General features: G+C 44.1%; 58 protein-coding genes (2 of these 58 only partly in view). 38 read left to right on the top strand and 20 right to left on the bottom strand.

Annotation, left to right across the window (positions count from 1 at the left end; all coding sequences use genetic code 11):
* Positions 1-1,170, bottom strand: partial view of an efflux transporter outer membrane subunit gene (locus ABTQ23_RS14825; protein WP_408616519.1) — the 5' portion only. 252 nt of this gene lie to the left of the window's left edge; only the first 1,170 of its 1,422 coding nucleotides appear in the window; its start codon is at positions 1,168-1,170; the stop codon falls past the left edge of the window.
* 108 nt (positions 1,171-1,278) lie between these two features.
* Here ABTQ23_RS14825 and ABTQ23_RS14820 point away from each other — a divergent pair, with 108 nt between their 5' ends.
* The 5 genes from ABTQ23_RS14820 to ABTQ23_RS14800 all read left to right on the top strand — a co-directional run bounded on the left by ABTQ23_RS14820 (position 1,279) and on the right by ABTQ23_RS14800 (position 5,480).
* Positions 1,279-1,878 carry a TetR/AcrR family transcriptional regulator gene (locus tag ABTQ23_RS14820; protein ID WP_408616518.1) on the top strand — a complete coding sequence of 200 codons (600 nt, stop codon included), beginning with the start codon at positions 1,279-1,281 and terminating at the stop codon, positions 1,876-1,878.
* A gap of 119 nt (positions 1,879-1,997) precedes the next feature.
* Positions 1,998-2,414, top strand: a complete 417-nt coding sequence (locus ABTQ23_RS14815) for a hypothetical protein (RefSeq protein ID WP_408616517.1) — start codon at positions 1,998-2,000, stop codon at positions 2,412-2,414.
* Positions 2,362-3,015: an RBBP9/YdeN family alpha/beta hydrolase gene (locus tag ABTQ23_RS14810; protein WP_408616534.1), complete on the top strand. Its 654-nt coding sequence runs from the start codon at positions 2,362-2,364 to the stop codon at positions 3,013-3,015. Before ABTQ23_RS14815 ends, ABTQ23_RS14810 begins: the two co-directional genes overlap by 53 nt.
* A 17-nt stretch (positions 3,016-3,032) precedes the next feature.
* On the top strand, positions 3,033-4,346 hold the full coding sequence (gene dsdA, locus ABTQ23_RS14805) for a D-serine ammonia-lyase (protein WP_408616516.1): 1,314 nt from the start codon (positions 3,033-3,035) through the stop codon (positions 4,344-4,346).
* A 162-nt stretch (positions 4,347-4,508) separates the two neighbouring features.
* Positions 4,509-5,480 carry a zinc metalloprotease HtpX gene (locus tag ABTQ23_RS14800; protein ID WP_408616515.1) on the top strand — a complete coding sequence of 324 codons (972 nt, stop codon included), beginning with the start codon at positions 4,509-4,511 and terminating at the stop codon, positions 5,478-5,480.
* A gap of 64 nt (positions 5,481-5,544) precedes the next feature.
* Here ABTQ23_RS14800 and ABTQ23_RS14795 read toward each other — a convergent pair whose 3' ends face one another.
* Genes ABTQ23_RS14795 through rsxA form a run of 8 tightly spaced genes read right to left on the bottom strand, consistent with a single transcriptional unit; the run spans position 5,545 to position 11,257 of the window.
* On the bottom strand, positions 5,545-6,090 hold the full coding sequence (locus ABTQ23_RS14795) for a flavodoxin (RefSeq protein ID WP_408616514.1): 546 nt from the start codon (positions 6,088-6,090) through the stop codon (positions 5,545-5,547).
* Between the two features lie 54 nt (positions 6,091-6,144).
* The gene (locus ABTQ23_RS14790) at positions 6,145-6,423 is read right to left on the bottom strand and encodes an RnfH family protein (protein ID WP_408616513.1); all 279 of its coding nucleotides are present in this window, start codon (positions 6,421-6,423) and stop codon (positions 6,145-6,147) included.
* The gene (locus tag ABTQ23_RS14785) at positions 6,420-7,106 is read right to left on the bottom strand and encodes an electron transport complex subunit E (RefSeq protein WP_408616512.1); all 687 of its coding nucleotides are present in this window, start codon (positions 7,104-7,106) and stop codon (positions 6,420-6,422) included. Before ABTQ23_RS14785 ends, ABTQ23_RS14790 begins: the two co-directional genes overlap by 4 nt.
* Entirely contained in the window at positions 7,096-7,728 is a 633-nt protein-coding gene (gene rsxG / locus ABTQ23_RS14780; RefSeq protein ID WP_408616511.1) for an electron transport complex subunit RsxG, read from the bottom strand. The genes ABTQ23_RS14785 and rsxG overlap by 11 nt, the downstream gene beginning before the upstream one ends.
* Positions 7,725-8,687, bottom strand: coding sequence for an RnfABCDGE type electron transport complex subunit D (locus ABTQ23_RS14775; protein WP_408616510.1), 963 nt, complete (start codon positions 8,685-8,687; stop codon positions 7,725-7,727). The genes rsxG and ABTQ23_RS14775 overlap by 4 nt, the downstream gene beginning before the upstream one ends.
* Positions 8,684-10,132, bottom strand: coding sequence for an electron transport complex subunit RsxC (gene rsxC, locus ABTQ23_RS14770; RefSeq protein ID WP_408616509.1), 1,449 nt, complete (start codon positions 10,130-10,132; stop codon positions 8,684-8,686). Before rsxC ends, ABTQ23_RS14775 begins: the two co-directional genes overlap by 4 nt.
* The gene (locus ABTQ23_RS14765) at positions 10,125-10,667 is read right to left on the bottom strand and encodes an RnfABCDGE type electron transport complex subunit B (RefSeq protein WP_408616508.1); all 543 of its coding nucleotides are present in this window, start codon (positions 10,665-10,667) and stop codon (positions 10,125-10,127) included. Before ABTQ23_RS14765 ends, rsxC begins: the two co-directional genes overlap by 8 nt.
* A gap of 11 nt (positions 10,668-10,678) precedes the next feature.
* Positions 10,679-11,257 (bottom strand): electron transport complex subunit RsxA, encoded by a 579-nt coding sequence (gene rsxA, locus ABTQ23_RS14760; RefSeq protein WP_408616507.1) that lies wholly within the window; start codon positions 11,255-11,257, stop codon positions 10,679-10,681.
* A gap of 273 nt (positions 11,258-11,530) precedes the next feature.
* Between rsxA and nifL the strand changes: the two genes are divergently transcribed.
* From nifL to ABTQ23_RS14740, 4 genes are all read left to right on the top strand, one after another.
* Positions 11,531-13,111, top strand: a complete 1,581-nt coding sequence (gene nifL, locus ABTQ23_RS14755) for a nitrogen fixation negative regulator NifL (protein WP_408616506.1) — start codon at positions 11,531-11,533, stop codon at positions 13,109-13,111.
* Positions 13,092-14,672 carry a nif-specific transcriptional activator NifA gene (nifA, locus tag ABTQ23_RS14750; RefSeq protein ID WP_408616505.1) on the top strand — a complete coding sequence of 527 codons (1,581 nt, stop codon included), beginning with the start codon at positions 13,092-13,094 and terminating at the stop codon, positions 14,670-14,672. The genes nifL and nifA overlap by 20 nt, the downstream gene beginning before the upstream one ends.
* Positions 14,673-14,834: 162 nt before the next feature.
* On the top strand, positions 14,835-16,214 hold the full coding sequence (nifB, locus tag ABTQ23_RS14745; protein ID WP_408616533.1) for a nitrogenase cofactor biosynthesis protein NifB: 1,380 nt from the start codon (positions 14,835-14,837) through the stop codon (positions 16,212-16,214).
* A complete protein-coding gene (locus ABTQ23_RS14740) occupies positions 16,214-16,738 on the top strand; it encodes a nitrogen fixation protein NifQ (protein WP_408616504.1) in 525 nt (174 codons plus the stop codon). Before nifB ends, ABTQ23_RS14740 begins: the two co-directional genes overlap by 1 nt.
* 124 nt (positions 16,739-16,862) lie before the next feature.
* Here the strand turns inward: ABTQ23_RS14740 and ABTQ23_RS14735 are convergent, their stop codons facing one another.
* Positions 16,863-17,747 (bottom strand): dienelactone hydrolase family protein, encoded by an 885-nt coding sequence (locus ABTQ23_RS14735; RefSeq protein ID WP_408616503.1) that lies wholly within the window; start codon positions 17,745-17,747, stop codon positions 16,863-16,865.
* Positions 17,748-17,998: 251 nt separating this feature from the next.
* On the opposite strand from ABTQ23_RS14735, the gene nifH reads away from it, so the two are divergent.
* The 16 genes from nifH to ABTQ23_RS14655 all read left to right on the top strand — a co-directional run bounded on the left by nifH (position 17,999) and on the right by ABTQ23_RS14655 (position 31,989).
* A complete protein-coding gene (nifH, locus tag ABTQ23_RS14730) occupies positions 17,999-18,871 on the top strand; it encodes a nitrogenase iron protein (RefSeq protein WP_408616502.1) in 873 nt (290 codons plus the stop codon).
* A 36-nt stretch (positions 18,872-18,907) separates the two neighbouring features.
* On the top strand, positions 18,908-20,392 hold the full coding sequence (nifD, locus tag ABTQ23_RS14725) for a nitrogenase molybdenum-iron protein alpha chain (protein ID WP_408616501.1): 1,485 nt from the start codon (positions 18,908-18,910) through the stop codon (positions 20,390-20,392).
* A 15-nt stretch (positions 20,393-20,407) separates the two neighbouring features.
* A complete protein-coding gene (gene nifK, locus ABTQ23_RS14720) occupies positions 20,408-21,979 on the top strand; it encodes a nitrogenase molybdenum-iron protein subunit beta (protein WP_408616500.1) in 1,572 nt (523 codons plus the stop codon).
* Between the two features lie 62 nt (positions 21,980-22,041).
* On the top strand, positions 22,042-22,254 hold the full coding sequence (nifT, locus tag ABTQ23_RS14715; RefSeq protein ID WP_408616499.1) for a putative nitrogen fixation protein NifT: 213 nt from the start codon (positions 22,042-22,044) through the stop codon (positions 22,252-22,254).
* 15 nt (positions 22,255-22,269) lie between these two features.
* Positions 22,270-22,881 carry a NifB/NifX family molybdenum-iron cluster-binding protein gene (locus ABTQ23_RS14710; RefSeq protein WP_408616498.1) on the top strand — a complete coding sequence of 204 codons (612 nt, stop codon included), beginning with the start codon at positions 22,270-22,272 and terminating at the stop codon, positions 22,879-22,881.
* Positions 22,882-23,040: 159 nt separating this feature from the next.
* Positions 23,041-24,420 carry a nitrogenase iron-molybdenum cofactor biosynthesis protein NifE gene (nifE, locus tag ABTQ23_RS14705; RefSeq protein WP_408616497.1) on the top strand — a complete coding sequence of 460 codons (1,380 nt, stop codon included), beginning with the start codon at positions 23,041-23,043 and terminating at the stop codon, positions 24,418-24,420.
* Positions 24,413-25,783, top strand: coding sequence for a nitrogenase iron-molybdenum cofactor biosynthesis protein NifN (nifN, locus tag ABTQ23_RS14700; RefSeq protein ID WP_408616496.1), 1,371 nt, complete (start codon positions 24,413-24,415; stop codon positions 25,781-25,783). Before nifE ends, nifN begins: the two co-directional genes overlap by 8 nt.
* Positions 25,784-25,793: 10 nt before the next feature.
* The gene (locus tag ABTQ23_RS14695; RefSeq protein WP_408616495.1) at positions 25,794-26,267 is read left to right on the top strand and encodes a NifB/NifX family molybdenum-iron cluster-binding protein; all 474 of its coding nucleotides are present in this window, start codon (positions 25,794-25,796) and stop codon (positions 26,265-26,267) included.
* A 2-nt stretch (positions 26,268-26,269) separates the two neighbouring features.
* Positions 26,270-26,533: a ferredoxin III, nif-specific gene (gene fdxB, locus ABTQ23_RS14690; RefSeq protein ID WP_408616494.1), complete on the top strand. Its 264-nt coding sequence runs from the start codon at positions 26,270-26,272 to the stop codon at positions 26,531-26,533.
* A 249-nt stretch (positions 26,534-26,782) separates the two neighbouring features.
* Positions 26,783-27,124 carry a hypothetical protein gene (locus tag ABTQ23_RS14685; protein WP_408616493.1) on the top strand — a complete coding sequence of 114 codons (342 nt, stop codon included), beginning with the start codon at positions 26,783-26,785 and terminating at the stop codon, positions 27,122-27,124.
* A 10-nt stretch (positions 27,125-27,134) separates the two neighbouring features.
* Positions 27,135-28,037, top strand: coding sequence for a Fe-S cluster assembly protein NifU (nifU, locus tag ABTQ23_RS14680; protein WP_408616492.1), 903 nt, complete (start codon positions 27,135-27,137; stop codon positions 28,035-28,037).
* Positions 28,038-28,056: 19 nt separating this feature from the next.
* Positions 28,057-29,256, top strand: coding sequence for a cysteine desulfurase NifS (gene nifS, locus ABTQ23_RS14675; RefSeq protein ID WP_408616491.1), 1,200 nt, complete (start codon positions 28,057-28,059; stop codon positions 29,254-29,256).
* A 12-nt stretch (positions 29,257-29,268) separates the two neighbouring features.
* On the top strand, positions 29,269-30,417 hold the full coding sequence (nifV, locus tag ABTQ23_RS14670) for a homocitrate synthase (protein ID WP_408616490.1): 1,149 nt from the start codon (positions 29,269-29,271) through the stop codon (positions 30,415-30,417).
* Complete coding sequence (locus tag ABTQ23_RS14665; RefSeq protein ID WP_408616489.1) at positions 30,404-30,724, top strand: nitrogenase-stabilizing/protective protein NifW; 321 nt, start codon at positions 30,404-30,406, stop codon at positions 30,722-30,724. Before nifV ends, ABTQ23_RS14665 begins: the two co-directional genes overlap by 14 nt.
* A complete protein-coding gene (locus ABTQ23_RS14660) occupies positions 30,717-31,166 on the top strand; it encodes a nitrogen fixation protein NifZ (RefSeq protein ID WP_408616488.1) in 450 nt (149 codons plus the stop codon). The genes ABTQ23_RS14665 and ABTQ23_RS14660 overlap by 8 nt, the downstream gene beginning before the upstream one ends.
* Positions 31,153-31,989 carry a peptidylprolyl isomerase gene (locus ABTQ23_RS14655; RefSeq protein ID WP_408616487.1) on the top strand — a complete coding sequence of 279 codons (837 nt, stop codon included), beginning with the start codon at positions 31,153-31,155 and terminating at the stop codon, positions 31,987-31,989. Before ABTQ23_RS14660 ends, ABTQ23_RS14655 begins: the two co-directional genes overlap by 14 nt.
* A 42-nt stretch (positions 31,990-32,031) precedes the next feature.
* On the opposite strand, the gene ABTQ23_RS14650 is transcribed toward ABTQ23_RS14655, so the two are convergent.
* A complete protein-coding gene (locus ABTQ23_RS14650) occupies positions 32,032-33,171 on the bottom strand; it encodes an SO_0444 family Cu/Zn efflux transporter (RefSeq protein WP_408616486.1) in 1,140 nt (379 codons plus the stop codon).
* 212 nt (positions 33,172-33,383) lie between these two features.
* Here ABTQ23_RS14650 and ABTQ23_RS14645 point away from each other — a divergent pair, with 212 nt between their 5' ends.
* Positions 33,384-34,298: a fructose bisphosphate aldolase gene (locus ABTQ23_RS14645; protein WP_408616532.1), complete on the top strand. Its 915-nt coding sequence runs from the start codon at positions 33,384-33,386 to the stop codon at positions 34,296-34,298.
* A 61-nt stretch (positions 34,299-34,359) separates the two neighbouring features.
* On the opposite strand, the gene ABTQ23_RS14640 is transcribed toward ABTQ23_RS14645, so the two are convergent.
* Genes ABTQ23_RS14640 through ABTQ23_RS14630 form a run of 3 tightly spaced genes read right to left on the bottom strand, consistent with a single transcriptional unit; the run spans position 34,360 to position 37,287 of the window.
* Complete coding sequence (locus ABTQ23_RS14640; RefSeq protein ID WP_408616485.1) at positions 34,360-35,436, bottom strand: ABC transporter substrate-binding protein; 1,077 nt, start codon at positions 35,434-35,436, stop codon at positions 34,360-34,362.
* Between the two features lie 29 nt (positions 35,437-35,465).
* Positions 35,466-36,248, bottom strand: a complete 783-nt coding sequence (locus ABTQ23_RS14635; protein ID WP_408616484.1) for an ABC transporter ATP-binding protein — start codon at positions 36,246-36,248, stop codon at positions 35,466-35,468.
* Between the two features lie 13 nt (positions 36,249-36,261).
* Positions 36,262-37,287 carry a FecCD family ABC transporter permease gene (locus ABTQ23_RS14630; protein WP_408616483.1) on the bottom strand — a complete coding sequence of 342 codons (1,026 nt, stop codon included), beginning with the start codon at positions 37,285-37,287 and terminating at the stop codon, positions 36,262-36,264.
* Positions 37,288-37,710: 423 nt separating this feature from the next.
* Between ABTQ23_RS14630 and ABTQ23_RS14625 the strand changes: the two genes are divergently transcribed.
* Together ABTQ23_RS14625 and mntR are read left to right on the top strand one after the other, a co-directional pair.
* On the top strand, positions 37,711-38,958 hold the full coding sequence (locus tag ABTQ23_RS14625) for an Nramp family divalent metal transporter (protein WP_408616531.1): 1,248 nt from the start codon (positions 37,711-37,713) through the stop codon (positions 38,956-38,958).
* Between the two features lie 133 nt (positions 38,959-39,091).
* Complete coding sequence (gene mntR / locus ABTQ23_RS14620; protein WP_408616482.1) at positions 39,092-39,508, top strand: manganese-binding transcriptional regulator MntR; 417 nt, start codon at positions 39,092-39,094, stop codon at positions 39,506-39,508.
* A 22-nt stretch (positions 39,509-39,530) separates the two neighbouring features.
* Here the strand turns inward: mntR and mobB are convergent, their stop codons facing one another.
* A complete protein-coding gene (mobB, locus tag ABTQ23_RS14615; protein ID WP_408616481.1) occupies positions 39,531-40,073 on the bottom strand; it encodes a molybdopterin-guanine dinucleotide biosynthesis protein B in 543 nt (180 codons plus the stop codon).
* Positions 40,074-40,131: 58 nt separating this feature from the next.
* Here mobB and ABTQ23_RS14610 point away from each other — a divergent pair, with 58 nt between their 5' ends.
* The 6 genes from ABTQ23_RS14610 to ABTQ23_RS14585 all read left to right on the top strand — a co-directional run bounded on the left by ABTQ23_RS14610 (position 40,132) and on the right by ABTQ23_RS14585 (position 49,107).
* Positions 40,132-41,841, top strand: coding sequence for an autotransporter assembly complex protein TamA (locus ABTQ23_RS14610; protein ID WP_408616480.1), 1,710 nt, complete (start codon positions 40,132-40,134; stop codon positions 41,839-41,841).
* A complete protein-coding gene (tamB, locus tag ABTQ23_RS14605; protein ID WP_408616479.1) occupies positions 41,838-45,515 on the top strand; it encodes an autotransporter assembly complex protein TamB in 3,678 nt (1,225 codons plus the stop codon). Before ABTQ23_RS14610 ends, tamB begins: the two co-directional genes overlap by 4 nt.
* A gap of 64 nt (positions 45,516-45,579) precedes the next feature.
* Complete coding sequence (locus tag ABTQ23_RS14600; protein ID WP_408616478.1) at positions 45,580-47,229, top strand: FAD-dependent oxidoreductase; 1,650 nt, start codon at positions 45,580-45,582, stop codon at positions 47,227-47,229.
* A gap of 2 nt (positions 47,230-47,231) precedes the next feature.
* The gene (locus ABTQ23_RS14595; protein ID WP_408616477.1) at positions 47,232-47,636 is read left to right on the top strand and encodes a YeeE/YedE family protein; all 405 of its coding nucleotides are present in this window, start codon (positions 47,232-47,234) and stop codon (positions 47,634-47,636) included.
* A 10-nt stretch (positions 47,637-47,646) separates the two neighbouring features.
* On the top strand, positions 47,647-48,057 hold the full coding sequence (locus ABTQ23_RS14590) for a DUF6691 family protein (RefSeq protein ID WP_408616476.1): 411 nt from the start codon (positions 47,647-47,649) through the stop codon (positions 48,055-48,057).
* A 126-nt stretch (positions 48,058-48,183) separates the two neighbouring features.
* Complete coding sequence (locus ABTQ23_RS14585; protein WP_408616475.1) at positions 48,184-49,107, top strand: polysaccharide deacetylase family protein; 924 nt, start codon at positions 48,184-48,186, stop codon at positions 49,105-49,107.
* A 40-nt stretch (positions 49,108-49,147) separates the two neighbouring features.
* Here ABTQ23_RS14585 and ABTQ23_RS14580 read toward each other — a convergent pair whose 3' ends face one another.
* Positions 49,148-50,947 carry an aminopeptidase P family protein gene (locus tag ABTQ23_RS14580; protein WP_408616474.1) on the bottom strand — a complete coding sequence of 600 codons (1,800 nt, stop codon included), beginning with the start codon at positions 50,945-50,947 and terminating at the stop codon, positions 49,148-49,150.
* Positions 50,948-51,307: 360 nt separating this feature from the next.
* Here ABTQ23_RS14580 and ABTQ23_RS14575 point away from each other — a divergent pair, with 360 nt between their 5' ends.
* The 3 genes from ABTQ23_RS14575 to ABTQ23_RS14565 all read left to right on the top strand — a co-directional run bounded on the left by ABTQ23_RS14575 (position 51,308) and on the right by ABTQ23_RS14565 (position 53,869).
* Positions 51,308-52,114, top strand: coding sequence for a transporter substrate-binding domain-containing protein (locus ABTQ23_RS14575; protein ID WP_408616473.1), 807 nt, complete (start codon positions 51,308-51,310; stop codon positions 52,112-52,114).
* 65 nt (positions 52,115-52,179) lie between these two features.
* The gene (locus tag ABTQ23_RS14570; RefSeq protein ID WP_408616472.1) at positions 52,180-53,124 is read left to right on the top strand and encodes an amino acid ABC transporter permease; all 945 of its coding nucleotides are present in this window, start codon (positions 52,180-52,182) and stop codon (positions 53,122-53,124) included.
* A gap of 19 nt (positions 53,125-53,143) precedes the next feature.
* Positions 53,144-53,869 (top strand): amino acid ABC transporter ATP-binding protein, encoded by a 726-nt coding sequence (locus ABTQ23_RS14565; RefSeq protein WP_408616530.1) that lies wholly within the window; start codon positions 53,144-53,146, stop codon positions 53,867-53,869.
* Between the two features lie 44 nt (positions 53,870-53,913).
* Here ABTQ23_RS14565 and ABTQ23_RS14560 read toward each other — a convergent pair whose 3' ends face one another.
* Positions 53,914-54,771 carry a tetratricopeptide repeat protein gene (locus ABTQ23_RS14560; RefSeq protein WP_408616471.1) on the bottom strand — a complete coding sequence of 286 codons (858 nt, stop codon included), beginning with the start codon at positions 54,769-54,771 and terminating at the stop codon, positions 53,914-53,916.
* Between the two features lie 237 nt (positions 54,772-55,008).
* On the opposite strand from ABTQ23_RS14560, the gene ABTQ23_RS14555 reads away from it, so the two are divergent.
* A complete protein-coding gene (locus ABTQ23_RS14555; protein WP_408616470.1) occupies positions 55,009-55,809 on the top strand; it encodes a response regulator transcription factor in 801 nt (266 codons plus the stop codon).
* Positions 55,810-55,816: 7 nt separating this feature from the next.
* On the opposite strand, the gene ABTQ23_RS14550 is transcribed toward ABTQ23_RS14555, so the two are convergent.
* The 3 genes in view from ABTQ23_RS14550 to ABTQ23_RS14540 are tightly spaced (at most 58 nt apart) and all read right to left on the bottom strand, a layout consistent with a single transcriptional unit that may run on beyond the window.
* Entirely contained in the window at positions 55,817-56,422 is a 606-nt protein-coding gene (locus ABTQ23_RS14550; protein WP_408616469.1) for a hypothetical protein, read from the bottom strand.
* Between the two features lie 54 nt (positions 56,423-56,476).
* Complete coding sequence (locus tag ABTQ23_RS14545; protein WP_408616468.1) at positions 56,477-56,929, bottom strand: hypothetical protein; 453 nt, start codon at positions 56,927-56,929, stop codon at positions 56,477-56,479.
* A 58-nt stretch (positions 56,930-56,987) separates the two neighbouring features.
* Positions 56,988-57,193, bottom strand: the 3' portion of a protein-coding gene (locus tag ABTQ23_RS14540; RefSeq protein ID WP_408616467.1) for an HlyU family transcriptional regulator. It continues 85 nt past the right edge of the window; only the last 206 of its 291 coding nucleotides appear in the window; its start codon lies off the right edge, out of view — the gene reads right to left on this strand; the stop codon is at positions 56,988-56,990.

Below are 57,193 nucleotides of genomic sequence, written 5' to 3'. Positions count from 1 at the left end.
AACCGTATCCGCGACCTGATGCAGGGCGTGGTTAAGTGTATTGTCATAATTAGCAACTGCTTGTCGGTAACGAGCACGAGCCTGATCTAATTTGCCGTGTAATTCGCCACCTTTAAAAATGGGTAGATAGAGCGCAGGGCCGACCGAACCTGCTGTATTATTTTCTCTAAACAGGTGATTTATCCCATAAGATTGAAAGCCGAAAAAAGCAGAAAGGCTTAAGTCTGGGTAGAAGCTAGCTTTGGCGATATCACTTTGGTGAGCGCGGGCTTGAACCTGCCAACGTGCGGCAACAATATCAGGACGATGGCCAAGTAGACCGATACGGGCATTTTGCGGCAGGCCAAAATCGTGACTTAACTTAACAGTTGGACGGGTGATTTGCGCGCTGGTATCCGGCGCTGTACCAACCAATGCACTAATGGCACTTTTGGCTAGTTTTATTTGTTCAATATTGGCTGAGAGATCGGCTTGTTCTGAACTGTATGCTGATTTAGAACGATAGACAGCACCTTCATTTTCAAGACCAAAATGATGCCTTTTTTCAATGAGATTGGCAGTTTTTTGGCGAATACTCAGCGCTTGGAGAATCGTATCCTGATTGGCATATAAGCGGGTCAGCTCGGCATATTGGTTGGCGATAGCTGTTGCAAGCATTAACTTAGCAGAGGCTTGCTCCGCTTTGGCTGCTTGCAGTTGCGATGTCGCAGCCGCTACCAAGGAGCGGTTTTTACCCCAAAAATCGAAGTCATAATGAAAATCTAAACCCAGACTTGCATAATCATTCCAGCCATGAGGCGGCATGTAGGCTTGATACTGATAACTGACTTTCTGCTGTGAAGCTTGTGCATTGGCACTAATCTGTACTTTTTTAACTGCTCCCATCTCTTTGGCATAGCCTTTTGCCTGCGCAAGGCGAGCTTTGGCAATTTCAATGGTTGGCGAATCCTTAAGCGCAGTCTCAATCAGCTGATTGAGCTGTGGATCTTGATAGTGTTGCCACCAGTTCTGTTTAGGCCAGGATGAAAAGTGTTTGGTTTGAAACGAATGCTCGGTTTGATAGTTTGTCACAGCTTTAATGTCAGCTGTGCGCTTATCGTGAATCGTGGTACATCCACTTAACGCGACGACTACGGCTACCGAAAGTGTGATCCGGTAATGTTTTCCCACAATGATGTGACTCTCGTTATAAATAAACTGTACGGTTTAGTTATAATTGACAATGGGGATCGCTGTCAATTACTATTTGCTAATAATTATTCAAAGACTTGCTGTCTTATGCGACAAAAAACAGAACAAAAACGTGATGCTATCTTAGCTGCGGGTAAGGCTCTATTTCTTCAGCAGGGATATGAGAAAACTTCAATGGCTGAAGTCGCGGCGAAAGTAGGTGGTTCAAAAGCGACTTTATATAGCTATTTCTCTTCTAAAGAGGAAATTTTTAGCGCAGTGATGCAAGCTTCTGCGGTTAAAGAAATTGCGCCATCATTTAAAAAACTCGATGCTCATGCAGATGTGGCCCAAACCCTCAGTCAATTTGGCGTGAACTATCTTTATTCGACTCTCGATCCTGAAATTTTAGCGCTCAGGCGTTTAGCTCAAAGTGAAGCTGAGAGAAATGACATTGGTCGTAAATTTTTTAACCAAGGTCCTAAAATTGGCTGGCAGATGGTTGAGAGTTATCTGAAAAAACTGGGTGATTCAGGTCAACTATCAATTGATTCACCATGGCGTGCGACGATGCATTTAAAAGGCTTACTCGAAGCCGAAGTGCTTGATGTCTGCTTATTGGGTGTAATGCCTCGGCCAGATAAAACAGCTTTAAAGGTGATTGTCGATGAGGCTTTAGCTGTCTTTTTAAGGGCTTATCGACTCTAGGTAACGACTTAACTCAATCGCCAACGGCTACTTGGTCTATTGATTTACTATTTCCTTCAATTGGTAATTTTGCTGTAATGGCTCAATCGGTCATAAGGCAATTTTTGAAGGAGATGAAGATGTATCAACCACGGAAGATTGAATCACATCCCGATTGGCTCGATTCTGATGGAATAAAAATTTATACCATCAGTGTTGATAATCATAAGGTCGTTCAGCTCCCATATATCAAATACCTATCTAAAGTAAAAAAGGCCCATCGTGTCGATTGGTCGCAGACAGCCGCTTTTGTTATTTTCCATCAGGGGGCAAGCATGAAATATCTTGTGCTGGCATGGTGGGGAAATGATAACGAACTATTTACCAGTGTCAGCGTTGAGGATGAAACCGGGCATTGGATAACTGATAGCGAGCGTTACTCGTTTTGTCTTTATGACATGGAAATTATGTGGTGGGAGCGTAACAGTTATATCGAAACGATAGATTGTTCCCATCCATCCCTTAGCGCTTATCGCGCTAGTCGTAAGACTTTATAATTTTGCACTTGCTATCTATATAAAAATAAAAAGGAAATTAAACGCTATGCACACAACATTAGTCATCGTTCCAGGGCTTGGAAATTCAACGCCGCAACATTGGCAAACGCATTTAGAACAGCAATATTCTGACACAATTCGGGTGATACAAGATGACTGGGACCATCCAGAGCGAGCAGCATGGATAGCTCGATTGCAAGAAACCATCGAGCAAACTAGTGGCAAGCTAATTCTGGTGGGGCATAGTTTAGGTTCTATTGTTATCTCTCAGTGGGCTAAGAGCTATCACAATCCACGCATTAAAGCTGGATTGCTCGTGGCTCCGGCCGATGTTGATGCGCCAGATGCGTTAGATTGTATTGCCAACAATGGCCCAATTCCAACTCAACCCATTGGCTTTAAAACAATTGTTGTGTGCAGTGATAACGACCCCTATGCGCGATTGGAACGCAGTCAACTGTTTGCTAAAAACTGGGGAAGTGAGTTAATTTGTCTTAAACAAGCCGGACATATCAATGCCGATGCTGGATTTGGTCAGTGGCCACTAGCGAGTGAACTGCTCGAGCGTTTAGAGCGTGAAACTCAAGCCGTCCATTCATAAAATTTGCTGGAGAAAGTATGAGTCGTTCTTATCTTGGTGATGACTGCTTGCAGTATCTTAAACAGCGACAGAGTTTTTTGTGGTTAAATCCAAATTATCAGAATCGCTCAAGTGCGCCCCTAAAACCTGATGAGTCCAGGCTTTATGAAGCATCAGAACGGCTTTTGCGACTTGCTCCATTATTAAAAACATTATTTGGTGAGCTTGAATCTTCCGGTGGAATTATCGAATCCACACTCACCTACATAAAGGCGCTTAATCAGGCTATTGATTCGCCGCCAGGGGACTTATTTTTAAAAAACGATCATCAACTTCCTGTGGCTGGTTCAATTAAAGCTCGAGGCGGTATCTACGAAGTACTTTGTTTTGCTGAGCGGCTCGCGCTTGAAAACGGCATTATTGAAAATATCGATGATGATTACAACAAGCTTGCTGATAGTCATGCTCGTGAATTATTTAGTCGTTATCGGATTATCGTTGGTAGCACGGGAAATCTAGGGTTAAGTATTGGCTTAATCAGCTCAGCTTTGGGCTTTTCGGTGACCGTGCATATGTCAGTTGATGCCAAAGAGTGGAAAAAACAGCGCCTTCGTGAAAATGGCGTTAATGTGGTTGAACATGCGAATGAGTATTCAAATGCGGTTGCCGCGGGGCGTGAACAGGCAAGTCGCGATCCGTTTGCCTATTTTATTGATGATGAAAATTCGCCGTTATTGTTTATGGGATATGCGGTTGCTGCATTGCGTCTTAAAAATCAGCTTGAGGAAGCAGGGCGAAAAGTTGATGAGCAACATCCATTATTTGTGTATCTGCCAGCAGGTGTGGGTGGCGCGCCAGGTGGCATCACATTTGGCTTAAAAGCGATATTCGGCGCTAATGCGCATTGTTTTTGGGCAGAACCCGTTGAATCGCCTTGCTGTTTAATGGGGCTGGCAACTGCAGCAAGTGATAGCTTACCCTCGGTATCTCAGTTACAGCTAACCAATCGCACTGATGCAGATGGCTTGGCGGTTGGGTGCGCTTCTCACTGGGTTTGCAATGCAGTTCGAGACGGTGTTAGCGGCGTTTATACAGCGACAGATGATGAACTTTATCAAAAACTTAAGCAATTGCATGACCTCGCGCAAACTGATGTCGAACCATCGGCGGCTATCAGCCTTTTAGGCCCTAAACTTTTATCATCACCAACAGGCGTCAGATATTGCGACGAACATCAACTGTCAGAATATATGAGCAATGCAACTCACATCGCGTGGCTGACTGGCGGCGCTTTAGTTCCTGATGACGAATATTCTAATTACCTAAGTTTGGCCGAAAAATTTACGAAATAAGGGTTGAAATCACCTCTCTTAGCCATAATTTAAACAGTAGAAATAAGCCATCTATTTCATTTAAGTAAACAAGCGCATTAAATGGTGGTTGGATAATTAAGTATAAGAGAGGCTTTTCGGTTACAGCATTCTTTTCACTTTATGACAAAGGGGGAAGAGACGATGCAACGGGCGCTACATGATCATCCACTTTGGCAGCAACATCGATTGTTGGATTTGCTACAGTCCATTTTATTGTTAGGAATTTTGGCTGCGTTTTTAGCTTTGTTGGGCTATTTAGTTTGGGGACCTGCTGGGATTCTATTAACCATCATCGGTGGTTGCTTATTACTTGCCATTAATCCGGGCAAACATCCTCAATGGGTAATGCGTGCTTATCGAGCGCAGCCATTATCTGAGTTTGAATATCCAAAAATTTATCAGATTTGTGAAATACTGAGCCAGCGAGCAGCTCTTGAGAGAGTTCCGACGCTCTATCGGGTGCCAAGTAATAAGCTGAATGCCTTTACGATAGGGCATCCGAAAAATGCGGTGATCGGTATTTCTGATGGGCTACTTTGCCAATTATCTATGCGCGAAATTTCTGGCGTTTTGGCTCATGAGATAAGTCATATCGCGCATAACGATCTGTGGATCATGAGCTTGGGGGATATGTTAACGCGGCTCACGCAGTTAGCTGCGGTGTCAGGGCAAATTTTATTATTGGTTAACTTACCCTTGGTCTTATTTGCGGGAGTGAGTTTGAACTGGTGGGCTATTTTGTTTCTCATTGCAGCGCCTACACTAAGTGTTTTAGCGCTGTTGGCTTTGTCCCGAGCTCGTGAGTATAGCGCAGATGAAAGCGCTGCATGGTTAAGCACCGACCCATTAGCTTTGGCTCAGGCACTTAAAAAAATTGAGTATGCCAATGGTAGTTGGTGGCCACAAATATTATTGCCTAAACGCTTTGGCCTTAGTTCATCACTGTTTCGTACGCATCCAGAAACTAAAAAACGGGTGCAACGCTTAGAACAGCTGAGCCAGCGTATTGACTCTAATGAGCGAATTGTTTTGGCTGATAAACCAGAATATTGGTTTCGACCCTTTGTTCATTCTTTTAATCGGCCTTACGACTTCTGGCACGATTGGTTGTAAATGTGTAAATGAAAAATGGCCCTAAAAGGGCCATTTTTATCACAAACATTTTAATCAAAGGTGATTAAAGGCCTAATTCAGGTTTGATTGTTTCAACCCATTGGTTAATACGTTCTTGCGTTAGGTCAGCTTGATTATCTTGATCAATGACCAATCCGACAAACTCTTTGCTCTCATCATCGAGAGCCCCTGAGCTGGTAAATTCATAACCAGCTGATGGCCAACTGCCAATCATGGTTGCGCCAGCATCAGAGAAAATGTCATAGAGCTCACCAAGCGCATCAACAAATTCATCTGCATACCCCATCTGATCGCCTAGACCAAACATTGCGATTTTTTTGCCGCTAAAATCAGCGTCATCCATATTTTGATCAACAAATTCTTGCCAGCTTTCAGTTTCAGCTTGAGCATCTAATCCTGGTAGTTCGCCATCGCCTAACGTTGGAGTACCAAGAATGAGTACATCATAACCCATTAAATCGTCCAAAGAGACGCGGTTGATATTGACAGGTTTAGCAACTTGTTCGTCATTGAGCGCTTTGTGGATCCATTTAGCTACTTTTCGTGTATTGCCGGTGTCAGTTCCGAAGAAAATGCCTACTTGGGCCATAATGTATTACTCCTTCACATTCTGTAAATTTGAAACAGTTTTTGTTATTTAGAATTAATCGTCATCTTCATCATCGTCGTCGTCATCTTCATCGTCGCTTACTACGCGCTCGATAGGACGATAAATTTCTACTCGAGCACCATCTGTCACTGGAGTGTCCAGCGCACAAATTTTGCCGAATATTCCTACTTTGCATTGCTCAAGATTTAGCTCTGGAAAGTCATTTAAAACATTTGAGCGGATAATGGCTTCTTGCACATTGATTGGGTCAGCAACCTCTAGCGCAACCCATTTGCCTTTATTCCCTGCTGCATGCGCGACTGAAATCTTCATGATGCCGACTCCATAGAGGTGCGGCTAAGTGCCTGTTGGCGCTTCGCCACTAACTTATCAACCAATCGGTGACCAACAATCAGCAGCCCTAGGAAGAAGAAACCGCCACTTGGTAAAATCGCCGGCAAGAATCCTTTGTAGTGAGGCAAAACGGTAATTTCCATCCACGTGAAATGTGCCCCTAAAAGTAAATCTGCATGGCTAAATAGCGTACCTTGACCGATAATTTCGCGGGCACCACCAAGGAGCACTAACGCGAAGGTGAAACCAATTCCCGTGGCAAAACCATCAACTAATGATGGAACGGGTGAGTTTTTCGATGCGTAACTTTCAGCACGGCCGAAAATGGCGCAGTTGGTCACGATCAATGGAATGAACAGACCTAGAATTTTATGCAGATCATGTACCCAAGCATTCATCGCTTGGTCTACTAATGTCACCAAGGCTGCAATAATAATGGTAAAAACAGGGATCCTTACTTGCGGTGTGACTAGCCCTCGAATCATGGAGATACATAAGTTAGAAAGCATAATAACCACAAGCGTTGCCAGCCCCATCCCTAAGCCATTGGTTGCTGAGCTTGTGACCGCGAGAGTGGGGCAAAGGGCTAATGCCTGTTTTAATACGACGTTGTTAGGCCACAATCCTTCGTACACTTGGCCTAGATATTCTTTAATCGCCATTAGCTACCTCCTTATGGTGAATAAATACAGTGCTGTTTTGACGGAACATCTCTAATGTCTGTCGAATCCCTTTAACAACGCCACGAGGCGTGATCGTGGCACCAGTGAATGCAGAGAAATGCCCACCATCTTTGGTGACTAACCATTGTGATTCGGGCGGTTTTTTAAGCGATAATCCTGCAAATTGTAAAATCCAGTTACTTTTATCTGCTTCAATCTTATCGCCAAGCCCAGGGGTTTCGTTGTGTGCTAAAACACGCACACCTGTTAACACGCCATCAGGTTTGATGCCAATCATCAGCTTAATCGCACCGGAGTATCCTTGCGCGATGCTGTTAAAGATAAATGCTGAAGGCGCGCCATTTTTGGTCGCCAGGAAATAATCGACGGTTTGACCGTTGGCGAGTGTTAACTTAATTTCGTGTTTGCTTGGGTCATTGTCATAAAGTGATTTAGGCAGAACCTGCTGAATTTTGCTTAACTGGTCGTTGTGTTCTTGAATCGTAATGAGTGGACCAATCCAACGATTAGAGAGCATGACTAACAGTGCGACCACCAATGCAAAGATTGCCAGAGTGAGGGCCTGAGTGTGGGCCGGTTTAATGGTAATTGTATCGGTCATGATTTTCTCCGCTCGGTGTTGTGTCCGTATATGACAGGACGGGTGTAATGCTCAATCAGCGGATTAATGCCGTTACATAATAAGATGGCGAATGCAACGCCTTCAGGGTAATTGGCAAATTGGCGAATTAGCCAGACTAATAGTCCGAACGTTCCGCCATAGATCCACTGTCCCAAGCGTGACGAGGGCGCTGTTACCGGATCTGTCACGATAAAAATCGCAGCAAAAACCAGCGCACCTGATGTCAGTTGCTGCAACGGCGGAAGGTTGTGTGCAGGTGAAAATAAGTACATCAACGTTGCTGGGATCATGCAGCCTAGTAGGCTGGATACAACGAGCGGGTACTCAATAACACGTTTATAGAAAAGATAAGCACCACCAATCACCAATGCCACAATAGATGTTTCGCCCATACTCCCGGCGGTATCACCAAGCAGTAATTTAGTCAGTTTAACAATGTGATAGCCTGTTTCGTGGGCAAGTGGTGTGGCTGCTGTGATGGCATCAGCGCCCATCATATGCCAGCTATGCAACGATGGTTCTGGCCAATGAGTCATTTCAACTGGAAAAGCAATGAGCAGAACAACTCGAGCGAACATCGCCGGGTTAAATAAATTCTGTCCTAACCCGCCATAGCATTGTTTGCCAAAAGCAATGCCCAGAGCACTGCCCAGCGCACCCATCCAAACTGGCGCATGGGGCGGTAAACTCATTGCTAAAATAATGGCGGTTACAATAGCTGAGCCATCGCCTAAGCTACCCTGGCAATTGGAGTTGATTTTATGGCAGAGCCATTCTGTGACTACTGCTGCAATAACGCATCCCGCTGAGAGCATTAACGCTTGTGGGCCAAACAGGTAAATTGAAAATAACCAAGCTGGAGCGAGCGCATACAACACATAACGCATCATTTGCGGAATTCGCACCCCAAGGTGAGTAAAGGGGGCTTGCAACATCATACGGTTTCCTCCTGCGTAGGACTATTTCGCCGAGATTTACGTTTTGCAGCTTTAGCCGCTTTGGCGGCTTTTTTCGCTTCGGCTTCAGCAGCTAGACGTTGCTGATGTTCGGCTGCACGTTGACGTGTTGTTTCAGATTTCGTAGTCATGTAACGCTGTTTTTTAAGTTCAAATTTGCCCCAGTTGAAACTAGCTGTTAGCGGCAGTGATGCCGGACAGACATAAGCACACGCCCCACAAGATAAGCATTGTGAAAGACCATGAGTTTTAGCTTCGTCGAATTGCTCATGCTGGACTAAAGGAAGTAAATGAAGGGGCTGTAATTGCATTGGACAAACTTGCGCGCAGCGACCGCAACGCAAGCAACTGGATGGAACTGAAATGTCACTCTCAGTTTCATCTAACATTAAAATGCCACAGGTGCCTTTGACAATTGGCTGGTGGACATTGGTTATCATTCTGCCCATCATCGGGCCACCCATAATTTGTTGGGTTGGGGTCTGAACTAATCCCCCACATTGGCTAATCAAATGGGAAATAGGTGTTCCGATGGGAGCGAGAATATTTCGTGGTTCACTGATTGCGCGGCCACTGACAGTGACAACTCGGTGTGTCATCGGTCTGCCAAAACGAATCGCTTCAAAAACAGCAATGCAACTTGCAACATTATGGACAAGAACGCCATAGCTCGCTGAACGACGTCCTTCTGCCAGTTGGATCCCCGTCAGAGCACGAATAAGCTGTTTCGATGAACCTAATGGGTACAATGCCGGAAGCGGATGAACATGAATATTGTCATCTTCATTGGTTGCCGAGATCATTGCATCAATTGCTTCGGGTTTATTTTTTTCAATGCCAATGATGGCTTGCTTGGCCTTGGTTATCTGCATTAGCAGACGAATTCCCCCGACGATCTGAGCTGATTGCTCGCGCATCACTCTGTCATCACAGGTCATGTAAGGTTCGCATTCACTGCCATTAATTAGCAGTGAGTCGATGTCATATTTGTCACATAATTCGAGCTTATCGTACAAAGGAAACATCGCTCCGCCCATCCCAACGATTCCAGCGTTTTTTATGAGCTCAAGCATTAGCGCTGGATCATTGGTTGGCGTTTCTTTAATCGGTTGTGGTGGCGGTGGGGTTTGCACCATATCCGGTTTAATTTCAATCTGTTGTTCATCCACACTGACCACGCGGCCATTTAAAGGCGCATGAATAGGGGCGCAAAATCGACCATTCGCGCAGGCGATTAACTGTCCGGCTGAAACTGCATCGCCTTCGCTAACAACCGCAATGGCTTTGGCACCAGGATGTTGTTTCAGTTGTAGATACAATCTTGGTGGAAGCTCATTCAAACGCTCGATAGGCTGATTGCGAGTGAGTGATTTCCCATCATCAATGGGGTGAACGCCCCCGGAAATATTTTTCGCAAAATTAAACATGACTTTCTTCCAATTGCAGCGAGTGAAGGGAAGGTTTTGGCATAGGGTTGATAAGATGCGGATCCTGATACAAAGCAATGCCATCATGCGGGCAGACAGCGATGCACTGTTCACAACCCGTACAGGCATCAGCCACGATGCCATGTAACTGTTTAGGCGCACCAATAATGGCATCAAATGGGCACTGTTTTAGACAACGTCCACAGCCATCGCATTTCTCAGTGTCAATCCCTGCAACCATCCCGACAGCTTTATCTCCATCGGCGCTCAGTGTGACTCCTAATTTTTCGGCAATTTGGTTATTAACCATTGAGGAGCAAAGAGGGCAACCGTTTGCTGGTAGTTCATTGGCAACCATTGCTTTGGCAGCTTCTGAACAGCCAGGAAAACCGCATTGACCACACTGTCCGTTGGGCAGTAAGTCAGTGATTTCGGCTTCAAGTGGGTTTTTCGCAACATACCAACGGATAGCTGCAATCCCAAGAAGGTAGCCAACAATTGCAGCCAATAGTGGAAATGCAAGTAAATTTATCATCGCAACTCTCCTTATTTGGCCATTCCTGCAAACCCGGTAAATGCCATCGCCAGTGTGCCAGCTGTGATAAATGCAATTGGATTTCCGGCGAAAATTTTCGGTACTTCACTTAACGATAAGCGCACGCGCAGACCAGCAAACATAACAATCACTAACGTAAAACCAACCGCGCTGGCAAAGCCATACACCACACTTTGAGTGAATGTCAGTTGTTCCTGAACAATTAATAATGCAACCCCTAAGACGGCGCAGTTTGTGGTGATAAGCGGTAAGAAAATGCCCAACACACGGTGCAGTGCAGGGCTTTGTTTGGCGATATATAACTCAGTTAACTGAACCATAACGGCAATGACCATAATCATGGTCAGCAGGCGAAGGTATCCAAGCCCTAGTGGCTCAAGAACGCCATACTCTAATAACCAAGTTGCGATTGAACTCATGGTTAAAACGAAGGTTGTGGCAAGCCCCATACTAAAAGCCGAGTTGATATCTCGACTAACCCCCATAAATGGGCAGAGCCCTAAAAAGCGCGCAAAAATAACGTTATTCACCAGCACATTTGCGACAAATAACAACAGCAAGGTTTGCATGGTTCATCTCATATAGTGACATCGAATAAATTCCATATTGCGAAAGTTATGCCAATGATAAAGTGCACAGTAAAAGTGCATTTTTGGTCAAATTTGAATCAATATAGAGCAACTTTTTAATCGATAAATCAGGTAGAAACGACCAAACACCTATATATAGTATGGTTTTTGTAAGGGCGCGGTTTATGCATCAATTCGCTATAGCCGATGAGCGTTTCCGGCTAGCTCTAACAAATTGTCAGGTTTCGTACAGTGTCATTCAAGGAGGCCTTTATGGCAGATGTAATGCAACCAACCTATCGTGCGATAGATTGGGCTAAGCAATTTGGAGAACTGCTTAGCAGTGTGCCAGAAGGATTATTTTTGCAAGTGGTAGAGCAGGCCCCAATTGCGATTTCTATTACCGATTTAAACGCGAATATCTGTTATGCCAATCAGCGTTTTTCTCAGCTAACTGGTTATTCCTTAAAAGAGCTAAAAGGACAAAATCAGCGCATGTTGTCCTCTCATCAAACGCCCAAAGAGTGCTATCAAAGGCTGTGGAAGCATATCACCTCTGGTAAGGTATGGAGCGGAAAGCTAGTCAATCGTACTCGTGGTGGAACTGATTATTTAGCTGAAATTACGATTGCTCCTGTTTTTGATTCCACAGATGCAATCAGCCATTTTATTGGAATTCAAAGAGATATTAGCCAGTCTTATCAGCTTACTCAGGAACTGAGTAATCAAAAAGCAGATTTTGAGTCAGTGCTTAATGCCACCGATAGTTTAACGGTTGTGTTTGATGAAAATGAAAAAGTCATTTTGGATAACTTGGCTTATAAAACCATGCGCACCGATTTAAGTGGTGTCGAACCGCTTAGTTTTATTGCTCAGCAGATGCAATTGCAGTTGCAGATGCCGCTTAACGACTTACTGGCTTCGCACGAGCAAGTTACCATTGAATATTGGGTGCGCGGCGAAAAGAAATGGTTATCCCTCAGTTGTCAGCCGCTGGCGCATGTCAATGAACAGGCGAGCCATTATTTTAGCCATGATACACAGCGCTTGTATGTGTTAATCGCGCAGGATTGTACTGCCGATCATCAGCTTTTGGTGCAAAACCACTTAGAACAGCTGCAAGGGCAGTTATCTGATAGCAAAATGTTGGCTGCTATTCGCGAGACACTGCAGACCGCCGCATATCAGTTAAGCCAACCGATTAATTTGCTTTATGCTATGGCGAGACTGAATCACCCACTGAATGATACATCTAGCGATTCATCCAAGGCTTTACACGAAGTCCTCACCAGTGCTGAACAAGCGCTAACAACCATTCAAGGCAGTATGCCTCGTCTTAAACCAGAAGTGCCCGTGTGTTTTGAAGTGAGTCTACTAATTGAAGATTTAGCGCTATTGGCTAATAGCCGTGCGCGACGCATGGGTGTCACCGTGCAAATGGGATGGCGTATTAACGCCACGATATTTGCACCAAGAATTCGGATTTTAAGTGCATTGGATTTAGTGGTTGAACATGCACTGGTTGCCGCTGTTAACGGCGGCCGCGATAAAGAAAACCACCAACCAATGGTAAATATTGCGTTTAGCACTGACGAAGACCTGGTCAGTGTACGTGTTGATGATAACGGGCCACTACTTTCCAAAGAGGCTTGTCATCGTATTATGCAGCCATTTTATAACCGGGAGTCGTTACGCAATGAATTTGGGTTAGGGCTGTGTCTGGCACGGGATGTGATTTTGGAAAACAGCGGAACGATGGATGTTGTTCCAATCGACAGCGGTGGTAGTCGCGTTATTTTAACGCTGCCCGTTGTCCAAGAAGAGGAGGCTTTTGATGACAGTGAAAACGATTGAACATGAATTTTCTTCACGCCAGCAATTAATTGCATTACAGCGTTTAAGTTTAGTCATGAGCAGAACGCTTGATTTAGAAGAAGCTCTTTCTCAGATGTTGGCCTGTCTTCAAGAACAGGTATCTATGCAGCTTGGGATGGTTGCGTTGTATAACCCCGATCAACAGGCGCTGATGTTGGAAAAACTTTATGGCGTATCTGCGGAAGTGAGTAAAGATGTCTCGCAAATTCGCTACCGCTTAGGTGAAGGGATATTGGGGCAGGTGATGCGCCAAGGCGAAGCGGCGGTTGTCGTCAAACTTGAGAATGAACCGCGCTTTTTAGACCGACTTAATGTCTATGACTATCAGTTGCCGTTTATTTGTGTGCCAATTTTAGGTCCGGATGCCAAACCATTTGGTGTATTGGCCGCACAGCCGATGGAGAATCATCCAGAGGAGCTGTCTGCCAGAACGCGATTTTTAGAAGTCGTTGCGAATTTGGTTGGACAAACCGTGCGCTTAGTCGGTCAGGCTAAATCGCAACACGAAGGGCTAATTGAAGAGCGAGATCAACTGCGCCGAAAAGTTCGTTCTCAGTATGGTTTTGCCAACATGGTGGGCAAAACGCCAGCGATGCGGCAGGTCTTCTCAACTGTTCGACAAGTTGCAAAATGGGATACAACCGTTTTAATTCGCGGTGAAAGCGGCACTGGGAAGGAGCTGATTGCTAATGCAATTCACTACAACTCCCCGCGTTCTAATCAGAGCTTTGTGCGCTTAAACTGTGCGGCATTGCCAGAAAACTTATTAGAAAGTGAACTGTTTGGTCATGAAAAAGGGGCTTTTACTGGGGCGATGCGCCAGCGAAAAGGACGTTTTGAACAGGCCGATGGCGGAACCATTTTCTTAGATGAAATCGGTGAGATCAGTGCGTTATTTCAAGCCAAGTTGTTGCGTGTTTTACAAGAAGGCGAGTTTGAGCGAGTCGGTGGCAATGAAACTCTCAAAGTGGATGTTCGAGTAGTGACGGCGACCAACAAAGATCTTGAGGAAAAAGTGCGCGACGGAGAGTTTCGTGAAGATTTGTATTATCGACTCAATGTGATGCCCATTGAACTGCCACCACTTCGCGAACGAATTGAAGATATCGATGCGCTGGCTGAGTTTTTGTTAGATAAGCTCAGTAAGAAACAGCACCGAAAACTCCATATCAGCGAAGGTGCCGTGCGGTTGCTGATGGCTCATACATGGCCAGGTAATGTTCGAGAGTTGGAGAACTGTTTAGAGCGAGCTGCGGTATTAAGTGAATCGGGATTAATTGATCGCGATATGATCATTTTAGAAAAATCGCCGATGCAACCGAAGCCGCAACCGAGTGCAAGTGTTGCAACCAATCCTATTTCGCATTACAGCAGTGCGGTTTCACCGCAAGATGAAAATTTAGATGAACGTCAGAGGGTGATAGCAGCACTTGAAGCCAGTGGCTGGGTTCAAGCGAAAGCTGCCCGTATTCTTGGTATGACACCGCGCCAGATAGCTTATCGTATTCAGGTTATGAATATAAAAATGAGACATCTGTAGGGTCTGCGACAATGTCGGGATGATGCGCGACAAAAGTTACCTACAAAGTACGTTAAAATAATAAAAGTATAATAAAAACAATAAATTATAAATAATTCTGAGCGGCCCACGATTTGCAGTACTTAAAGATAGACAAAGGTCAGTCAATGTTAAGGAGATATGATGGGGTCATGTTCAGGAAGCTGCCATCCAGAATCGGGGCAAACGACAACGTTGTCGCGGGCGATGAGCGAGCAAGTTGCAAATCATCCGTGTTATTCGCCCACCGGGAGTCACCGATTCGCTAGGATGCATTTAGCTGTGGCACCTGCATGTAATATGCAGTGCCATTATTGTAACCGTAAATTTGATTGTTCGAATGAATCTCGCCCTGGGGTCGTTTCTGAACTGTTGACGCCGAAACAAGCTCTGCATAAAGCATTACATGTCGCAGCGGCGCTGCCTCAGTTATCGGTCATTGGGATTGCGGGCCCTGGCGATCCACTGGCAAATCCACAAAAAACATTCCGCACACTAGAACTGCTTAAACAGAATTTGCCTGATATTCGCTTATGCCTATCTACGAATGGATTAGCACTGCCTAAATATGTGGATAGGATTGCTGATTTAGGAGTTGATCATGTCACTATCACCATTAATACCCTTGATGCTTATGTCGCGGCGGATATTTATGAGTGGATGGCATACGAAGGACGCAGCTATAAAGGATTAACTGCCGGACAACTTCTGATTGACCAACAGATGGAAGGGATGCGTAAACTAGTTGAAAAAGGCATCTTAGTTAAAATCAATTCGGTGTTAATTCCTCGATTAAACTCTCAGCATTTGCCTGAGCTAAGCCGTGAATTGCAACGCCAAAAAGTCTTTTTACATAATGTGATGCCACTTTTGGCTAAGCCTGAATACGGCACTCATTTTGGTTTGAATCACGAACCAGAGCCAACCACTGAACAGTTGACTGAAGTGCGTCAGCAATGTGGCCAGAGTATTGTCCAGATGACGCATTGTCAGCAATGTCGTGCAGATGCAATTGGCTTGTTAGGTGAAGACCGCAGTCAGCAATTTAATTTAGCCGACTTGTCAGACAAAACTCCGGATTATCACGAAGTGTTGGTTAATCGCACTAAAATTCAGGCTGATTTAGTCAGTGCGGGCGCTGCTGATGATGAAGATGCCATGTTAGTTGCCGTGGCTAGTAAAGAGCAAATCGCCATTGATCAACACTTTGGCCATGCTCAGTCATTTTTAATCTATTCCGTTAGTTCTGAAGGCGTGCATTTTGTTCAGCGTCGCCGGGTTCCACAATATTGTACTGGTGATGAGCAGTGCGATGAATCATCGGATGTTCAAACCGTCTTTCAAATTCTTGAAGATATTGATGCTGTATTCTGTGCACGAATTGGTATGGCGCCATGGCGCAAGCTTGAAGCTCAGCACACAACTCCTGTGGTTGATTACGCGTGGCAACCGATTCATCAGGCTATTGCCCAATGGTGGCAAGTAAATAAGCCTGAGTTACTAGCTCGTTGCGAGGTGAGTTAATGGTTGAAACTGAAACAAAATTATTTTCTTGGTGTCAATTATTGTTAAAACGACAGCGGCAGGGGTTTGGTATTTTAGGCGAGCACCTGCAACTGTCGCCTAAAATGTATGGCAAGTTGTTGCATGCTGACGAAAATGAGCTGCAGGTTACATTAAAAGATCCTGAGCAAGAGAAATTTAAAGCTCAATTGCTTAGTTTACAAAAGCAGCGCCGTGAGGATGAGTTTAGCGAGCTATACGAGTGGTTAGTTCGCTTTCAGGTGCATGAACCATGGGATATGGCGATGATCATTGCTAGTGCCAGTTTGGGATTTCATCACTTATGGCAAGACTTAGGTTTGCCCGAGCGGCCAATGCTAACCCAATTGATGAATGATTGTTTTCCAGAACTTGGGGCGCGTAACCATCCAGCGATGCGTTGGAAGAAATTCTTCTATCGCCAGCTTTGTTTAGAACATGGAGCTCTGGTTTGCCGCTCTCCAACATGCGACCAGTGTTCATCTTATTCGGAGTGTTTTGAATAGATGTGTTCTTTTAAATTCGGCGCCGATTGTCGCTAACTGCTTTTATCTTCCCTGATTGTGCTCGAAAGTGACAATCGAGTGCCGCCCCATGTTCTATTTGCTACATTACTTCTATTTGGCTATCTTATTGTTCTTCAAGACATTGTTTAAAAAAATCTAACAATTGTTGTCGTGCTTTGGTTGCCGCCTCGGCATTATAGCCAACATGTACACCTGTTTCGATTTGTGAGTCTTGATAAGTAAAAAGTTGGCCTGTTGCTTTGTTGATTAGAACCCCAGGCTCGGTTTCGATGATTTGGCAATTACGAGTGCTTTGTGCTTTTGGCAAAAAAGACAGCGTTGGTAGTGATTTGCCATCAAATCCATGGTGGCCATCTGGATACTGATATAACTCGATATCAGCACCATTGTCTTTTGCTCGATTAACATACCTGATACTAGCGTCAATTGGGTTGTAGTCATCAGCCATGCCATGAAAAATTCGGATTGGACTGTCAATCACATCGGTATCACTTAAATATTCAAAACAACAATTTGGATAAAAAGATGCGACAGCTTTAAAACCATCATTGTCATATCCCCAACGTTTTGCAAAACGTTGCATTGCTGCATAAAGAGTGCCTTGTCCTCCACGAGAAAATCCCTGTAGAAAAATATTTTGTGAGTCTACTTGTGGATGACTTTTTAAATAGGTCAGCGCTGCATAAGCATCGGGAATGCTTGCAAGTCGCCCCAGGGATTGCTGATTAGAACCAACATCCGTTAAACAGCGGCCAGTGAAGCTATCAATAACGAGTGTTGAGAAGTTGTGTTGATTTAAAAGCTCCACCCAATAGTCGATAAACTCTCGATACCCACCAGAGCCATGTAGCAAGACAACCACAGGATTATTTTGTGGTTGAACGAGTCTTAATACACCCGCAATAGTCACCTCTTCACCCGTTTGATTAGCCAATAGCTGTGTATCGGTATAAGTGCAACTGTGTAAGGGAATAATTTGTGTCTGCATTATTTTCTCTTTTTATTAAAGCTTGCCCATTGTAATGGCATCTTCTGAATTTTCTATATTTATGCCTCCAGTTTGTTTCGTTGGTTTGTAGGCTCTACGACAATCGGACTGATTTTGTGTGGCTTAGTACGCGTAAGATTCTCTTTAAAATAAATAAAATACTTATAAATCATGAGGATAGGTATATCTAGATAGTTTGGTACAAACTGTGCACATATATCGCTGTACTCATTGATTAAAGGAGAAACAACATGGCAATGCGTCAATGCGCCATTTATGGCAAAGGTGGGATTGGTAAATCAACAACAACTCAGAACTTAGTTGCAGCTTTAGCTGAAGCCAACAAAAAAGTGATGATTGTCGGTTGTGACCCTAAAGCGGATTCTACTCGACTTATGCTTCACGCAAAAGCTCAGAACACCATTATGGAAATGGCAGCTGAAGCGGGTTCCGTTGAAGATCTTGAACTTGAAGATGTTCTAAAAGTTGGATACGGCGGGGTTAAATGTGTTGAATCAGGTGGCCCAGAGCCAGGCGTTGGTTGTGCTGGTCGTGGGGTTATCACAGCGATTAACTTCCTCGAAGAAGAAGGCGCTTACGATGATGACTTAGACTTTGTTTTTTATGACGTACTTGGTGACGTTGTATGCGGTGGGTTCGCAATGCCTATTCGCGAAAACAAAGCGCAAGAAATCTACATCGTATGTTCTGGTGAAATGATGGCGATGTATGCTGCAAACAACATCTCGAAAGGGATTTGCAAATACGCTAAATCAGGAAGCGTTCGTTTAGCTGGTCTGATTTGTAACTCTCGTAACACTGACCGTGAAGATGAACTCATCATGGCTCTGGCAGAAAAATTAGGCACCCAGATGATCCACTTTGTCCCTCGCGACAACGTTGTTCAACGTGCTGAAATTCGCCGTATGACTGTTATCGAATATGACCCAACCGCTAACCAGGCCAATGAATATCGTTCATTAGCTCAAAAAGTTATCGCTAACACTAAATTCGCGATTCCAACTCCAATCACCATGGATGAACTTGAAGAATTGCTGATGGAATTTGGTGTGCTCAAAGAAGAAGACGAAAGCATCATCGGTAAAGCCGCAACCGTCGCTTAACCTTGGATAGGTCGGTGGCAAGCAGGAGTACCTCTTATGACAGACAGAACAGTTGAACAGAATCAGGCGCTCATTCAGGAAGTCCTCGAAGTTTATCCTGAAAAAGCGCGGAAAAATCGTGCCAAACACTTAACTACAAATGATCCAAAAAGTGACGGTAAATGCGTAGTTTCAAACCGTAAATCAGTTCCTGGGGTAATGACCATTCGTGGTTGTGCTTATGCAGGTTCTAAAGGGGTAGTGTTTGGTCCTTTAAAAGACATTATCCATATTTCTCACGGTCCAGTTGGTTGCGGTATGTATTCAACCAATGGTCGTCGAAACTACTTAACTGGAGTTTCTGGGGTTGATAGTTTTTCTAACTTGAACTTCACTTCAGACTTCCAAGAACGCGATATTGTGTTTGGTGGCGATAAAAAATTAACCACCATTTTAGAAGAAGTAGACACTTTATTCCCTCTGAATAAAGGCACCACTGTGCAGTCAGAATGCCCAGTTGGGTTGATTGGGGATGATATCGAAGCCGTCGCCAAAGCCAATAAAAAACGTAACGGTAAAACTTGTATTCCGGTTCGTTGTGAAGGTTTTCGCGGGGTTTCGCAATCATTGGGTCACCATATTGCCAACGATGCAATGCGTGACTGGGTTTTAAGTAACCGCGATGGTGATGATTCGTTTGAAACAACCGATTATGACGTTGCCATTATTGGTGACTATAACATCGGTGGTGATGCTTGGAGTTCTCGTATTTTACTTGAACAGATGGGCCTTCGAGTTATCGCTCAATGGTCTGGTGATGGCACATTATCAGAAATTGAAAATACACCCAAAGCGAAATTAAACCTAGTTCACTGCTATCGTTCAATGAACTATATCGCTCGGCATATGGAAGAAAAATACAATATTCCTTGGATGGAATATAACCTCTTCGGGCCAACTAAAATCGCTGAATCTTTACGCAAAATTGCGGCGTTCTTTGATGAAAACATTCAACAGAAAGCCGAAGCCGTTATCGAATCATATCGCGCTGAATATCAAGCGGTTATCGATAAATATCGTCCTCGCTTAGAAGGCAAAAAAGTCATGTTGTATGTCGGCGGGCTGCGCTCTCGTCACGTGATTGGTGCCTATGAAGACCTGGGGATGGAAATTGTCGGTGCTGGTTATGAATTTGCGCATGCGGATGACTATGACCGCACCGTTGGGATGCTCAAAGAAGCAACTCTGTTGTACGACGATATCACCAGTTATGAACTTGAACAGTTCGTTAAAAATGTGAAACCGGACTTAGTCGGTTCCGGGATCAAAGAAAAATACATATTCCAGAAAATGGGTATTCCTTTCAGACAGATGCACAGCTGGGATTATTCGGGTCCTTATCATGGTTATGATGGCTTCGCTATCTTTGCCCGTGACATGGATATGACGTTAAACAATCCATGCTGGTCATTGACGACTCCACCATGGTTGAAAAAAGATGTTAGCGAATCTGAGCCTGCTCACGAGGAACAAGTCGCTTAAGTTAAGGAGAAGATCATGGCGCAAACAATTGATGAAATAAAACCCGGATATCCTCTGTTTGAGCAACCCGAATATCAGGATGTCTTTGCCCGTAAAAAGGCTGATTATGAAGAAGCTCCAACACCGGAAAAAGTACGAGAAGTGTTTGAGTGGACGACCACTAAAGAATATGAAGACCTTAACTTTCAGCGTAAAGCGCTGACTGTTAACCCGGCTAAAATGTGTCAACCTCTGGGCGCTGTTTTATGTTCGCTTGGTTTTAAAAACACATTGCCATATGTTCATGGTAGTCAGGGCTGTGTTGCATATTTTCGTACGTACTTTAACCGTCATTTTAAAGAACCAGTTGCTTGTGTCTCTGACTCGATGACTGAAGATGCCGCGGTGTTTGGTGGTCATAAAAATATGAGCGATGGTTTACAAAACGCTTATGCGCTTTACAAACCAGAAATCATCGCTGTATCGACTACTTGTATGGCTGAAGTTATCGGGGATGACTTAAACGCTTATACGTTGAATGCGAAAAAAGATGGCTTTGTTCCTGAAGAACTGCCATTACCATTTGCTCACACCCCTAGTTTTGCAGGTAGTCATGTCACTGGTTGGGATGGCATGTTTGAAGGATTCTGCCGCTATTTTACCGCTAATAGTATGGATGATAAAAAAGCGGGCAGTAATGGCAAAATCAACTTAGTGACTGGTTTTGATACTTATCTTGGCAACTACCGTGTTCTAAAACGAATGATGGATGACATGAATGTTGATTATTCATTGCTCGGTGATCCTTCTGAAGTGTTAGACACACCTGCTGATGGTGAGTACCACATGTATGCTGGCGGTACGACTCAAGAAGAAATGAAAGATGCGCCAAATGCCATCGATACGCTTCTTTTGCAGCCGCATGTGCTTACTAAAACTCAGAAATATATCAAAACAAACTGGGATCAACCTTTAACTAGTGTGCGCGTGCCAATTGGTTTAACCGCAACTGATGAACTGTTGATGGCTATTAGCAAACTCACTGGTAAACCAGTCGGTGATGCGCTGACCAAAGAACGTGGTCGTTTAGTCGATATGATGACTGACTCACACACTTGGTTGCACGGCAAACAGTTTGGTTTATATGGCGACCCTGATTTTGTAATGGGTTTATCACGCTTCTTGATGGAACTGGGTGCTGAACCAACCGTGATCTTATGTCATAACGCGAACAAACGTTGGAAAAAAGAGATGGATAAAATCCTCTCTGAATCACCATTCGGTCAGAATAGTGAAGTGTTTGTCGGTAAAGACTTATGGCATTTCCGTTCATTGATGTTCACCCGTAAACCAGACTTCATGATCGGTAACTCATACGGCAAATTTATTCAGCGCGATACCTTAGCTAAAGGTAAAGAATTTGAAGTTCCACTGATTCGCCTTGGTTTCCCTCTGTTTGACCGTCACCATTTACATCGTCAAACCACTTGGGGATATGAAGGAGCGATGCAGATCCTAACTACTCTAGTGAATGCAGTACTTGAAAAACTAGATGAAGATACTATGGGAATGGGAACAACAGACTACGCGTTCGATTTAGTTCGTTAAGTTTAGCTCAAGAACAGGTGCTGATTGGCACCTGTTTTTCTTTTTATTGATAAGGAAGGCCTATGCCAAACGTGATACTTCGTGAACAAGCCGACGGTTTGTATTGTTATATCGCCAAACGTGACCTGGAAGCTAAGATTGTCGATATTGAATTTGAACAGCCAGATTGTTGGGGTGGCCGCCTTGAGCTTGCCGATGGTCAAGCCTGGTATATGGCGCCGCAGACGGCAATTCCTAAATTTCCATTTAAGGTGCGTTTATCCCGTGCAAGTTAAATAGGGAGGTGTGTTATGTCTTCACCGGAACAAACCCAATTACTGTTTCGCCGATATCAATTGGCGGAACTTTTTCATATTCCGCTTCGGGATATTAATTTAAAAGCGCTGTTGGATAGTGATTATACGACCACTGCGGATGATCTGGGTATCAGTCTAAGTGAATTAGAGCAGGTGTTGGCTGAGCCGCTTGATGAGCGTTGGCAGTTACTTGAAAGACGAACTCCGCTACCAGCTAATACACTTCGTTGTGCTGTCGCAAGTATGGATGGCGAGTGGATTAATGGCCATTTTAGTCGTTGTCCAATCATGTACGTTTATGATGTCTGTGAGTCAGGCACTTCGATTGTTGGTCTTCGTAAGATGCCCGAAGAAGCAGGTGAAATTGGTCATCAAGAGCGAGTGAACGCTATTAATGACTGTCAATTGCTCTTTGTCGCGGCCATTGGTGGGCCAGCTGCCGCTCGGGTGATTCGTGCTGATATCTATCCAATGAAAGTACGCAATGTAGAAGCCATTGATCAAACTTTGGGGCGGCTTTGTGAACGCTTAAGTTCAGGTTCTTTACCGCCTTGGCTTAAAAAAGTAATGGGTCAGTCTTGGCAGATGGCGGATTGGTCTGCATGAGATGACATTTTGTGTCGTTTGTTGCAAAGCTGACAGCTATCAACGCCCGTCTCACGCACTTGTAGGGTTAGAACAGTCTATGCATAGGTTAGTAATCAAAAAGCAAATGATAGTAACGATGTTTTGTTTTAACTATGCAAGTTGCGTTGAGGAGGTTATATGAAGCAAGCGACGCTAAAAGTTCTCATGGATGAACCGCTATGTGAACATAACAATAAGGGGAAAACTGGCTGTCAGCCCCCGAAACCCGGAGCAACCGCTGGTGGGTGTGCGTTTGATGGGGCGCAAATTGCATTATTACCTATTGCTGATGTCGCCCATTTAGTGCATGGCCCCATTGGTTGTGCGGGTAGCTCTTGGGATAACCGAGGCAGCTATTCAAGTATTCCTGGTCTGTTTCGTCTAGGGATGACAACAGATTTAAGTGAGCCCGATATTATTATGGGCCGTGGCGAAAGCAAGTTGGTTGCCGCCGTTGGGTATATCAAAAAACACTACCATCCTGAAGCCGTTTTTATCTATAACACCTGTGTTCCTGCGATGGAAGGTGATGATATAAATGCCTCGGCAAGGCTTGCCAGCGAACGGCATCAAATCCCAGTTATTGTGGTTGATGCTGCCGGTTTTTATGGAAGTAAAAATTTAGGCAACCGCATCGCTGGTGAAGTCATGGTCGATAAAGTGGTTGGTACCCTAGAACCGGCCCCCGCGCCAGAAGGGGTGCATGATATTGCCCTTATCGGGGAATTTAATATTGCCGGAGAGTTTTGGTCGGTTCAAAAATTATTTGATGAGTTAGGCATTCGCGTACTTGCTTCGCTTTCTGGAGATGCTCGGTTTAAAGAAATTCAGACGATGCACCGCTCTGAGCTTAATATGGTGGTGTGTTCACGCTCCATGATGAACGTGGCGCGTAAGCTTCAAGACAGTTATCAAACCCCCTGGTTTGAAGGCAGTTTTTACGGATGCCGTGCTATTGCGCAGGCGCTTCGCACCATTGCCGAAAAAATTGCCGACCCGGATTTAATTGAGCGCACTGAAGCATTGATTGAGCGCCAAGAACAAGCTATCGCGGCGCCGCTTGCCGAGTATCGCAGCAAATTGCAAGGCAAACGGGTATTACTTTATACCGGTGGTGTGAAATCTTGGTCGGTTGTTTCAGCTTTGCAGGATTTAGGGTTGGATGTGGTTGCAACGAGCACCCGTAAATCAACCGAAGCGGATAAAGCACGCATTCGCGAATTGATGGGTGATGATGCTTTAATGCTGGATGATTCTAACCCGCGCCATTTGTTGGATATTTGTTATCACTATAAAGCTGATTTGATGGTGGCTGGTGGTCGTAACCGTTATACCGCACTTAAAGCTCGGTTGCCATTTCTAGATATCAACCAAGAACGTGAACACCCTTATGCAGGCTATGAAGGGTTACTTGAGCTAGGTCGCCAGCTTTGCTTAACGCTAACTAGTCCTATCTGGCCACAGGTGCGCAATCGGGCAAGTTGGCAGAATCCGCAAGGGGGGGTGATGCATGGCTGAGGTTATAAAAATCCGCAAACCGCTAAGCATATCTCCGCTTAAAACTGGGCAAGTATTAGGTGCGACGATTGCCGCTTTAGGGCTTGCCGATAGCATGGCATTAATGCATGCCGCACAGGGGTGTAGCTCATTTGCTAAAGCGTTTTTTGTCCGCCATTTTCAAGAACCCGTTGCATTGCAGTCTACCGCAATGGACCCGATTTCGACGATTATGGGCTCAGATGGCAATGTCAAAAAGGCATTGGATCATTTGGCTAAAAATAGTGCTTTGCACCTCGTTGTGGTGATGAGCAATGGTCTAAGTGAAGCGCAAGGTGCTGATTTAAAAAGAGCGATCCGTGAATTCCGAGTTGAATATCCACAGCATGAAAAACTCACCGTTTTAACGGTTAACACGCCTGACTTTTATGGATCTTTAGAAAATGGCTATGCCGCAGTCATCGATGCGGTGATCAATCAATTAGTTGAAGAAAAACGATCCGCCCAGACCCGCAAAAAGCGGATCAACGTGTTGCTGGGACATAGTTTTACGGCTGGTGATGTAGAAGCGGTGCAGCGTTTGTTTGAAGCATTTGGGCTCAAACCAACGCTATTGCCCGACATCAGCGAGTCTTTAGATGGTCATTTAGGTGAGCAAGATTACTCAGCGGTTTCATTAGGTGGAACACGCTTGAGTGATATTCAGCGAATGGGTGAGAGCATCGCAACGGTTGCACTTGGGTACAGTTGCCACAGCGGTGCTAAATTGCTGGCTCAAAAAACAGCTGTTCCTAGCTACTATTTTGACCATTTGGGCAACATTGAACAGTGCGACCGTTTAATTGAATTGTTGATTGAGTTAACCGGACGGCAGGTTCCCGATTATATTAATCGCCAGCGTCGCCAAATGCAGGATGCCATGCTTGATTGTCATAACGAGCTTAATGGGGTTCGCATTGCATTGGCTGGTGAGCCCGAATTACTCGGGTATTGGTTGGCTATTGCCCGGCAAATCGGTTTGGATGAGCAGGTTGTTGTTGCTCCAGCTCAACAGAGCCAACTGATAGAAATGCCGACAGAACAGATACTGCTAGGTGATTTTAGTGATTTGCGCGAGCAGCTTAAGGTCACACCGGCGGAGGTTTTAATCGCTAATTCACATGGACAGATGCTCGCACAAGAACTGGGCATGTCGCATATTTTAAGTGGTTTCCCGATTTTTGATTATTTTGGGGGCTTTCGCCAGCATCGTCAGCTTTATGCTGGTATCCGGGATACGTTGTTTGAACTGGGTAACATCGTTCATCAGCGTCATGAACACCGAGATATTTATCATAGCCCGCTTAAACAACATTGGCCGGAAGCGGCCAGCCAAAGCGCCTAGGGGGTAAACGATGGAAAGCGCAAAAGTTTGCCGACAATTGCAGTTAGCGAATGTGTCGGACAATTTTTTTACAGTAGCCTTTGCCAGCAGTGATCAACACCAGGTCGATCAGCATTTCGCCAGTGCGTCACGATTTGCTGTGTATGGTATTGGTGAAAAACAACCGCAGTTAATGAAAATTATTGAAATGAGTGAGCCTCCGTCAGGACATCGCCAGGACAATATTGAAATGCGTTTGGATTTATTAGGCGAATGTCTGGCAGTTTATGTTGTTGCTGTCGGGGATGCTGTTGTTCGCCAATTATGGGAGCGAGGCGTCAGACCGGTACGTGTTGCCCAAGGTAGCTCAATATTGGCTTTGTTAGGTGAACTGCAGCGCGAATTAACTCGTCAACGTAGTCCACTTCGTCGGCAAATGAGCAACCGGCCGATACCGGATGATGAAAATTGGGAAGAGTACGAAGATGACTATGAAGGAGAATAAATATGGTAACGGCAGTAACAGCTGACGGAAGCCCTTGGGAGCCGCAGTTTATTCGGGCAGTTGATAGTAGTGAGTGCATCGGTTGTGGGCGTTGCTACAAAGTTTGTGGGCGCAATGTGTTCGAATTAGTTGAGAATGAAGATGATGATGGCGATGATGATTGGTCTGATGATGTCCGAATGGTGATGACCGTTAGCAATGCTGGAGATTGTATTGGATGTGGTGCTTGTGAACGTGTCTGTCCAAAAGATTGCCATCAGCATTAAATTTAAATAATCCAAAAGTGGTGTTCGTGTCGTAGATTTGGGCCATGTTTTCATGGCCTTTTTTTTGTTTGTTTTTCTTTTTATCTCTTTGTCTAGTTGTGAAAATGATTTTTGTCGTATCTGTCACAAAGCCGACAACTTGTCTTATGCCCTCATCATTGTTCTATTTTAATTGATTGATTTTAAATAGTTTTTATTTTGGTTCATGATTTGCAACACATCACGTAAACCAGTTTTAAAGGAGCGAACGTGATTGTAGCAACCGAACAAGCTAAATCTTACCTTCTGCGTCTAGCCGAGGATTATCCAGCGCGAGGATTGCGGCTATATGGGGTTGGAAATCGTTGTCAGGGGATTAGTGTGAAAGCTAAGTTGCGCACTCATTGTGAGCTTGATGATCGCCAGGAAAATCTTGATGGACTGGCGATTTGGATCAGTGCTGATTTGCTAAAACAGGTGGTTTCAATTCAGCTTGATATTGAATTTGCTGCCAATGAACCTGCATTGGTCATTAAACCAAAACTGGCAGAGTGTGCGTGTTCAAGCACCGAGTGCAATTGGCGCCAAATGGACACCGCTATCAACCAATAAGGAGCTTGTGATGTGGAATTATTCCGAAAAAGTAAAAGATCATTTTTTTAATCCACGAAATGCCAAAGTGGTCGAAAATGCAAACGCCGTCGGCGATGTAGGCTCACTGAGTTGTGGCGATGCGCTGCGTCTGATGTTGAAAGTTAATCCTGATACCGATGTGATTGAAGATGCTGGGTTTCAGACGTTTGGCTGTGGTAGTGCGATAGCCTCTTCTTCGGCATTAACCGAGATGATTATTGGGCATACCTTAGAAGAAGCTAGTAAGGTCACCAACCAAGATATTGCTAAATATCTCGATGGTCTTCCTGCTGAAAAAATGCATTGTTCGGTGATGGGTCAAGAAGCGTTACATGTTGCGATTGCTCAATTTCGTGGTGAAACCATCGAACAGCATGAAGAAGAAGAAGGCGCGTTAGTTTGTCGCTGTTTTGGTGTGGATGAAGGCATGATTACCCGTGCTGTTCGGACCAACCATCTTACAACGTTAGCCGAGGTGGTTAATTACACCAAAGCCGGTGGCGCTTGTGCTAGCTGCCATGAAAAAATCGAAGCGTTGCTGGCAAAAATTAAGATGGAAGATGAACAACCTGAAGTGGCAACAGAAAAAGCAGCCACGACTCCTGAAACTCATCCTGAGATTGTCGTTGCCAATGAACAGGATAAAAAAACGTTGGCTGCTATTGCTAAAGTGATTGAAAAATTACGTCCTTCTCTGCAAGCCGATGGCGGTGATATCGAACTTGTTGGAGTCCGTGGTAATGAGGTCGCGGTGATGCTCTCTGGTAATTGTCAGGGCTGCATGATGACTGACATGACTCTCGGTTGGTTAAGTCAGCAATTGATGGAGCAGTTAGGCCATTATTATCGGTTAGTCAACGTTGCTATGGAACCATCAGCACAAACAGCATAATAGGTTATAGGAGAATGATATGTCTGGAATTTATTTAGATAACAATGCGACAACTCGAGTTGATCCGGTCGTTCTTGATACCTTGATGCCTTATTTTAGTCAGTATTATGGTAATCCATCATCGATTCATCAGTTTGGTGCCGAAGTTGAAAAAGCGCTCGTTGTGGCCAGAGCTCAAGTTCAATCATTATTGGGTGCCGAATTTGACAGTGAAATTATTTTTACCTCTTGTGGAAGTGAGTCAGATAATACCGCGATTCGCAGTGCAATTACTGCTTATCCAGAACGGCGTGAAATTATTACAACGGTTGTTGAACATCCCGCTATTTTGCAGTTGTGTGAGTATTTAGAGCGCGAAGAAGGCTATAAAATTCACTATTTACCAGTGGATGGCAAAGGCCGACTGGACTTAGAGCAATATCAACAATTGCTGAGCGAAAATGTCGCGATTGTCAGCATTATGTGGGCAAACAATGAAACTGGGACAATTTTCCCAGTTGAAAAAATGGCAACGATGGCCAAAGAATTTGGCATTGTTTTTCATACCGATGCGGTTCAGGCCGCAGGAAAAGTTGCGATTAATCTTAAAGATACGGACATTGATATGCTTTCGATGTCCGGGCATAAAATTCATGCACCTAAAGGTGTAGGGGTTTTATATGCACGCCGCGGATTAAAATTCCGGCCATGGTTACGTGGAGGCCATCAGGAACGCGGTCGCCGAGCAGGCACAGAAAATACCACAGGGATTATTGGCATTGGTAAAGCTGCTGAATTAGCCGAAATGTATCTTGATACCGTCTCAACTGAAGTTGCCAGACTGCGCGATAAACTCCAACAGGGCTTAACTTCGGCGATTAGTCACTGTTATGTGACCGGCGATGTTGAACATCGCACGCCAAATACGCTGAATATTGCATTTGAATATGTCGAAGGCGAAGCAATCCTTTTGATGTTAAATCAATATGGTATCGCGGCCTCTAGTGGGAGTGCTTGCACCTCTGGTTCGCTGGAACCATCACATGTGATGCGGGCGATGAAGATCCCTCAAACAGCTGCCCACGGCAGTATTCGATTTGCACTGTCGCGTTATACCCGTGAACGCGAGATTGAGAAAGTGCTAGAAGTTTTGCCACCTATTATTGAGCGGCTTCGAGCAATCTCTCCATATTGGCAGCAACAAAATAGTGGAAGTGACTTTATTCCTGCATTTGGCTAGGCGGAGAAGGCCATGGAACATGCTTTTATCGTAAATGATACAACGCTTCGCGATGGAGAACAGGCGCCTGGCGTTGCCTTCAGTCGAAATGAAAAACTCAAGATTGCTAAATCGCTAGTTGAGTTGGGTGTTGAGCAGTTAGAAGTAGGGGTTGCTGCAATGGGCGCAAGCGAACAACAGACCATTCGGTTGATTCGCAATTTGTGTCCTTCGACCAGCATGATGGTGTGGAGCCGTTTGCTGAGTAGTGATATTCAAGCTGCCGCCTCATTGGGAGTTGATTGGATTGATATATCGATACCAGCTTCGGTGCAGCAGCGCCAATTTAAACTGCACTTAAGCTTCGATGAGCTTAAAAGCCAACTGGGCAAGAGTATTGAGCAAGCTTTAAAACTAGGACTTCATGTCAGCGTCGGGTTGGAAGATGCGTCCCGAGCAAAAGTTGATGAGCTGCTTGATGTGATAGCTGTTGCACAGGATTCAGGTGCCAAACGGGTTCGCTTTGCCGATACGGTCGGCATTTTAGACCCATTTAGTACCCAGCAATGGATCAGTATTATTAAAGCCAATAGCTCGCTGGCCGTTGAGATGCATGCTCATGATGATCTGGGAATGGCAACTGCCAATACCTTAGCTGCGATCCGCTCAGGCGCAACCAGTGTGAATACGACGGTTTTAGGCATTGGTGAGCGAGCAGGAAACGCACCATTAGAAGAGATTTTGATGGTGCAATATCAGCAATCGCAATTATCTAGCCATTATCAATTAGCGATGCTCCCTGAGATTTGCGAGTACGTCAGCAAAGCTGCCAATCGGCCTATTTCTAAAGGAAAATCGATTGTTGGAGAAGCGGTATTTACCCATGAATCCGGTATCCATGTTGCAGCTATTTTGCAAGATCCGAATAATTATCAGGGAATTGACCCGGCAGTCTTAGGCCGAGAGCATCAACTGGTTATCGGTAAACACTCTGGTCGTCACGCGTTACAGTGGGCGTATGAACAACTGGGAATCAAACTTGATGATGCGCTTTTTCAAGCGATTTTACCTGAAGTTCGAGTTTGGGCAGAGGCTAATAAACGGCCAATGACCAACGATGATTTACTGGCTCTATATAATCGCTTAAGTGGGCATTCAGGGAGGCTAAATGCAGTGGTTTGATCAAATTCCGGGTGTCGAAAGTTTAACTACAGGGCAGGAGTTTTTTGACTTTTTCCATGTAAGCTATGAAATTGATCGGTTAAACGGGCGCCAACTCCATATTTTAAAAGACTTTAATCAGCGCATTGCAAATGTTGCAGATGTGCAAGCAGATGCTGCATTTGCAACTGCCAGTGAGCTACTGGCGCAAGCATATCAAGCTCAGACGCAAGAAGAAATAGCTAGCCACTCACCACTGGCAGTCTATCAACGGCTGCGACCTAGCCGAGTGAGTTTAAGTTCTTTAGTGGAGGATGACGATGAGTAACAATGCATTTTCTATTGGGGATGAGGTCCGCGCCATTAAACGCGTTTATAACGATGGTAGTTTTCCCAATGCAGAACGAGGATCGCTGATTGTCAAAAAAGGCACTATTGGTGAGGTGCGTGAAATCGGAGTGTTTTTACAAACAGACGTTATTTATAGCGTGTTCTTCCCTGAGTATGGTTATGCGGTCGGAATGCGTGAAAATGAGTTACTAGCGGGCGATGAACCTTGGTGGCCGAGTCTGTTTGAATTTAAGCAGAAGGTTCGCACTCTCTGTGGTTTAAGTGTGAAAGGGCAATTACGTGTTGAGCAAGGTGCGGTTGGCCAAATTCTGCGCGTTGAGCGTGATGAGCAGAATATTCATTATCAGGTGAATTTTGGTGATGATAAATTATATCTGATTGGTGAGTCATTGTTAGAGGCTGCAGATGAATCCAGTTAATATCGAAGCAAACTTACGTTATCCTCTCTTGCGTTATTCAATTGAGTGCTATCATTGCTTACCTCAGCAGTTGTCTTCTATGCAATATCAGCAATTAATGGCGCAGCTGCAAAAGGCTCAACTGATAGAGCAGCGCGTTGCTAAGCATAGTCAAAGTGAAATCAGCTCTGGGCAAATTAAGCGTGCTTTGAATCAGCTTGTTGGTCTATTTGAGTCCAAAGATGATTACAAAAAGGCGCGGCATTATCTTCACCTTGATGAATCCTTATTAAGAAAAAGCCTAGCTCAAACGCTCAAAGCTGATGCTGTATTGGTCGAGATAAGTTCCCAAGTAAGCGAGCCTTCAGATGATGAGTTAATGCTGTTTTACCAAGAACATCCTGAACAATTTGAACAAGCTGAACAGGTCACCTTGAGCCATATTTTGCGGATCACTGACGATACTCAAGAGCAAAGCCGATTGGAGAATCTTTTGCCTTGGATGGAGTTGCTTGCTGATGAGTTGCTCCAACATCCAGATCGTTTTGCTGATAAGGCGCTGCGCTATTCTGAATGTCCATCAGCGTTAAATGAAGGTAAATTGGGAACTCTAACTCGAGGTAAGCTTTATCCTGAACTAGAGCAGGTTGCATTCAAGCTAAATGAATCGCAAATTAGTCGCCCAGTCGAATCGCCCATGGGGTTGCATATTCTTTGGTGTGAAGCTCACCACCAGAGACAAAAGCTGAGCTTTGAAAGTATTCGAGATAAATTATTTGAGCAGTTATTAACTGCTCGGCAAAAACAGGCGCAGCGACAATTCATCAAAGAAGTCTTGCGCTAAGTTGATTGTTTAAGCCTTGATGGATGCATCAAGGCTTTTTTGTTAGTGATGACAACAAGAATCGTGACAACAGCTGGATTGTTTATCACTTTGGTGACGGCGGCGATAGTAACTGCTGAGCTTGTGGTAGAGATCGAAACCAACTAACAGTGCAAGAGCAATACCAGCGATGGCAGAGATTGGCCATGGCAAAAGCTGGTTGCTACTGGCAAGTTCACTTTGAATATTGATTTGCCAAGCATCAACAAGTGCATTGGTGAGATACCCAAAACCAATCGCAACCACCACTACGCCAGAAAGGTAGCTAATTAAAGAACGAAATCCCAGTTCTTTGTTAACAATCCCCAAGGTTGCAATATTGGTTGCAGGCCCTGCGAGTAAAAAGACTAATATTGCACCCGGTGAAACCCCTGCTAACATCAGCCCTGCGGCCAGCGGTGTTGATGCTGAGGCACAGATATACATTGGTACGCCGATTAACGCCATTACAAGCATTGCCCAAGGGCCTTGGCTAATACTGGCAAGAGTATCTGATGGCACGGTCGCAACAACTACCGCAGAGATAACCAATCCAACAATTAACCAAATAGACAAATCTTCTAACAATTCTGTGAATGCATAACGCTGACCACCCCAAAGCCGAGCAAGCCAGGATTGTGTATCTGGGCTAACTTCGTGGTGGTGATGGTCATGATCATGGCTGCAGCTACAACTATGCTCATGAGTATGCTCTGCCTCATGATGGGTATGAGCGGCGTTATTATTAGCTTTTTCGCCAATAACTAACACCAAGGTTGCACTTACAATCGCTGAGAAAATGGCTGCGATTGGGCGAATAATGGCCATGAATGGCCCAAGTAAGGCGTATGAAATGGCAATTGAATCAACGCCTGTTTCAGGCGTGGCAATTAAAAATGCAGTGGTTGCGCTTTTGGATGCCCCCGCTCGGCGAAGCCCCATTGCCGCAGGAATCACCCCGCAAGAGCACAATGGCAATGGTGTGCCTAACATCGCAGCTTTAATTGCAGGCCATAAGCCACGGCCTTGTAAATGTCGTCCTAAATTATCACTGCGAATAAAGCTTTGTAGTAAACCTGCCACGATAAAACCTAAGATTAGCCAAACCGCTGCATCAAGCCACAGATCGATAAATGCCTGGCTTATGGCAATAACTGTGTTCATGCTGATACTCCTTTGCGTTTAACTGATACTAAACAGTCTAAATGTTGGAGTTAACTTCAAGGTCAAGCCATTTAAAGCAAAAATTTACCAAATCAAGGCCCAGTTCTGTGACACGACGTAGTTTGGGTCCATATTTACGATGTGGTATAGTGAGTTACAACAATTCTGTAACATTCGGATAAAGGAGGCATACTATGAATTTTAGCCATCCAATTGATCAGCAAATGCTTGAGCAAGCCCGCAATGGAAAAGGATTTATCGCGGCTTTAGATCAGTCAGGAGGATCAACCCCAAAAGCCTTGCGAGAATATGGAATCGAGGAATCGGCTTATACAACTGATGGAAAGAAAGATGACCAAAAGATGTTTGATCTGGTTCATCAGATGCGAACTCGGGTGATCACTTCAGACGAATTTAATGTAGAAAAAATCATGGGGTCGATTTTGTTTGAAGACACCATGGATAGAACGATTGATGGTCTGGGCAGTGCCGAATATCTATGGCAGCGCAAACATATTGTACCATTTTTAAAATGTGATAAAGGACTCGCCCCCCAAGAGAGTGGTGTGCAGTTGATGAAACCCATCCCCGGGTTAGATGAGACGCTTGAGAGAGCTGTCTCTCACGGTGTTTTTGGCACGAAAATGCGCTCAGTCATCCATCAATTTGATGAAGCCGGTATTCGGGCGATTGTCGATCAACAATTCGATATTGGGCTACAAATTGCCAAACATGGGCTGGTACCGATTTTGGAGCCTGAATGTAATATCAATGCCGATGATCGGGAAAAATCAGAGCGCTTTTTACTCAGCGAATTTAAACGGCATTTAGCGCAAGCGGATGATGAGCTGAAAATTATGGTTAAGATTTCGATTCCGGTAAATCCTCATCAATACGACGAACTGTTAGATGACCCACATATTGTTCGGGTGGTTGCTCTTTCTGGCGGCTATGAGCGTGATGAGGCCAACGAAAAGCTCAGTCAATGTCCGGGGATCATAGCCTCATTTAGTCGAGCATTGCTGCAAGATTTAAATGCAGCCCAAAGTGATAGCGAATTTAATAGCGCTCTTAAAGTTGCCGTTGACTCGATTTATCAGGCATCGGTACATAAGAATTTGAATTAGTAACTTAACTATTGGTAGAAAAGCGAAAGGGGCAATTTAGCCCCTTTTGTTTTAGTAATGGTTAACTATGCGATTGAGGCGGGAGCCCATGTAAAATTTCACTTAGCTGAGTAGCCGATAAGTCATAATTTAAAAATTGATGATAAAAAGAGCGGGTGACGTTCACCATATTGATATTTTTAAAGTGTTCTGGGTGCAGTAATTTGGCGGCCCATTGAATTTGCAAAGCGGTTTCAGCGCCATAACGATCCCATAAAAATGCCCCGTTAGGATTGATATACAAACGATGGTTTTTAACCGCGTTGACGTTTGCCCACATTGGGTCTTTGGCTAGTTTTGCGATTTGTTGCTTGCGAGTTTTTGGGTCTGCAAAAGCAGTGGCACCAAAAATAATAACGTCAGGATTCCAAGCCAGTAATTGCTCTTTGGAGGTTACTTTTAAACTGCCATGAACAGCTTCTGCCACATTTTTACCACCAGCGGCTTTAATCCAAGCATCGATTAATGAATGGCCACCATCAATGGTCAGTGGATTAAAATGCACCACATGTAAAACACGCGGTTTTTGTTTATCACTGAGAGTATTTGTGTATGAACGAATCTCTTTAAGCTTGGTATCTAGATAATGGTTGAATTGCTCAGCTTTAGTTTGAGCCGCAGGACCTAAAATTTTTGCCGTTAAATCAAATGTCTGCTCGAGCTCTTTAAAGTTAGTAAAGGTGAGCTGAACATTGGATATCCCAAGTTCATTAAGTTTGGTGCGCATGCGCGGCGTGATAATTGAAAACACAACATCCGGTTTATGCTTGAGCATCTCTTCGTCATTGACGTCGGTTTTGGTAAAGGCAGGTGTTGCTTTGTACATTCGCGGATTCACCAAAGCAAGCCATGGCCGGCGAGCAGGGGAATCTACATTCACATAAGAGACGACTTTAGAACCGGCGCCAAGCATTGCCAGTACCTCTAAATGGGCAGGCCAGGCATCCCCAATGGCGTTAATCTGAGTTGGAACGACGACTTTATGTCCACTGTCATCGGTGATGGTTTGCGTTTGTTGGGCTATGGCGCTCTGGCTCATGATGCCCGAACATAATGCCAGATAGGTGAGGCCTATCATGGCTAAATTTTTCTTCAACATATTGCGCTCCATTGCGAATTTAAAATAGGTTATGAGACGATTGGGGTACATGAGCGGATGGTGCGACCATTTTGTTGGCCAATATTATTAATTCTTACATCAACGCCATAGGCATCATGTAAGTTTTGTTCGGTGACAATTTCATCGACTGGACCGAATAAACAGGGTTGATTGCGCCTAAATAGCAGCACTTTGGATGCACACAGAAATGCTTGTTCAGGCGAATGCGTGATCATAACAATCGCAAGTCCTTCATCGGCTAAGCGTCTGACTTGACGCAATACCGCAACTTGATTGCCAAAATCTAAACTTGCTGTTGGTTCATCCATCGCCAGTAATAATGGCGCTTGGGCAAGAGCTCGGGCAATCAATACCATTTGCTGTTCACCGCCAGAGAGCTGCGAAAATCGTCTTGATGCTAAGTGCATGATCCCAAGGCGATACATCGCATCATCAACCTGTTTAAGGTCATCTTTTGAGGGAAAGCCAAACATACTCAAATGTGCTGTGCGGCCCATAGCCACCATATCACGTACGGTAAAGGGAAATACCGTGTCACCAGCTTGGGGAACATAGCCAAAAAGAGTGGCTAAATCCTTTCTTGAGCACCCATCAAGGCTTTTCCCATCAACTTTGATATCGCCGCCAAGGCGAGGAATAAGGTTTAACATCGATTTAAACAGCGTTGATTTGCCCACACCATTTGGCCCTAAAATGCAGAGAATTTCTCCAGCTTGGACATTAAATGACACATTCTGAACAATGGCTTTATCGTTATATCCGCACTTAAGGTTATGAACTGAAAATTGCATGAAGCTGTCCTTTTTATAAACCTTTACGGCGGGCCATCAGATAGAGAAAGAATGGGGCACCAATCACGGAGGTCAAGATCCCAATCGGTAACTCCATCGGTAATAAAGACCGCGCTAAATCATCAACTAGCATTAGGTTCAACCCCCCTAAGAAAATACTGGCGGGGATTAAAATTCGGTGGTTGGGCCCAACTAACATGCGAGCTAGATGTGGAATTAATAATCCGACCCAACCAATGATCCCACCCATCGCGACAGACACTGCGGTTAGAAGGGTTGATGCAAGAATTAAAATGATTCGAGTTTTTTTAACATTGATCCCCAAGGCACTAGCTTGTTCGTCCCCTAAACATAAAAGGTTCAAATGCCAGCGTAACAATAAGATAGGAATAATTCCGATAGCTAGTGGGATAAGCATCCATAAAAGGTTATTGGCGGTGACTGACGATAAGCTTCCCATTAGCCAGAAGGTGATCTCAGGCAGTTTCTGCTCCGGGTCACCAAGGTATTTAATCAACGAAATAATGGCTGATGCCAACGCTGAAATGACAATCCCAGTGAGCACTAAGCTTAATAGTGAGTCATTATTGCGACTAATAGCCGCACCAACAAGATAGGTGATAAAAACAGCCAGAATGCCAAACACAAATGCCAGAGTTTGTACCATTAAAAAACTCATTGAGCATAAAATGGCGATTGCAGCCCCAAGTCCTGCGCCAGATGCGGCCCCTAAAATGGCAGGTGAAACCATTGGGTTGCGAAATATTCCTTGGTATGTGGTTCCAGAAACCGCTAACGATGCCCCTATCGCCATTCCTGCGGCAATGCGTGGAATACGCACTTTTAAAAGAACAATAGAGGTGATGCCATGACCTGTGATTGCTGCCCAGAAATCTGAAAACGGAATCGTGAAGCGTCCGACTAATAAAGAAAATACAGCAATAGCGAATGTTAACCCAACCAACAGGGCAAGCGTTCTCATCGGGTGATGAGTCTTATTGTTGTCCGATAATATATCCACGCTGCTAGATGAGCTCATGCGTATGTACCGATATGTCAAAGATATAGACTATATAGTCGAGTTTTTTGGTTGCATCATCAAGGAAATATTCACACTTCCTTATTGATTTATTTAAAGATTAGCAACGTTGAGAATAAGTTTGTTGATCTACATTAAGAACAAATTCGCTTTAGAAATTTTGATTGATAGCAAGAACTTATCGAATCATTTGAAATTATCCAATAATAAAATAAAAGTTCAGGAGAAAATATTTAATTTATAAAAATCATATAGTTATATTTATTTTTTATGATCAAATTAAGATATTCGGACTTTTTAGTAGAAGAATCGAATAGTTACACGGTTTACCGGGTTGAAATTAATTAACGCAGATATATATTATTAACCATGGTTAACTTTGCTGGAATTTTCAACATGCTCCAATCAATCTCAAATTCTGCAATGCAGCAGCAGGCACAGCAGACATTATCTGGAAGAGGCGGACGCACCGGATGGATGGTGCTGTTTGGACCTGCATTGATTGCGGCGGTTGCTTATGTCGATCCCGGCAATTTTGCCACCAACATTGAGGCTGGCTCACGCTATGGCTATACCCTGTTATGGGTCGTTTTAATGTCCAACCTCATGGCAATGTTGATTCAGTCGATGTCGGCACGTCTGGGATTAGCAACTGGGAAAAACCTGGCGGAAGTGATTCGAGAGCGTTATCCAAAACCGGTAGTCTGGTTTTATTGGATCCAAGCTGAAGTCGTTGCCATCGCCACCGATTTGGCAGAATTTCTGGGTGCGGCATTAGCATTTAACCTGTTGTTTGGTTTATCGATGATGCAGGGCGCCATTTTAACAGGTCTGATTACCTACGCGGCCTTACAGTTACAGAGATTTGGTTTTCGCTTAATGGAGATCATTATCGGTGCCATGATCATGGCTATTGCCGGTGGTTTTTTTGTCGAGCTATTTTTAAGTCAGCCAGATCAAGTTGCTTTGGCTAAAGGTTTACTCATCCCATCCTTTCCTGATGGTTATGCAGTTTATCTAGCCGCTGGGATCCTTGGTGCCACAATTATGCCGCATGTGATTTATCTGCACTCAGCGCTATCCCAGAACCGTATTAACACCGAACCTTCTCAACGTCATAAAGTGATGCGTTATTATCGCTTAGATGTGATTATCGGCATGGCGTTAGCAGGGCTTGTGAATATGGCTTTGTTAGCGCTTGCAGCTGCAACTTTTCATCGCCATGGCTATGAGCAAATTGCTTCCATTGGTGAGAGCTATAAAATGCTGACTCCATTAATGGGCGGCAATATGGCCAGCTATATCTTTGGCTTTGCACTGCTGTTGGCAGGGTTGTCCTCATCAATTGTTGGAACGATGTCAGGACAGGTACTGATGCAAGGATTCGTTCGGTTTCGTATTCCAATTGGTTTACGGCGAATCATCACGATGGTGCCTGCAATCTTAATTATTTTGCTTGGGGTTTCTGAACAAAAAGCGTTGGTGGCAAGCCAAGTGATCTTAAGCTTTGGTATTCCATTTGCACTGATCCCGTTGGTTAGATTTACCGCTGATAAGAAATTGATGGGAAATTTAGCAAATCGACCATTTTTGAGTGCAATCGGCGTTGCTGTATGTACTTTAATTATAATCCTTAATGTCTATGTGTTATTTTATAGCATCTTCGAGTAAGTCAGACTTAGCGAATACTCAGTCAGTTATGCTAGGCCGTTTATCGCTAGCAGCAGAGTTGGCAAAAATAATAGGGTATAAAGATAACCTTGCTCGTCACAAGCTCAGATAAACATAACAATAGGTAAGGGTTGTGCCACAACACCAATATTTTCAAAGAGTAAAAGAAGACCATCAGCGAGAGTTGGTCGAAGATTATGTCGAAGAGATAGCGCAGATGCATGCCAAATATGGCGAGGCGCGCTCCAGTGATTTGGCGATTCGCTTTGGTGTGAGTCCTGCGGCTGTTTCTAAGGTTGTGAGTCGCTTAAAGCGCGATGGACTGGTAGAAGCGCGTCCATATCGCGGCATTTTCTTAACGATTGAAGGGCAACAGATGGCTGAGCAAGTTGCTAAGCGCCACAAAATCGTATTTCAAACACTACTCTCTTTAGGTGTTCCTCAAGAGGTCGCCCAAGGTGATGCCGAAGGCATTGAGCATCATTGCAGCGTCGAAACAGTGGCTGCAATGGAGCTGTTTTTAAAGAGCCGTTCGGTTGATATCTCTTAAATATTTGCCATCAAAAAGCGTATTACTTGTTGTTTTTCTGAGTATTTTTTAAACAAAGCGCCAGAATATTATCAGCAATAATTTGCGGTTGATTTAAAGGCCACAAAGGCAATTGAGTTTGCTCAAGTGGCTGATTTGTTGCAATCGCGAAAACCCATGGATCGCTTGCAGCTAACAGCGGTTTCTCAAGTTCAGGGCGATGAATCTCGAGTTTTGGAACATCGCTGTGCCGATAACCTTCAACAATTACTAAATCAAGCTCATCCCAACAAAGCCGCTGTAATTGGCTATCTAAATCATCATGATTAGTCTGTTTAGAAAATAAAACACTCATCTGGGGGCTGCTTAATAGCATTTGGGTGGCACCACTGTGAGTGAGTCGATAGCTATCCTTGCCAGGTTTGTCCAGCTCGACATCATGGTGACTGTGTTTTATCACACCCACCCGGATCCCCTGGTGGCTGATTATTTCTAACACTTGGCATAATAAAGTGGTTTTACCTGAGCCGCTAAATCCTGCCAGCGCAATCACAGGTTTGGGCCAACGCGATAAGTCAGGTTTCATCTAATTAAAAACTCTGTAACAATAATAAAGTGTATTGCTATTGTATCAGGAAAATCCGTTGCGCAGACTTGCGTTGCTTCTTTGGTTGATAAGTAGCCCCGTGATTGCTGGCATAAATTATCAGGTCGATGGTGGCACTCAACCGCAGCGGGCGAATGTTGAAGCTTTTTTAAAAGCCCAGAATTTATCGAATGATAACTCTGATGAATTTATTATTGCGCACTCCCAAAAACAGGTGAGTGAGGCGCTCGAAGCGTTAGGGTATTTTGCCGCTCAGGCGCAAATTAAGCTTGAGCGCAGCGATGATGACATTCAAGTTAATGTTCATATTACACCGGGTACCCCGGTGCGAATTACTCGCTTTGATTGGCAGCTATCAGGGCAATTAAACGACTCAGCTGATTTTAAAGTGTTGTTTAAAAATCAAGCGCCGCACGAAGGAGATATCTTTAATAGTGGTGATTACGATGCCTTTAAATCAGCCGTCAATGAATATGCTAGCTCGCATGGCTATTTTGATGGGCACTTTTCACAAGCGAAGGTCAGCGTAACTCGCGCGAAAAGAGAAGCTGTGATTCATCTGCATTATGACAGTGGCGTTCGCTATCGCATTGGTAAAATTAATTTTTCAAGCCCAGATGTGCCGACCAAGTTATTAACTGGTCTTGCTGATTTCTCTTTAGGCGCTCCTTATGATGCGCAAAAAGTGGCAAGTTTTAGTCAATCACTGAATCAAACCGGTTATTTCAGATCGGTGTTAGTGACGCCCAAAATGGGCAAACGCAACAATGGCCAAGTTGATTTGAATGTCGATCTCAGGCGCAAGAGTGCGAATATTTTTGGTGTTGGCCTTGGTTATTCAACCGATGAAGGTGTTAAAGGTAAGTTTAAATGGAATCACCCATGGGTTAACCGCTGGGGCCATCAGTTTAGTGCCAGTATTGAAGCATCTAAAACCGATCAGACTCTCTCAACTGAGTATCGAATTCCGGTGACCAACCCGGTGAACGATTATATTGCGTTGCAAACCGGTTATGAGCGCGAAATTGATAACGATACTGACAGTCGCAGCCATTTGATTACGCTGCTGCGACAATGGGATTGGGACCCACAATGGACGCCGCAAATCTTCTTTAAAACGCTTTATGAAGACTATCGACAAGGTCAGCAGAATGATTCGACGCTGTTATTTATGCCGGGGTTTAGTTTAAGCCGAATTCGTACCCAAGGACCCAAAGCCGACCCATCCTGGGGCGATACCGAATCATTTATGGCTGAAGTTTCAAGCCCCGAGTGGTTTTCTGATGTCGCATTAACGAAATTAAAAGCACATACCAAATGGCTGCGCAGTTTTGGTCGAAGCCGAATTATCGCCAGAGCCACCAGTGGTGTGATTATTGTTAACCATATCTCCGATGTGCCAGCGTCCATGCGATTTTTTGCCGGTGGCGATGAGAGCATTCGCGGTTATGGTTATAAATCAATTTCTCCGCGCGATAGTTCTGGCGATCTGGTCGGGGGTAAATATCTAGCGACAGGAAGTCTTGAATATAATTATCAGTTTGCTGATAAATGGCGCGCCGCTGTATTTTATGACACAGGTACCGCCGCTAATAACTTTGATGAACGACTTTATGCTGGAGCCGGGGTTGGCTTGCGCTGGTTAACACCAATTGGTCCGGTTCGGATTGATTTTGCTAAACCGCTGGTTAAAAGTGAGGAAAACGATCATTGGCGAATTCATTTTTCAATAGGGTCTGATTTATGAGGTGGGTACGCCGCAGTTTATATATTTTACTGGCTCTGTTGGTCGCAGTGATTATTTGTGCGTTGTTGCTCGTTGGTAGCTCAAGTGCAAACCAATGGGTGATTCACTATTTTTCTAAACAGATCCCTGGATTATCAATTGAAGGTAGTAGTGGCTCTTTATTAAGTGGCCTTGAATTTAAAACGCTTAAATATACAACCAATCAGCAACATATCCAGATTAGTCATGCCAAAATAGATCTGAGTACGAAGTGTTTATTACACAGTCAATTGTGTGTTGAAAAGCTTACGGCTGATGGTCTTGATGTGGCTATTAAATCTAGCCCAACGCAGTCAACAGACAACTCGAATGCATCATCCGAAGCTTTGGCTGCATTTTGGCCGATTAAGCTCAAAGGCGTGGATTTTCGAAACGCTCACATCAATATTGATGGACAAGATATCAGTTGGCGAAAGCTCACTCTGAACGCTAGCTGGGTAAAACAACGCATTCAGATAAACGCGTTGAAACTTGAGCATTGGCGCTATCAGGATGACTCGCTTAAAGCGCAACGCTCAAGCACATCCAAAAGTGAGCCTACGGCAGTTCCACAACAGCTGAGCCGCTCTTTGACTCACCATCTAAGCGTATTGCAACTGCCGTATCAAATCGATATTAAAGACTTACAGCTTGTCGATGGGCAGTTAAATTTGTCGCAAACGGTGGCAGTTCATAAGGCCTACTTGCAAGGCTCTTTAGATTCACAACAGCTCAATATCACTCGGCTTGCCGTTGACTCATCTCAAAGCTCAATGAGCGGGCAAATAAAGCTGCAATTAACATCGCCATATCAATCTGAGTTTAATCTCAAGGCAAATTGTCAGAATATTGGGCAGGTTTTAGCTAAAGGTGTGGGGCCTGCTTCGGCCTTGCATATCGATGCGAACTATCAGGGAAAAGCGAATCTAAACATCTCAGGGGAGCTGAACTGGCTCTCCCGAAGCTTGCCGTATTCGCTGAAACTTACGGCAAACTCTAGCGCCAAAGAGTTACAACCGATTAAACAAATGAAGGCGCAACTTGCTCTTCAAGGTTCACTAAAAGGTTATCAAGGGCAATTAAGCTCGCAGCTTGTCAGTATTGAACCGCTTGATATCAAGTCAACATTCGGTGGTGATTATCGCCAGATCCCACAATTTGAATTGAGTGCTAAAAGCGGCGCAGGAGAGCTTAAAGCAACCGGAGCGCTGAGTTGGTCGCCTCAATTAGTCGCTCATTCAAAAGTGACTATTCACCAGCTCGACTTATCCGCTTGGACAGGTCAGTCAATGCCGTTGATCAATGGATTAGCAACGGCGAGTTATGTTGATAATCACTGGCATATTAAAAGCGATAAGCTTTCTGGCACTTGGCAACAGCATCCTTGGTCCATCGCACTTGAGGCCAAAGGCGTGCAAGATGATGTTAACCACTTAAATGTAAGAGCCAAGTTAGCCGACAATAGGCTTTTTGTAAGCGGCAGCGTACATCAAAAACTTAATTTAACCGCCGTGCTTAAGCTAAATAACTTAGCTGTTTTACCATGGCTGGATGCAGGTAAATTGCAAGGCAAACTGGCTTTATCAGGGCCACGGTTAAGCCCCTTTGTTAGTTGGGATGTGGATGGCCAGGAGCTGAAAATAAGCCAATATGATACAGCGATTGCATCGCTTCGCTCATCGGCAAAATTTCAGTTGACGAAGAGTTTACCCGGGCAATTATCGCTAGTGCTTAAAAAAGCACACTATCAAAACTATCAGAATATTGCCGCGGATATTCATTACCGCCATCCGTTAAATGCTAACCAGCAATTGACGGTGCAGATTAAAAATTCCAAACAGTCTTTAGCGCTGAATATAGCGGGCCAGGGCGATATCAATAAATGGCAGGGAAATCTTAATAAGTTAGCGTTAAGCTCACCTGTCGGTCGTTTTAATTTGCCCAAAAAAGCGAAAATAGCCATTCATCAACAGCAGTTAACGCTCTCACCACTGTGTTTAACACAAGAAAATAGCGGCGCAAGCGTTTGTTTAACTCAACCGACTATCATAAGTGCTAATAAATTGGCAGTGCAAGGTAAAGTTCAGCAATTAGAGCTTGCGCCTTTAGCCGCGCTTTGGCTTAAAAACTTAAGTTGCAAAGCTCATCTAAATGGCCAGTTTTCGCTTAGCCGAAATAAAGGGCAACCACTTACTGCATCGTTAAAATTATCCAGCGTAAATGGTCAGTTAATTCAAACTTTAAGCTCGGCACAAACTGTTGAATATGGCTATCAGAGCGTTCAGCTCAATGCTCAACTGACCGGTGCTAAAGCAGCTTTGGCACTTAAAGCTAAAAGCCAGCAGCTTGGTGATACTCAAGCAAATCTTAGTATCGGTTTAGATAAAACCCAGCATTATCCGCTGCAAGGCGATGTTGTTTTAGCGCATCTACAATTGGCGCCCTATACGTCGCTGATTAATTCTTTGAGCCAATTAGATGGGCAATTGAACGGGCGTTTGCGCATTGCTGGTGGGCTTAATAACCCTGACTTAAGCGGCAATATTGCGATTAGCAATGGCAAGCTTGAAGGGCCTAATTTGCCGCTTGCGATAGAAAATTTAAGTAGCAATATTAAACTTGCGCATCGCCAAGCCCAAATCAGTGGCTCATTTTTAAGCCATGGCCATAAAGCGAGCTGGCAAGGGCATGTCAGTTGGCAAAATGCACAGCTCAGTGGGCAGTTGGCGCTAAAAGGCGATCATCTGGGCGTGCATTATCCGCCAGCAGATTTAGTGGTTTCACCAGATCTTAAATTAGCTGTTGATAGCGATAATATGCAAATTCAAGGGCAATTGAAGGTCGATAAGGGCATGATAAAAGTTAAAAAACTGCCGCAAAAAGCAACGTCGCTCTCATCTGACGTATCTATTGTCGATGCCAAACAAAAGTCGGTTGCCTCTAGAGCGTTAAATATGGATGTAACGGTTGATTTAGGTGACTCGCTATATCTGGATGCATTTGGTTTAACCACTCAGCTCGCAGGGAAGCTAAATGTTCAGCAATCATCAGGCAAAGCGATGCAAACCACTGGGCAAATTGGCCTTCAAGATGGGAAATTTATCGCTTATGGACAATATCTAGAGATCCAATCGGGAACGTTGACCTTTTCAGGATCTGCCAATAGTCCAATGATTAATGTCAAAGCGATTCGCGACCCGGAAAAAACCGAAGATGATGTGACCGTTGGCGTCACCGCTTCTGGTACGCCTAAACAATTGACGGTGAGTCTCTTTTCCGATCCGAGCATGGCGCAAAATGAGCAGCTTTCGTATCTGTTACGTGGCCATGGCATAACTGATGATAGTGATAGCTCGGCATTAACATCATTGTTACTTAGCACCGGATTAAATCAAACCGGTGAGCTGGTGACCAAACTTGGCGATCGGGTGGGAATTAAGCAGTTGAGCTTATCAACCAGTGGCAGTGGCGATGATACTCAGGTACAACTCAGTGGTTATCTGCTTCCGGGAGTTCAGCTTAAATATGGCCGCGGAATGTTTGAAGCAAGTAACGAAATAACACTTCGCTATCAATTAATTCCTAAGTTTTATTTAGAAGTGGTCAGCGGTCTAGAAAATGCTATTGATCTGTACTATGAATTTAGTATTGATTGAACTTTTATTTTAGAAAAAACTAATATATAGTCCATTAGATTTTTCTAAATAACAAAGGATCGTTATGAAACATATCGTTATTGTCGGTGGTGTTGCAGGAGGTGCGTCTGCTGCTGCAAGACTACGTCGTATGGATGAGAAGGTTTCGATTACATTGCTTGAGCGAGGACCATACATCTCGTTCGCTAATTGTGGTTTGCCTTATCACATCGGTACAGAAATTGTTGAACGGGAAAAATTGCTTGTTCAAACCGCCGAACAATTTTCTAAGCGGTTTAATGTCGATGTTCGAGTTGGCCACGAAGCCATTGCGATTGACCCCAGTCAACATATCCTCGAGGTTGTAGACGGTGATAAACAATACTCTCTGAGCTACGATAAACTGCTGCTTAGCCCCGGGGCTCAGCCAATTCTTCCTAATATTAGCGGTATTGATGACCCTCGTGTTTTGGTGCTTCGTTCGTTGCCTGATATGGATTCAATTATCGCGCAACTGCAGCAAAGTCCACCTAATTTGCCGATTGCGGTTTTAGGTGGTGGTTTTATCGGCCTTGAAATTGCCGAAGCGCTGCGCAAGCTTAATCGAACAGTTGTTCTTATTGAAGCTCAATCTCAGGTGATGGCAGGTATTGACCCTGAAATGGCCGCGCCTATTCACCATAATTTATTAGCGCATGGCGTTGAGCTTCATCTTCACAAATCATTGCGCAAAATTCAGAGTCTGCCGGATGGATTGCTCCTTGATGATGGTAGCTCCCAGAGTATTAAAGTGGGAATGCTTATCTGTGCGGTTGGCGTTAAACCTGAGAATCAGCTAGCAGAAGATGCCGGGCTTAAGCTTGGGGTTCGCGGCACAATTTGGGTGAATGAATACCTGCAAACCAGTGAAAGTGATATTTATGCTGTTGGTGATGCTATCCAGGTTTGTGATTGGGTTCTGAATTATCCAGCGCACGTGCCATTAGCGGGGCCTGCTAATCGTCAAGGAAGAATAGCCGCAGACAATATGCTCGGCCATGAGCGCCGTTTCCGTGGGGTACAGCGCTCAGCTATTTGCCGAGTTTTTGACCTGAGTGTCGGCTCTGTTGGTGTGAATGAACGCGCTCTTAAAGAGGCTGAGGTTGATTACCAAAAAGTTTATATTCATTCCAATCAGCATGCCGGATATTTTCCTGGTGCCTCACAAATCCATCTGAAGCTTCTTTACTTAAAAGAAAACGGGCAGATATTAGGAGCTCAAGCCATTGGTAAAGAGGGCGTTGATAAACGCATTGATGCTTTGTCAGTGGCAATACAAGCGCGGATGAATGTGTATGATTTAGAAGAGCTCGAATTATGTTATGCGCCGCCTTATGGCAGTGCCAAAGACCCACTCAATCTCGCCGGTTTTGTCGCTGCCAATTGGTTGCGTGGTGACGATGAGCTGATATACAGCGAATCGGTTAAAGATTTCGTCGGACAAATAGTGGATATTCGCAATCCTGGCGAGCTAAAAGCAGGTGTTATTGCTGATTCGATAAATATACCGCTGGATAGTTTACGACAACGTGCCAGTGAATTGGATCCGGCCCAATCGGTGTTGGTTTATTGCCAAGTGGGTCTAAGAGGGCATGTGGCCAGTTGTATGTTACGCCAACTTGGCTTTCGGGTCGTGAATCTAACGGGGGGGTATTGTACATATCGAGACTGGCTTGAAACTGTTCAAGAGGGATGACAATGGAACACAGCTGGATAATGGCTTTAATTGGTGGTGCTCTGATAGGTGCAGCTGCTTTTATTTTAATGCTGTTTAACGGCAAAATTGCTGGCATTAGTGGTATTACTTCGGCGTTGTTGGTTCGCTCGCAAAAAATTCCTCTATGGCAGTGCGCGTTTGTCGCTGGCTTGATCATGGCTCCATGGCTGCTGAATCCGTTAGGCTTGCAGTTACCTGATTTTCACCAAGTTAATCCTTGGATGGCAGTGGTCGGTGGCTTTTTAGTCGGCATCGGGACACGTTTAGGTAATGGTTGTACCAGTGGTCACGGGGTGTGCGGGGTTTCTCGTTTGTCGCCCCGTTCTATTGTCGCAACATGCGTGTTTGTTGCGTTTGGTATGTTAACCGCTTCGCTGATTCATTAGGAGAATAACGATGGTCGTTGTCGCTTGGATTGCCGGATTGCTATTTGGTGTCGGGTTGGTTGTCTCGGACATGGTTAGCCCTACACGAGTGATTGGCTTTTTACATGTGAGTAGTCAGTGGGACCCAACACTAATATTTGTTATGGTTGGGGCGATTATTGTTTTCTCATCGGGTTATTGGTTGGTGATTAAACGTCGTGAGAAATCGATTCTGGGTCAGCGATATGAATTGCCGACCCGTCGCAAAATCGATGTCCAGTTGGTGCTTGGCGCGGCTATTTTTGGTGTTGGTTGGGGATTAGTTGGAATTTGTCCAGGTCCCGCTCTCACTAGCTTAACCAGTGGCGCTTGGCCGCTGGGATTGTTTGTCCTTGCAATGCTCGTAGGGATGTATTTTATTGAGAAAGTGAAGTCTCGCTAATCGGATTATTGATAATAATTGCAACTTAGCTTTGAGTTTGAATAGGTAAATCCCATACAATATTAATAAGAGAAGTCATTACTGATGGTAATGAAATTCTCTGGGAACCAGTAAATTGCTTATTGGTTGAAGCAAATTGATATTCAGATGCATTGTGATATGGAGCAAGAACAGACAATCGTTGGGCTACGAGTTGATGTCGATACCTATCGAGGCGCAAGAGAAGGTGTTCCCCGATTACTGGATGTTTTAGATAAATATCAGGTAAAAGCTTCTTTTTTCTTCTCTGTCGGCCCCGACAATAATGGACGACGTTTTTGGCGTTTATGGGATCCGACCTACTTTAGTCAGTTCGTTCGAACCTCTTTCGCTGGGGTTGAACATCACTTCAAAGGTGCTTTTTGGCGTGGCTCGGTTATCGGCTGGCGCGTGGCTGATATTATCCAGCAAACGGACCGTAGCGGCCATGAAGTGGGATTGCACGCTTGGGATCATCATAAATGGACCACTAAATCGTCTAGAATGTCGGTCCTAGAGCTTCGAGTCGAGCTTGAGAAAGGTTACCAGCTATTAAGCCAAATATTGGGCCGAGAAGTAACTTGCAGTGCAGCAGCGGGCTGGCGTTGTAGTGAGCCGTCTTTGGCCGAGAAAGAAGCGTTTCCATTTCGCTACAATAGTGACTGCAAAGGATCTTCCATCTTTGTCCCTGAATCGGGGGCCGTGCCACAAATTCCGGTGACATTACCAACCTATGAAGAGCTGATTTATACCAAAGGGGTAACTCGCAAAAACTACAATGAAGTCATCTTTTCTAAGATTAAACCTGCGCAGTTAAATGTTTATAACATCCACGCTGAAATCGAAGGTCAGGCTCAGTTTCGGTTATTTAGTAAGTGGTTGGAAATGGCTCGCCAGCGCCAGATTAAGGTTGTTCCATTAGGACAGTTATTACCTGAGCATGCCCATTTGCCTCATGATTCGATTGTTAATATTGCACTAAGTAAAACCAATGAGTGGCAAAGTTATCAGGCATCGCAAGTTGCAAAATAAAAGCCTTCCAAAGAGGAAGGCTTAATGATTGAGTTTGACGTTATAAGGCGCTGGTAGCGTTAATCAACCAGTCTAAAACATCTGTTTCATCTTCTGGAATTTGCGGTTTGACTAGCTCGCGCACTTGTTGGTGATAATCGTTGATCCAAGCTCGCTCGGTATCGGTCAGTAACTCTAACTGCATTAAGCGTTTATCAAAGGGCACGTAGGTGAGTGTCGCGAATTGATAAAATGGCCGGTCAGCATCAGGAAGGTCAGCATTTTCTACAACCAATAAGTTTTCACAACGAATGCCATATTCATTTTCTTTGTAAAAGCCAGGTTCATTGGAAGTGATCATTCCAGGTTCAAGGGCAATATCATTTAACGCTTTAGAAATGCGTTGCGGACCTTCATGGACACTTAAGAAGTGGCCAACGCCATGGCCTGTGCCATGATCAAAATCTAACCCGTGTTGCCACAAATATTGACGAGCCAGAACATCAAGCTGTGTCCCTGTTGTGCCTTTAGGAAAACGAGCTTGAGTGAGCGCAATCATCCCTTTTAAAACCTGAGTAAAACGCTCTTTAGTTTCTTGTGGTGGCGTGCCCAGCGCAACCGTACGAGTAATATCAGTTGTACCAAAGCGATATTGGCCGCCGCTATCCACTAAATAGCTGCTGTTCATCAGCAGCGGTGCTGGCGTATCGGCATTTTTATGATTGTAGTGACACATAGCGGCATTGACTGCGGCTGCTGAAATTGTGGCAAAGCTTAAGTCGATGCAGTCTTTATCTAAATAACGAAAATACTGAAGTTTATCTGCCGCTTGTCCTTCATCTGGAAGATTGTTTTGCTGAGCACATTTATCTAGCCAGGCTAAAAAGCGCACTTCTGCCAGAGCGTCTTTGCGATGAGCTTCGCGCGTACCTTTTAGTTCACTTTCATTTTTGGCCGCTTTGGGTAGCACGCACGGGTCGGCAAGTGCCACCAGTTGAACGCCATTATCGGTTAAGCGTAACTGGCTCCAAGCATTGCTACTGGATGGGTCTGCAAGCACTTTTTGGCAGGTTTGTGCTAACTGATTTAACCCCTGTTCAAATGTATCTTCTGGATACGTGGTTACGCCTTTACCTACGTGCTGCGCAAATCCTTGCGGAATTTTTTTAGGATTTACATACCAATGCATGGTGCCATCAGCAAACAGAATCGAGCTACTTAGAGCAACCGGTAAAAATGCAATATCACTGCCGCGAATATTCAATAACCAAGCGATAGAATCCGGGGCTGTAATCAACGCTGCTTGAGCATCACTTTGGCGAATCTGTTCAGCAATCTGTTCGCGTTTTTCAAGGCTGGTTTGTCCGGCCCAATCGTTAGGCATTAGCGTTGCTGTGTCACTTGGTGCATCGGGGCGATCCTGCCAAAGCGCATCGACTGGGTTTTCTGATTCGACTAATTCAAGATGTTGATGATCGATAAGAGCTTTAATATTGCGGTACTGAGAAAGGCTAAAGGTTCGCGAGTCAATCCCAATACGGGCATTTTCATCAAGATTCTGGCAAGTCCAGAATAGATACGGTTCTTCAATTAAATGGTGAAAGCTATAAAGCTGCGCATCAACCTGTTGACGAACTTGCACGGTATAACGTCCATCAACAAATATTGCTGCTTTATCCGCGAGAATGACTGCCGCTCCTGCTGAACCGGTAAAACCGCTCACCCACAATAGTCGTTCGTTGCATGCTGGCACATACTCGCCGAGATATTCGTCGGCTCGCGGGATAATAAAAGCATCCAGATTTTTTGCCTGCATGAATGCACGAATCTGTTGCAGGCGTTGAGCGATAACTTGAGACATCTAATTTTCCTGACTCAATGAATGAATGAGATCAAGATTACGTAACTTTATGACCAAGAGCAATCGATGCATCCTAAAGCAGAGAAAAGCGCCGGAAAATAGCTATAATTGTACAAAATTGATTCATTAGATTTGTCGATTAAATAATCATGTAGTCAGTCGTTCCCATGGTTAAACACTATAAACGGCAAAATTAATGACTTAATCCATTTGACCTATTGAAATAATGCACCAGTCTGTCGCATTATGGTAAGGTCTTATCGAAGCAATCATGTTTTGATAATTCACATAAACACAACATCATATACCGTAAATCGGATTTTTACGGTGAATAATCATAAAAAAGTAGAGATGGAAATAATGAAAAAATTTTTTACTCATGCTGCATTAGGACTGGCTTTAGCTTGTTCGGCGCTCGCAAGCACACAGGCAATGGCTAAATCAGCTTTAGAACAGATTCAGGACAGTGGTAGTCTGCGAGTTTGTTTCGAAGCAGGTTACATGCCATTTGAAATGAAAACCAAAGATGGTCGTTTCATCGGCTTTGATATTGATATGGGTAAACAGATGGCACGCGCAATGGGCGTTAAATTTGTTCCTGTAAATACTGCTTGGGATGGGATTATTCCTGCTCTGCAAACAGGTAAATGCGATATCATCATGGGTGGTATGACGATTACCCCTAAACGTAACCTGAAAGTTAACTTTGCTCATCCATACATTGTTATCGGTCAGACAATTCTGATTAAACCTTCACTTAAAGGTAAAATCACAAGTTACAAAGACTTAGATAACGCTAAATATACAATCGCCTCTAAACTGGGTACTACTGGTTCTCAGGCTGCAAAACGTTATATGTCAAAAGCCAAACAGCAGCTGTTTGATACCGAAGCTGATGCAGTATTGCAGGTTGCTAACGGTAAAGCAGATGCATTCGTTTACGATATGCCATTTAACGCAATTTATGCATCTCAGCATCAAAAACAAGTTGTCTTCTTAGACAAACCATTTACTTATGAACCTCTGGCATGGGCTGTTCGTCAGGGCGATCCAGATTTTCTGAACTTCCTTAATAACTTCTTACGTCAAACCAAAGGTGACGGTACATACCAACGTATCTATGACCATTGGTTTAAATCAGACCGCTGGTTGAGTCAGGTCCAGTAGAGTTTGAAGCTAGCTGAGCGAAATGCTCAGCTAGCCTTGTTTGATTTTATATAGAGAATGTTCGAATGCAGTCTAAAACTAACCGCTGGACAGGTCATGGCTTATTCGTCGTGATCATGGCTCTGCTGATTTTCGGTGTTTATCAATCGGGTCAGCGAATTAACTATAATTGGCACTGGGAGCGATTGTGGCCATATGTGATCAACACTCAAGCGCAGGATATTCGTGCTCAGGGTGATGGAACCGCATATATTAAAAATGGCCACTTGAGCATTCAGCTCTTGGGTCAGAGTACTCCGCAGGTTATTAAAAAATATGATAAATTAACAGTTGGCGATGGCGATATGGTCTATGAAGGCGATGTTGTTGCGCAACTTAATCAATGGCAGTTTGGACCGATTGCAGTCGGGCTCTGGGTGACCATTGAAATATCATTTATCTCCTTGATTTTTGCCGTGATCCTCGGGCTTATTTTTGGGCTGATGAGGGTGGCTAAAAATCAGTTAGCCAGGGATCTATCACTGACTTATGTGGAATTGATTCGTGGCACGCCGTTATTGGTTCAAATCTTCATTGTTTATTTCTTTATTGGTACGGTCTTACATCTCGATCGATTTACTGCAGGCGTGGTTGCATTATCGGTCTTTACCGGGGCTTATGTTGTTGAAATTATTCGAGCTGGGATCCAGTCTATCTCAAATGGACAAATGGAAGCCGCTCGTTCTTTGGGGATGACCTATCCACAGGCGATGCGATATGTGATTTTGCCGCAGGCATTTAAACAAATTCTTCCGCCACTAGCTGGACAGTTCATCAACTTAATTAAAGATTCATCACTGGTTTCTGTTATCTCGATTACTGACTTAACAAAAGCTGGACGCGAAGTGGTTAGTGGGAGTTTTGCGCCATTTGAAGTATGGTTCACGGTTGCTGCACTTTACTTGCTAGTAACAGGCTCACTGTCGTGGGGAATTCAACGGTTAGAGAAGAGGTTATCTGCCAGTGACTAATCAACAAAGCAATGAATTAATGGTGGTTGCCAATGGAGTTGATAAATTCTATCCAAATGGTTGTCACGCACTTAAAGCGGTTTCAGCAACGATTCATCGTGGTGAAGTGGTTGTAATTATTGGGCCGTCAGGTTCTGGTAAATCAACGTTTTTACGCACGCTTAACCAGCTTGAAGAGATTAGCGCCGGTTCAATTATGGTTGATGGCATCGATATGTATGCTAAATCAACCAATATCAATCAGCTTCGCCAAAATGTTGGGATGGTGTTTCAGAGCTTTAACCTGTTCCCTCATAAAACAGCATTGGAAAACGTGATGTTAGCGCCGTTAAAAGTCGCAAAACGTCCTGCCAAAGAAGTTGCAGAACAAGCTAAAGAGCTGATGAAACGAGTTGGATTAGCAGATCGTATGAACAACTATCCAACGCATTTATCTGGGGGGCAGCAGCAACGTGTGGCAATTGCTAGAGCGTTGGCGATGAAACCCGATTTAATGTTATTTGATGAACCAACATCTGCGCTTGACCCAGAAATGGTCGGTGAGGTGCTCGATGTTATGAAAGGTTTGGCCAAAGAAGGGATGACCATGGCAATCGTGACCCATGAAATGGGGTTTGCCAAAGAGGTTGCAGACCGAGTGTTATTTATGGAAGAAGGCGCATTGTTGGTTGATGATACACCACAAGCGGTTTTTGATAATCCAGAACATCCTCGATTACAGCAGTTCCTTGCAAAAATCCTTTAAGTTCTAAATGAATCAAGGCGCAGCAAATGCGCCTTGATTTTTTCTTAATAAAGCAGACTAAAATAGCGACGACGGAATTTTGAGGCGATCGGATCGCCTGAAAGCGTGTTGACGATGTCTAAAAATGTCTGTTTTGCTTCACCATTGGCACTGTCTAAATTTTTGCTCAGCATGCTAAATAAAAGCTCTAGCGCATCTTCATTACGATTGGCTTGAGTGTATTGAACCGCCAGCTGAACTTTTAGCTCATCATCTTCTGGGTTTTGTTCAATCCTTTTTTCAAGCGCTTGCATTTGCGGCGTATCAGATGCTTTTTCTAACAGTTCAACTTGGCTGAGTAATTCGTGATATTCAGCTTGTTGATCTTCAAGTTTGGTTTCATTTAGTAATTTTTTAGCTTCTTCCCAGCGATTATTCGCAACTAATGCGCGAATGTACATAAAGTGTATATCAGTGCGTTTTGAATCGATATCCCAAGCTTCTTTGGCGGCGTTTAATGCATTGGCTAAATCGTTCGCTTCTAGAAATTCTTTGGCCTCGTTGAGCTTGATATCTTCGGCTTTGGGCAGATATTTCTCCAGTATTTCTCGGATTGCACCTTCAGGTTGTGCGCCCGCAAAGCCGTCCACAGGCTGGCCGTTTTGCATGATCATTACGGTTGGCAGACTGCGGATGCCAAATTGTCCAGCTAGTGGTTGCATCGCATCTGCATTTACGCGAGCCAAGGTAAACGCGCCCTGATACTCATTGGCTAATTTTTCTAAAATAGGCATGAGATCTTTACAAGGCTCGCACCAATCAGCCCAAAAATCGATAACAACAGGGGTTTCAAACGATCGGTCAATCAAAATGGATTTGGCATTTTCCATCGTGATATCAACGATATATTCAGCTGTAGACATAAAAATTTCCTTCGGTGACTTTGCCTTTGAGATGGGGATGAGAAGACCTAATTTCAAGAGCCTAAAGATTGATGATGGCTTGTTTTACTCGGTTTGTCAGGTAATTGTTAGTTTTGTGCTCTGAGTACAGTTATCGATTTTTAGCTTAATGGGCTACATTGATACTAAAATTAAGCTAAATTAAAAGCAGACAAATATACAGCTATAACGGATTGTTGTTATTCAGTGTGAGGATTTATGCAATCACTATCCCTTTCGGAACTTACTATTTTGTTGGTTGAGCCATCGCATACGCAGCGCAATATTATTCATAGAAAACTACATGAAGCTGGAATTGATCAGTTTCTATTTGCTGAAAATTGCACGAGTGCTTATGACGTTGCCGTTTCGAAATTTCCAGATTTAGTCATTAGCCCAATGTATTTTGATGATGGTACAGCAACTGATTTAATTGAGGCTCTGCGTAATAATACCTTGCTTGAATCTACCGCTTATATGTTGATTTCTAGTGAAGATAAATTTCATTCATTAGATGCGATAAAACAAGCGGGTATTGTGGCTATTCTACCCAAACCATTTCAGTTTTCAGATTTAGTCAATGCACTGAATGCCACACTCAGTTATATCGAGCCTGAAGATCACGACAATAGTGAAATAGAGCAAAGTCTTCGAGAAATTTCAGTATTAGTTGTTGATGATAGTAAAACGGCTCAGAACCATATTTCTAAAGTGTTACAAAATATAGGGATAGTTGATATTCGCCGAGCTAATAATGGGAAACAAGGACTTGAGGAGCTATCAGAGCGTGCCGCAGATTTGGTGATTTCCGATTACAACATGCCGGTGATGAATGGCGCAGCGTTTGTTGAAGCACTAAGACATAGCGAAGAATTTAAGCATATTCCAGTGATGATGGTTACCTCAGAAGATAACACCGCCAAACTCAATGGCGTTCGTCAAAGCGGTGTGTCAGCGTTGGTTGATAAACCTTTTGATATCACTGATGTCAGGCGGATGATCATGGGGATGCTGCGTTAATTATTATCTATTCATCGTATTGGGCTAATGGGACTAAATTTAGCGCTAATTTATCGATTTTATGAAATAAGTTGTGAACGATGAAATGGGTATATTGGCGGCGATTATAGTCACTGAGCTGTTTAATTTCGTGAGGAATTTTACCTTTCACTCGATAATAGCTAACGTAAGTATGTGCAGCGGTTATTTGATGTTCAACGTATAAAAGCTCTGACAGTTCAACCTGCTTTGAGTGTGGGTTGAAATCATATTTTAAAATAAAGTGAAAGGCTGTATTATCTTCTCGGTAGGCTGCAATAACAATCGAGTTAAGCGAGTGCGAGTTATTAAGCTTTAATGGTTCTTCTTGCTCTAATAGCGGGTAAAACTGTTGATCGATTGTTTTGGCGATGAGCACTTTATAATCTATTGCATTTTTCCGGTGAGGATAATATTTACTCTTATTGTTTGTCGAGTCAGCTTGTGGCATTGGCGCAATAGTATGGTTAAGCTCAGCATATTCTTTATTAAAGAAATATTTTCCAGAGCTATTGGCGCAAATATCGATTGGATGTTTAACGCCTTCAAGCTTGATGGATGCGTTGCAATGGCTTGCTTGCGCAATAGGGCTCATTAGCACAGACATCAATACTAAAATTAAATAGTATCTCATCAATAACCTAAGTGATTATTTAACTTTTTTGGGCATCACGCCTGTTGCAGGAGATACGGTAATGGTAATGCGACTATCGCCAAATTTACTGCCAGAAATCTGAAGCGTTGCTACCCGAGTTCCTTTCATATATGTGAGTACCGCATTTTGGCTTTTAACTGATGCAACCAAGTTCCAGCCGAGCTCAGGCATATGTTGGCGGTAATAATCAAAGGTCGCAAAGGGTGTCATATCATTATTAAGCACTAACCGTCCCATCCAGTCATCACCTTCACTGATGATAATTGATGCCTCAGGGTCAAGTTTTGTATCTGAATTAGCTGGAATATCTTCAAATGCCGTGAGTTCTTTTTGTTTCCCATTTTGCGTTACCGTTCCATCAGTTTGATGACTTGAGATAGCGCTTTGGGTACAACCTGTAACCAATGTTAATGTTGCAAGAGCAAGTAATGTGATTAACCAACGCATCAATATAAACTCCGTGATTTTAATATGGCTATAATCCGTATTATGAATTTGGCCGTGATTATGACTCAAATATTTTTTCGCCGAGTTGGTCAATAAAGACCTGACATTTGCTAATGGTCAACTCGACTGCTTGTTCTTCGCTCATGCATACGTCACTGCGAATAAAGCGATGTTCACAGGCATTTTCGCCAACAGTTTTACGAATATAACCTGCTACTCGATACTGGCCTTTTTCAGCGATTGGTTCAGGTGTAATACTAAATC

The sequence above is a fragment of the Celerinatantimonas sediminis genome, assembly GCF_046054195.1.
GTDB lineage: Bacteria > Pseudomonadota > Gammaproteobacteria > Enterobacterales > Celerinatantimonadaceae > Celerinatantimonas.
Note: the sequence above shows the minus strand (reverse complement) of the source record. Positions and strands in the feature narration are given on the sequence as shown.

Coding starts and splice junctions, on each gene's coding strand:
- ABTQ23_RS14820 (WP_408616518.1), top strand. CDS start 1,279: ATGCGACAAAAAACAGAACAAAAACGTGATGCTATCTTAGCTGCGGGT.
- ABTQ23_RS14815 (WP_408616517.1), top strand. CDS start 1,998: ATGTATCAACCACGGAAGATTGAATCACATCCCGATTGGCTCGATTCT.
- dsdA (WP_408616516.1), top strand. CDS start 3,033: ATGAGTCGTTCTTATCTTGGTGATGACTGCTTGCAGTATCTTAAACAG.
- ABTQ23_RS14800 (WP_408616515.1), top strand. CDS start 4,509: ATGCAACGGGCGCTACATGATCATCCACTTTGGCAGCAACATCGATTG.
- ABTQ23_RS14795 (WP_408616514.1), bottom strand. CDS start 6,090: ATGGCCCAAGTAGGCATTTTCTTCGGAACTGACACCGGCAATACACGA.
- ABTQ23_RS14790 (WP_408616513.1), bottom strand. CDS start 6,423: ATGAAGATTTCAGTCGCGCATGCAGCAGGGAATAAAGGCAAATGGGTT.
- ABTQ23_RS14785 (WP_408616512.1), bottom strand. CDS start 7,106: ATGGCGATTAAAGAATATCTAGGCCAAGTGTACGAAGGATTGTGGCCT.
- rsxG (WP_408616511.1), bottom strand. CDS start 7,728: ATGACCGATACAATTACCATTAAACCGGCCCACACTCAGGCCCTCACT.
- ABTQ23_RS14775 (WP_408616510.1), bottom strand. CDS start 8,687: ATGATGTTGCAAGCCCCCTTTACTCACCTTGGGGTGCGAATTCCGCAA.
- rsxC (WP_408616509.1), bottom strand. CDS start 10,132: ATGTTTAATTTTGCGAAAAATATTTCCGGGGGCGTTCACCCCATTGAT.
- ABTQ23_RS14765 (WP_408616508.1), bottom strand. CDS start 10,667: ATGATAAATTTACTTGCATTTCCACTATTGGCTGCAATTGTTGGCTAC.
- rsxA (WP_408616507.1), bottom strand. CDS start 11,257: ATGCAAACCTTGCTGTTGTTATTTGTCGCAAATGTGCTGGTGAATAAC.
- nifL (WP_408616506.1), top strand. CDS start 11,531: ATGGCAGATGTAATGCAACCAACCTATCGTGCGATAGATTGGGCTAAG.
- nifA (WP_408616505.1), top strand. CDS start 13,092: ATGACAGTGAAAACGATTGAACATGAATTTTCTTCACGCCAGCAATTA.
- nifB (WP_408616533.1), top strand. CDS start 14,835: ATGGGGTCATGTTCAGGAAGCTGCCATCCAGAATCGGGGCAAACGACA.
- ABTQ23_RS14740 (WP_408616504.1), top strand. CDS start 16,214: ATGGTTGAAACTGAAACAAAATTATTTTCTTGGTGTCAATTATTGTTA.
- ABTQ23_RS14735 (WP_408616503.1), bottom strand. CDS start 17,747: ATGCAGACACAAATTATTCCCTTACACAGTTGCACTTATACCGATACA.
- nifH (WP_408616502.1), top strand. CDS start 17,999: ATGGCAATGCGTCAATGCGCCATTTATGGCAAAGGTGGGATTGGTAAA.
- nifD (WP_408616501.1), top strand. CDS start 18,908: ATGACAGACAGAACAGTTGAACAGAATCAGGCGCTCATTCAGGAAGTC.
- nifK (WP_408616500.1), top strand. CDS start 20,408: ATGGCGCAAACAATTGATGAAATAAAACCCGGATATCCTCTGTTTGAG.
- nifT (WP_408616499.1), top strand. CDS start 22,042: ATGCCAAACGTGATACTTCGTGAACAAGCCGACGGTTTGTATTGTTAT.
- ABTQ23_RS14710 (WP_408616498.1), top strand. CDS start 22,270: ATGTCTTCACCGGAACAAACCCAATTACTGTTTCGCCGATATCAATTG.
- nifE (WP_408616497.1), top strand. CDS start 23,041: ATGAAGCAAGCGACGCTAAAAGTTCTCATGGATGAACCGCTATGTGAA.
- nifN (WP_408616496.1), top strand. CDS start 24,413: ATGGCTGAGGTTATAAAAATCCGCAAACCGCTAAGCATATCTCCGCTT.
- ABTQ23_RS14695 (WP_408616495.1), top strand. CDS start 25,794: ATGGAAAGCGCAAAAGTTTGCCGACAATTGCAGTTAGCGAATGTGTCG.
- fdxB (WP_408616494.1), top strand. CDS start 26,270: ATGGTAACGGCAGTAACAGCTGACGGAAGCCCTTGGGAGCCGCAGTTT.
- nifU (WP_408616492.1), top strand. CDS start 27,135: ATGTGGAATTATTCCGAAAAAGTAAAAGATCATTTTTTTAATCCACGA.
- nifS (WP_408616491.1), top strand. CDS start 28,057: ATGTCTGGAATTTATTTAGATAACAATGCGACAACTCGAGTTGATCCG.
- nifV (WP_408616490.1), top strand. CDS start 29,269: ATGGAACATGCTTTTATCGTAAATGATACAACGCTTCGCGATGGAGAA.
- ABTQ23_RS14665 (WP_408616489.1), top strand. CDS start 30,404: ATGCAGTGGTTTGATCAAATTCCGGGTGTCGAAAGTTTAACTACAGGG.
- ABTQ23_RS14660 (WP_408616488.1), top strand. CDS start 30,717: ATGAGTAACAATGCATTTTCTATTGGGGATGAGGTCCGCGCCATTAAA.
- ABTQ23_RS14655 (WP_408616487.1), top strand. CDS start 31,153: ATGAATCCAGTTAATATCGAAGCAAACTTACGTTATCCTCTCTTGCGT.
- ABTQ23_RS14650 (WP_408616486.1), bottom strand. CDS start 33,171: ATGAACACAGTTATTGCCATAAGCCAGGCATTTATCGATCTGTGGCTT.
- ABTQ23_RS14640 (WP_408616485.1), bottom strand. CDS start 35,436: ATGTTGAAGAAAAATTTAGCCATGATAGGCCTCACCTATCTGGCATTA.
- ABTQ23_RS14635 (WP_408616484.1), bottom strand. CDS start 36,248: ATGCAATTTTCAGTTCATAACCTTAAGTGCGGATATAACGATAAAGCC.
- ABTQ23_RS14630 (WP_408616483.1), bottom strand. CDS start 37,287: ATGAGCTCATCTAGCAGCGTGGATATATTATCGGACAACAATAAGACT.
- ABTQ23_RS14625 (WP_408616531.1), top strand. CDS start 37,711: ATGCAGCAGCAGGCACAGCAGACATTATCTGGAAGAGGCGGACGCACC.
- mobB (WP_408616481.1), bottom strand. CDS start 40,073: ATGAAACCTGACTTATCGCGTTGGCCCAAACCTGTGATTGCGCTGGCA.
- tamB (WP_408616479.1), top strand. CDS start 41,838: ATGAGGTGGGTACGCCGCAGTTTATATATTTTACTGGCTCTGTTGGTC.
- ABTQ23_RS14600 (WP_408616478.1), top strand. CDS start 45,580: ATGAAACATATCGTTATTGTCGGTGGTGTTGCAGGAGGTGCGTCTGCT.
- ABTQ23_RS14595 (WP_408616477.1), top strand. CDS start 47,232: ATGGAACACAGCTGGATAATGGCTTTAATTGGTGGTGCTCTGATAGGT.
- ABTQ23_RS14590 (WP_408616476.1), top strand. CDS start 47,647: ATGGTCGTTGTCGCTTGGATTGCCGGATTGCTATTTGGTGTCGGGTTG.
- ABTQ23_RS14580 (WP_408616474.1), bottom strand. CDS start 50,947: ATGTCTCAAGTTATCGCTCAACGCCTGCAACAGATTCGTGCATTCATG.
- ABTQ23_RS14575 (WP_408616473.1), top strand. CDS start 51,308: ATGAAAAAATTTTTTACTCATGCTGCATTAGGACTGGCTTTAGCTTGT.
- ABTQ23_RS14570 (WP_408616472.1), top strand. CDS start 52,180: ATGCAGTCTAAAACTAACCGCTGGACAGGTCATGGCTTATTCGTCGTG.
- ABTQ23_RS14565 (WP_408616530.1), top strand. CDS start 53,144: ATGGTGGTTGCCAATGGAGTTGATAAATTCTATCCAAATGGTTGTCAC.
- ABTQ23_RS14560 (WP_408616471.1), bottom strand. CDS start 54,771: ATGTCTACAGCTGAATATATCGTTGATATCACGATGGAAAATGCCAAA.
- ABTQ23_RS14555 (WP_408616470.1), top strand. CDS start 55,009: ATGCAATCACTATCCCTTTCGGAACTTACTATTTTGTTGGTTGAGCCA.
- ABTQ23_RS14550 (WP_408616469.1), bottom strand. CDS start 56,422: ATGAGCCCTATTGCGCAAGCAAGCCATTGCAACGCATCCATCAAGCTT.
- ABTQ23_RS14545 (WP_408616468.1), bottom strand. CDS start 56,929: ATGCGTTGGTTAATCACATTACTTGCTCTTGCAACATTAACATTGGTT.